Annotated in this window: 49 protein-coding genes and 1 tRNA gene (1 of these 50 only partly in view); 25 read left to right on the forward strand and 25 right to left on the reverse strand. The window is 64.8% G+C overall.

The annotated features are described in order from the left end of the window. The 3 genes from AC4FIJ_RS11405 to AC4FIJ_RS11415 form a co-directional block, all read right to left on the reverse strand. A partial coding sequence (locus AC4FIJ_RS11405) for an NUDIX hydrolase (RefSeq protein ID WP_490336852.1) occupies positions 1-308 on the reverse strand: 308 nt, incomplete at its 3' end. Further along, positions 309-938, reverse strand: a complete 630-nt coding sequence (locus tag AC4FIJ_RS11410; RefSeq protein WP_490336853.1) for a 6-phosphogluconolactonase — start codon at positions 936-938, stop codon at positions 309-311. An 83-nt stretch (positions 939-1,021) separates the two neighbouring features. Next, on the reverse strand, positions 1,022-1,399 hold the full coding sequence (locus tag AC4FIJ_RS11415) for a VOC family protein (protein ID WP_490336854.1): 378 nt from the start codon (positions 1,397-1,399) through the stop codon (positions 1,022-1,024). Between the two features lie 71 nt (positions 1,400-1,470). On the opposite strand from AC4FIJ_RS11415, the gene AC4FIJ_RS11420 reads away from it, so the two are divergent. Beyond that, on the forward strand, positions 1,471-2,217 hold the full coding sequence (locus AC4FIJ_RS11420; RefSeq protein WP_490336855.1) for a hypothetical protein: 747 nt from the start codon (positions 1,471-1,473) through the stop codon (positions 2,215-2,217). Between the two features lie 24 nt (positions 2,218-2,241). Here the strand turns inward: AC4FIJ_RS11420 and putP are convergent, their stop codons facing one another. Beyond that, the gene (gene putP, locus AC4FIJ_RS11425; protein WP_490336856.1) at positions 2,242-3,723 is read right to left on the reverse strand and encodes a sodium/proline symporter PutP; all 1,482 of its coding nucleotides are present in this window, start codon (positions 3,721-3,723) and stop codon (positions 2,242-2,244) included. Positions 3,724-3,835: 112 nt separating this feature from the next. Next, positions 3,836-5,659, reverse strand: coding sequence for a translational GTPase TypA (gene typA / locus AC4FIJ_RS11430; protein ID WP_490336857.1), 1,824 nt, complete (start codon positions 5,657-5,659; stop codon positions 3,836-3,838). A gap of 321 nt (positions 5,660-5,980) precedes the next feature. Between typA and AC4FIJ_RS11435 the strand changes: the two genes are divergently transcribed. Both AC4FIJ_RS11435 and AC4FIJ_RS11440 read left to right on the forward strand, forming a co-directional pair. Continuing rightward, positions 5,981-8,695 (forward strand): TonB-dependent receptor, encoded by a 2,715-nt coding sequence (locus tag AC4FIJ_RS11435; protein ID WP_490336858.1) that lies wholly within the window; start codon positions 5,981-5,983, stop codon positions 8,693-8,695. 189 nt (positions 8,696-8,884) lie between these two features. Continuing rightward, on the forward strand, positions 8,885-9,295 hold the full coding sequence (locus tag AC4FIJ_RS11440) for a DUF805 domain-containing protein (protein WP_490336859.1): 411 nt from the start codon (positions 8,885-8,887) through the stop codon (positions 9,293-9,295). Positions 9,296-9,313: 18 nt separating this feature from the next. Here AC4FIJ_RS11440 and AC4FIJ_RS11445 read toward each other — a convergent pair whose 3' ends face one another. Both AC4FIJ_RS11445 and AC4FIJ_RS11450 read right to left on the reverse strand, forming a co-directional pair. After that, the gene (locus tag AC4FIJ_RS11445) at positions 9,314-11,845 is read right to left on the reverse strand and encodes an ABC transporter permease (protein ID WP_490336860.1); all 2,532 of its coding nucleotides are present in this window, start codon (positions 11,843-11,845) and stop codon (positions 9,314-9,316) included. 8 nt (positions 11,846-11,853) lie between these two features. Then, positions 11,854-12,597 (reverse strand): ABC transporter ATP-binding protein, encoded by a 744-nt coding sequence (locus AC4FIJ_RS11450; RefSeq protein ID WP_490336861.1) that lies wholly within the window; start codon positions 12,595-12,597, stop codon positions 11,854-11,856. A 60-nt stretch (positions 12,598-12,657) separates the two neighbouring features. On the opposite strand from AC4FIJ_RS11450, the gene AC4FIJ_RS11455 reads away from it, so the two are divergent. Next, positions 12,658-13,353, forward strand: a complete 696-nt coding sequence (locus tag AC4FIJ_RS11455; protein ID WP_490336862.1) for an arylesterase — start codon at positions 12,658-12,660, stop codon at positions 13,351-13,353. Here AC4FIJ_RS11455 and recF read toward each other — a convergent pair. Beyond that, a complete protein-coding gene (gene recF, locus AC4FIJ_RS11460; protein ID WP_490336863.1) occupies positions 13,350-14,453 on the reverse strand; it encodes a DNA replication/repair protein RecF in 1,104 nt (367 codons plus the stop codon). The two genes, AC4FIJ_RS11455 and recF, sit on opposite strands and share 4 nt — an antisense overlap. A gap of 235 nt (positions 14,454-14,688) precedes the next feature. Here recF and AC4FIJ_RS11465 point away from each other — a divergent pair, with 235 nt between their 5' ends. Genes AC4FIJ_RS11465 through AC4FIJ_RS11475 form a run of 3 tightly spaced genes read left to right on the forward strand, consistent with a single transcriptional unit; the run spans position 14,689 to position 15,202 of the window. Next, positions 14,689-14,826: a hypothetical protein gene (locus AC4FIJ_RS11465; protein WP_490336864.1), complete on the forward strand. Its 138-nt coding sequence runs from the start codon at positions 14,689-14,691 to the stop codon at positions 14,824-14,826. A gap of 29 nt (positions 14,827-14,855) precedes the next feature. Next, positions 14,856-14,996: a hypothetical protein gene (locus AC4FIJ_RS11470; RefSeq protein WP_490336865.1), complete on the forward strand. Its 141-nt coding sequence runs from the start codon at positions 14,856-14,858 to the stop codon at positions 14,994-14,996. Between the two features lie 8 nt (positions 14,997-15,004). After that, entirely contained in the window at positions 15,005-15,202 is a 198-nt protein-coding gene (locus AC4FIJ_RS11475) for a PspC domain-containing protein (RefSeq protein ID WP_490336866.1), read from the forward strand. A gap of 8 nt (positions 15,203-15,210) precedes the next feature. Here AC4FIJ_RS11475 and AC4FIJ_RS11480 read toward each other — a convergent pair whose 3' ends face one another. Beyond that, a complete protein-coding gene (locus AC4FIJ_RS11480; protein WP_490336867.1) occupies positions 15,211-15,999 on the reverse strand; it encodes a queuosine precursor transporter in 789 nt (262 codons plus the stop codon). 61 nt (positions 16,000-16,060) lie between these two features. Between AC4FIJ_RS11480 and AC4FIJ_RS11485 the strand changes: the two genes are divergently transcribed. Next, positions 16,061-16,137: transfer RNA gene (locus tag AC4FIJ_RS11485), tRNA-Arg, on the forward strand. A 392-nt stretch (positions 16,138-16,529) separates the two neighbouring features. Here AC4FIJ_RS11485 and AC4FIJ_RS11490 read toward each other — a convergent pair. Continuing rightward, positions 16,530-19,007 carry a CehA/McbA family metallohydrolase gene (locus tag AC4FIJ_RS11490; RefSeq protein WP_490336868.1) on the reverse strand — a complete coding sequence of 826 codons (2,478 nt, stop codon included), beginning with the start codon at positions 19,005-19,007 and terminating at the stop codon, positions 16,530-16,532. A gap of 178 nt (positions 19,008-19,185) precedes the next feature. On the opposite strand from AC4FIJ_RS11490, the gene AC4FIJ_RS11495 reads away from it, so the two are divergent. Then, positions 19,186-19,632, forward strand: coding sequence for a DoxX family protein (locus tag AC4FIJ_RS11495; protein ID WP_490336869.1), 447 nt, complete (start codon positions 19,186-19,188; stop codon positions 19,630-19,632). 68 nt (positions 19,633-19,700) lie between these two features. Here the strand turns inward: AC4FIJ_RS11495 and AC4FIJ_RS11500 are convergent, their stop codons facing one another. Then, positions 19,701-20,621 carry a M14 family metallopeptidase gene (locus AC4FIJ_RS11500; RefSeq protein WP_490336870.1) on the reverse strand — a complete coding sequence of 307 codons (921 nt, stop codon included), beginning with the start codon at positions 20,619-20,621 and terminating at the stop codon, positions 19,701-19,703. A gap of 59 nt (positions 20,622-20,680) precedes the next feature. On the opposite strand from AC4FIJ_RS11500, the gene AC4FIJ_RS11505 reads away from it, so the two are divergent. Together AC4FIJ_RS11505 and AC4FIJ_RS11510 are read left to right on the forward strand one after the other, a co-directional pair. Then, entirely contained in the window at positions 20,681-22,165 is a 1,485-nt protein-coding gene (locus AC4FIJ_RS11505; protein ID WP_490336871.1) for an aromatic ring-hydroxylating oxygenase subunit alpha, read from the forward strand. 226 nt (positions 22,166-22,391) lie between these two features. Beyond that, entirely contained in the window at positions 22,392-22,856 is a 465-nt protein-coding gene (locus AC4FIJ_RS11510; protein WP_490336872.1) for a cation efflux transmembrane domain-containing protein, read from the forward strand. Between the two features lie 74 nt (positions 22,857-22,930). On the opposite strand, the gene AC4FIJ_RS11515 is transcribed toward AC4FIJ_RS11510, so the two are convergent. From AC4FIJ_RS11515 to AC4FIJ_RS11535, 5 genes are read right to left on the reverse strand one after another with little or no spacing between them, the layout of a single operon-like run. Beyond that, positions 22,931-24,019 (reverse strand): NAD(P)/FAD-dependent oxidoreductase, encoded by a 1,089-nt coding sequence (locus AC4FIJ_RS11515; RefSeq protein WP_490336873.1) that lies wholly within the window; start codon positions 24,017-24,019, stop codon positions 22,931-22,933. Continuing rightward, complete coding sequence (locus AC4FIJ_RS11520) at positions 24,012-25,118, reverse strand: type III polyketide synthase (protein WP_490336874.1); 1,107 nt, start codon at positions 25,116-25,118, stop codon at positions 24,012-24,014. The genes AC4FIJ_RS11515 and AC4FIJ_RS11520 overlap by 8 nt, the downstream gene beginning before the upstream one ends. After that, a complete protein-coding gene (locus tag AC4FIJ_RS11525; protein ID WP_490336875.1) occupies positions 25,115-26,320 on the reverse strand; it encodes a beta-ketoacyl-[acyl-carrier-protein] synthase family protein in 1,206 nt (401 codons plus the stop codon). The genes AC4FIJ_RS11520 and AC4FIJ_RS11525 overlap by 4 nt, the downstream gene beginning before the upstream one ends. Next, positions 26,317-26,547: an acyl carrier protein gene (locus AC4FIJ_RS11530; RefSeq protein WP_490336876.1), complete on the reverse strand. Its 231-nt coding sequence runs from the start codon at positions 26,545-26,547 to the stop codon at positions 26,317-26,319. Before AC4FIJ_RS11530 ends, AC4FIJ_RS11525 begins: the two co-directional genes overlap by 4 nt. Then, positions 26,544-26,987 (reverse strand): DUF2147 domain-containing protein, encoded by a 444-nt coding sequence (locus tag AC4FIJ_RS11535; protein ID WP_490336877.1) that lies wholly within the window; start codon positions 26,985-26,987, stop codon positions 26,544-26,546. Before AC4FIJ_RS11535 ends, AC4FIJ_RS11530 begins: the two co-directional genes overlap by 4 nt. Positions 26,988-27,175: 188 nt before the next feature. Between AC4FIJ_RS11535 and AC4FIJ_RS11540 the strand changes: the two genes are divergently transcribed. Both AC4FIJ_RS11540 and AC4FIJ_RS11545 read left to right on the forward strand, forming a co-directional pair. Then, complete coding sequence (locus tag AC4FIJ_RS11540; RefSeq protein WP_490336914.1) at positions 27,176-27,889, forward strand: methyltransferase domain-containing protein; 714 nt, start codon at positions 27,176-27,178, stop codon at positions 27,887-27,889. A 58-nt stretch (positions 27,890-27,947) separates the two neighbouring features. Continuing rightward, positions 27,948-28,403, forward strand: coding sequence for a DUF1810 domain-containing protein (locus AC4FIJ_RS11545; protein WP_490336878.1), 456 nt, complete (start codon positions 27,948-27,950; stop codon positions 28,401-28,403). Between the two features lie 27 nt (positions 28,404-28,430). Here the strand turns inward: AC4FIJ_RS11545 and AC4FIJ_RS11550 are convergent, their stop codons facing one another. Together AC4FIJ_RS11550 and AC4FIJ_RS11555 are read right to left on the reverse strand one after the other, a co-directional pair. After that, a complete protein-coding gene (locus tag AC4FIJ_RS11550) occupies positions 28,431-28,652 on the reverse strand; it encodes a hypothetical protein (protein WP_490336879.1) in 222 nt (73 codons plus the stop codon). 94 nt (positions 28,653-28,746) lie between these two features. Then, the gene (locus tag AC4FIJ_RS11555; protein WP_490336880.1) at positions 28,747-29,808 is read right to left on the reverse strand and encodes an acyltransferase family protein; all 1,062 of its coding nucleotides are present in this window, start codon (positions 29,806-29,808) and stop codon (positions 28,747-28,749) included. Positions 29,809-30,581: 773 nt separating this feature from the next. On the opposite strand from AC4FIJ_RS11555, the gene AC4FIJ_RS11560 reads away from it, so the two are divergent. From AC4FIJ_RS11560 to AC4FIJ_RS11585, 6 genes are all read left to right on the forward strand, one after another. Further along, entirely contained in the window at positions 30,582-31,694 is a 1,113-nt protein-coding gene (locus AC4FIJ_RS11560; protein WP_490336881.1) for a glutathione S-transferase family protein, read from the forward strand. 216 nt (positions 31,695-31,910) lie between these two features. Beyond that, positions 31,911-33,179 (forward strand): spinster family MFS transporter, encoded by a 1,269-nt coding sequence (locus AC4FIJ_RS11565; protein ID WP_490336882.1) that lies wholly within the window; start codon positions 31,911-31,913, stop codon positions 33,177-33,179. A gap of 287 nt (positions 33,180-33,466) precedes the next feature. After that, on the forward strand, positions 33,467-34,990 hold the full coding sequence (locus tag AC4FIJ_RS11570; protein ID WP_490336883.1) for an MFS transporter: 1,524 nt from the start codon (positions 33,467-33,469) through the stop codon (positions 34,988-34,990). An 18-nt stretch (positions 34,991-35,008) separates the two neighbouring features. Next, positions 35,009-36,220 carry an acyl-CoA dehydrogenase family protein gene (locus tag AC4FIJ_RS11575; RefSeq protein ID WP_490336884.1) on the forward strand — a complete coding sequence of 404 codons (1,212 nt, stop codon included), beginning with the start codon at positions 35,009-35,011 and terminating at the stop codon, positions 36,218-36,220. 12 nt (positions 36,221-36,232) lie between these two features. Beyond that, a complete protein-coding gene (locus AC4FIJ_RS11580) occupies positions 36,233-37,297 on the forward strand; it encodes an acyl-CoA dehydrogenase family protein (protein WP_490336885.1) in 1,065 nt (354 codons plus the stop codon). Between the two features lie 4 nt (positions 37,298-37,301). After that, on the forward strand, positions 37,302-38,621 hold the full coding sequence (locus AC4FIJ_RS11585; RefSeq protein ID WP_490336886.1) for an MFS transporter: 1,320 nt from the start codon (positions 37,302-37,304) through the stop codon (positions 38,619-38,621). Here the strand turns inward: AC4FIJ_RS11585 and AC4FIJ_RS11590 are convergent. From AC4FIJ_RS11590 to AC4FIJ_RS11600, 3 genes are read right to left on the reverse strand one after another with little or no spacing between them, the layout of a single operon-like run. Beyond that, positions 38,602-39,831, reverse strand: a complete 1,230-nt coding sequence (locus AC4FIJ_RS11590) for a TetR/AcrR family transcriptional regulator (RefSeq protein WP_490336887.1) — start codon at positions 39,829-39,831, stop codon at positions 38,602-38,604. The two genes, AC4FIJ_RS11585 and AC4FIJ_RS11590, sit on opposite strands and share 20 nt — an antisense overlap. A 43-nt stretch (positions 39,832-39,874) precedes the next feature. Further along, positions 39,875-41,668: a class I adenylate-forming enzyme family protein gene (locus AC4FIJ_RS11595; protein ID WP_490336888.1), complete on the reverse strand. Its 1,794-nt coding sequence runs from the start codon at positions 41,666-41,668 to the stop codon at positions 39,875-39,877. A gap of 2 nt (positions 41,669-41,670) precedes the next feature. Next, entirely contained in the window at positions 41,671-42,849 is a 1,179-nt protein-coding gene (locus AC4FIJ_RS11600; protein WP_490336889.1) for an acetyl-CoA C-acyltransferase, read from the reverse strand. Positions 42,850-43,063: 214 nt separating this feature from the next. Between AC4FIJ_RS11600 and AC4FIJ_RS11605 the strand changes: the two genes are divergently transcribed. Beyond that, positions 43,064-44,299 (forward strand): serine hydrolase domain-containing protein, encoded by a 1,236-nt coding sequence (locus AC4FIJ_RS11605; RefSeq protein WP_490336890.1) that lies wholly within the window; start codon positions 43,064-43,066, stop codon positions 44,297-44,299. Positions 44,300-44,364: 65 nt separating this feature from the next. Here the strand turns inward: AC4FIJ_RS11605 and AC4FIJ_RS11610 are convergent, their stop codons facing one another. The 3 genes from AC4FIJ_RS11610 to AC4FIJ_RS11620 all read right to left on the reverse strand — a co-directional run bounded on the left by AC4FIJ_RS11610 (position 44,365) and on the right by AC4FIJ_RS11620 (position 50,234). Further along, positions 44,365-47,292 (reverse strand): TonB-dependent receptor domain-containing protein, encoded by a 2,928-nt coding sequence (locus AC4FIJ_RS11610; protein WP_490336891.1) that lies wholly within the window; start codon positions 47,290-47,292, stop codon positions 44,365-44,367. A 53-nt stretch (positions 47,293-47,345) separates the two neighbouring features. Continuing rightward, complete coding sequence (locus AC4FIJ_RS11615) at positions 47,346-48,755, reverse strand: carboxylesterase family protein (RefSeq protein WP_490336892.1); 1,410 nt, start codon at positions 48,753-48,755, stop codon at positions 47,346-47,348. Positions 48,756-49,055: 300 nt separating this feature from the next. Further along, entirely contained in the window at positions 49,056-50,234 is a 1,179-nt protein-coding gene (locus AC4FIJ_RS11620; protein WP_490336893.1) for an amidohydrolase family protein, read from the reverse strand. Between the two features lie 287 nt (positions 50,235-50,521). Between AC4FIJ_RS11620 and AC4FIJ_RS11625 the strand changes: the two genes are divergently transcribed. Beyond that, positions 50,522-51,376 (forward strand): acyl-CoA thioesterase, encoded by an 855-nt coding sequence (locus AC4FIJ_RS11625; RefSeq protein WP_490336894.1) that lies wholly within the window; start codon positions 50,522-50,524, stop codon positions 51,374-51,376. A gap of 35 nt (positions 51,377-51,411) precedes the next feature. Here the strand turns inward: AC4FIJ_RS11625 and AC4FIJ_RS11630 are convergent, their stop codons facing one another. Continuing rightward, entirely contained in the window at positions 51,412-52,494 is a 1,083-nt protein-coding gene (locus AC4FIJ_RS11630; RefSeq protein ID WP_185886045.1) for a Zn-dependent alcohol dehydrogenase, read from the reverse strand. A 162-nt stretch (positions 52,495-52,656) separates the two neighbouring features. Between AC4FIJ_RS11630 and AC4FIJ_RS11635 the strand changes: the two genes are divergently transcribed. The 4 genes in view from AC4FIJ_RS11635 to AC4FIJ_RS11650 are tightly spaced (at most 13 nt apart) and all read left to right on the forward strand, a layout consistent with a single transcriptional unit that may run on beyond the window. Next, positions 52,657-53,922 (forward strand): acyl-CoA dehydrogenase family protein, encoded by a 1,266-nt coding sequence (locus tag AC4FIJ_RS11635; RefSeq protein ID WP_490336895.1) that lies wholly within the window; start codon positions 52,657-52,659, stop codon positions 53,920-53,922. An 8-nt stretch (positions 53,923-53,930) separates the two neighbouring features. After that, positions 53,931-55,139 carry a thiolase family protein gene (locus tag AC4FIJ_RS11640; protein ID WP_490336915.1) on the forward strand — a complete coding sequence of 403 codons (1,209 nt, stop codon included), beginning with the start codon at positions 53,931-53,933 and terminating at the stop codon, positions 55,137-55,139. Between the two features lie 13 nt (positions 55,140-55,152). After that, complete coding sequence (locus AC4FIJ_RS11645; protein ID WP_490336896.1) at positions 55,153-56,349, forward strand: acyl-CoA dehydrogenase family protein; 1,197 nt, start codon at positions 55,153-55,155, stop codon at positions 56,347-56,349. Positions 56,350-56,352: 3 nt separating this feature from the next. Beyond that, positions 56,353-57,099, forward strand: the 5' portion of a protein-coding gene (locus tag AC4FIJ_RS11650) for an acyl-CoA dehydrogenase family protein (protein ID WP_490336897.1). The gene runs 339 nt beyond the window's last position; only the first 747 of its 1,086 coding nucleotides appear in the window; the start codon lies at positions 56,353-56,355; its stop codon lies beyond the right edge, outside the window.

Raw genomic sequence — 57,099 nt, forward strand, 5'->3', positions numbered from 1 at the left:
GGCTCGCGCAGCACCTGCGTCAGCGTCCGGGCGGTCAGCCCGACTTCCTCGCCCAGTTCGCGCTGCGCCGCCTGCTCATGCGTCTCGCCGCCGTCGACGCCGCCCGTCACCAGCTGCCATTCGCCTTTCGCGCGATAGCTGTGCCGCACCATCAGCACCTCGCCGCCCGCGTTCAGCGGCACCAGTGCGCAGCCGCGCAATTGCGGCCTGCGCCAGCGCCACCAGATCCGCCGCGCCCGTTCCCCCACGCGCAGCACCGCGCGGTGCAGGGCGGGGGGCATCAGCCCGGCGAACGGGATGTCGGGCATTCAGGAAAAGCAGGTCACGCTGCAGCGCGCTTGGCCCAGCAGCCGCGCCACCGGCAGATCGTTGTTGCCGCGCGCCGCTTCCTCGAACAGGGCCAGCTTGTCTTCGCCGCGCACCACGAACATCAGCGCTTCGGCCGTCAGCAGTTTCGACAGCGTCAGCGTCACGCGGTCGAACGGTGCCTCGGGCGGCAGCGGATCGGGAGTCAGCCGCTTCACCTGCGCGGGATCGTCCACCTGCGGATCGGTATTGGGAAACAGCGAGGCGACATGCCCGTCCAGCCCCATGCCCAGCCACGCCAGCGCGAAATGCGGCGGATGCTTGTCCTCGGTCAGCTCGACAACGCTTGCGCCCGTATCGGACAGCGCGGCAGCAAGGCGGCCGTAATTGCTCGCCTCGTGATCGGCGGGGACGCAGCGGTCGTCGCCCGGCCAGAATTCCAGCCGCTGCCAGTCGAGATCGTGCTTTGCCAGCTCGGCGAAAATGGGGAAGGGGGTGGATCCGCCTGGCACCGTCACCGCCACCGTGCCGTCGCGCTCTTTCAGCGCCTTCGCCAGATGCGCAGCCAGCCAGTCGGCGATCTCGGCATCGCTCCAGCCCTTTTGATATTCGATCTCGGTCATCACGGGCATCAGGCTCCTTTGTCTTGCGCGGTCACACGCGGTCTTGGGGGATGCAGGTGGCGATGCCGCGCGGCAATCGCAAGGACCGGGCTTCAGCCTTCGGGCGGCGCGGCGACCTGCTGCCAGAGTTCGATCTTCACCCCGTCGGGATCGAGCAGCCATGCGAACTTGCCGTAACCCTCGTCTGTGGTGTCCAGCACATCGACGCCCTTCGCCTGAAGTTCAGCGATGAACCCGTCGAGGTCGTCGACCCGCAGATTGATCATGAATGGCGCGGTGCCGGGCTTCAGATACTCGGCATCGGCAAAATGGCTGATGAGCGAATAGGGCGCCTCGCCTGTCTCCTCCGACCAGCGCAGCATCGGGCCATATTCGCCGTCGATGCCCAGCACGTCGCGGTACCATGCCCGCGACGCTTCGGGGTCCTTCACCACGTAGAATACGCCGCCCAGTCCGGTAATTTTTGCCATGTCTTAACTCCTGCGGTTGCGACTCCCACGCGAAAACGGGACCAGCCCGTGCTCTCGCGCATTACCATAACATGCTGCTGCCGATCACCGCCGCCATGACTGCCGCCTTTATCGCGATCCACCTGTTCATCGGGCGTCTGAAATGGCTCGACGTACTGCCGCGCCATCGCTGGCTGTCATTCTCGGGCGGAGTGGCGGTGTCCTATGTGTTCCTGCACGTCCTGCCCGACCTCGGCCTGCATCAGCGCGCCTTTTCCAGTGAGCTGCATCTGACCGATACGCTGGCGGAAAGCCTGGTCTATTCGCTGGCGCTGCTGGGTCTTGTCGCGTTCTATGCGCTGGAGCGGAAGGTGCGCCTGTCGCGGGCGCGGTCGCGTGCCAAGGGGAAGGGCGACCAGTACGAGGACCACCTCGAATGGGTGCACGCCGGCAGCTATGCCGCGCTCAACCTGCTGATCGGCTATCTGCTGCTCCACCGCGAGGAAGCGGGCTGGGTGTCGCTCGCGCTCTATTTCGGAGCGATGGCTCTGCATTTCATGACCGTCGACCACGGCATGCGCGGCGATCACAGCGAAGCCTATGACCGGCGCGGCCGCTGGGTCATCAGCGCGGCGGTTGCGGCGGGATGGGTGCTGGGCATGCTGACGACGGTGCCGCCCGTCGGGGTCGGTTTCCTGTTCGCCTTTCTTGCAGGCGGGATCGTGCTCAACACGCTGAAGGAAGAACTGCCGCAGGAACGCGAGAGCAAGCTCTGGCCGTTCCTGACGGGTGCGGGGGTCTATGCCGCGCTGATGCTGGCCGAGGAATTCATCGCCTGAACGCCCCGGCCATGATCAGGGCCTCTATTGCGTGGCCGCGCGCGGCACCGGTGCGCTCGATCCCATGCGGCTGACGAGGACGATCGCCGCCCACGCTGCGATGAAGCCCGGAATGATCTCGTACACGCCCGGTCCGCCAAGGAAGCTGTCGCCAAGGCCCAGCGCGATCCATGCGATCACCACGGCGGCACCGGTGACGAGACCCGCCACCGCGCCCGAACCGGTCATCCGGTCCCACGTCAGCGCCAGGATGATCAGCGGCCCGAACGCCGCGCCAAAGCCAGCCCATGCGTTGGAGACGAGGCCCAGCACCTCGCTGTTCGGATCTGCCGCGATGGCGATGGCGGCCAGCGCCACCAGCAGCACGCAGATGCGCGACACGTTCACAGTCTCGCGCTCGGACGCCTGCTTGCGCAGGAACAGCCGGTAGAAATCCTCGGTCAGCGAGGAGGAGGCGACCAGCAGCTGCGAGCTGATCGTCGACATGATCGCGGCCAACAGCGCGGCCAGCAGGAAACCGGTGATCAGCGGGTGGAACAGCGTGTCCGCCAGCAGGATGAAGATCGTTTCCGGATCGTCCAGTGTCAGATTGTTGATCTCGACATGCGCGCGGCCAAGGATGCCGACGCCCAGCGCGCCGATCAGCGAGACGAACATCCAGCTCATCCCGATATTGCGCGCGGTCTTCACCCCGCCTTCCTTCACCGCCATGAACCGCACGATGATATGCGGCTGGCCGAAATAGCCCAGACCCCAGGTCACGGCAGACAGGAAGCCGATCACGGTCAAGCCGTGGAACAGCGAGAGGAAATTGGGGTCAACATTGCGCACCGCCTCCGCCACGGTGGCGCTGCCGCCATCGCTGGTCAGCACGACGATGGGCATCAGCACCAGCGCGACCACCATGATGCAGCCTTGGACGAAATCGGTCAGCGACACGGCCAGGAACCCGCCCACCATGGTATAGGCCAGCACCACGCCCGCGGTCAGCCAGATGCCGGTCATGTAGTCGGACAGGCCCGTATCGCCGAACAGTCCGGCAAAGCTGGTCACGAACAGCTTGCCGCCGCCGACAAGGCCTGCCGCGGTATAGACGGTGAAGAACAGTACGATGATGATGGCGGACACGACGCGCAGCGCGATGGCGCGGTCGGGAAAGCGATTGGCGAGGAATTCGGGGATCGTCAGCGCATTGCCATAGGACACGGTCTGGTCGCGCAGGCGCGGCGCGACGATGATCCAGTTGGCCAGCGCGCCCACGAACAGGCCGATGCCGATCCACGCCTCGACAAGGCCGGTGGCATAAAGCGCGCCGGGCAGGCCCAGCAGCAGCCAGCCCGACATGTCGGACGCGCCCGCGGACAGCGCCGCGACGGCAGGCGGCAGGTTGCGTCCGCCCAGCAGATAGCCTTCCGAACTGTCGGTCGACTTCTTCCACGCGAACAGGCCGATGCCCAGCATCAGCACGAAATAGAGGGTGAGTGAGATCAGTGTTCCAGTAGCCATGGGGCCGCGACATATCGCCGCGAACCCCGTTTGGCCACTGTTCAGCCCGAATTAGACCGATTTCATCGCAGCAAGGCGCTTTTCGCTAGCATCCTTGCGCGAGTCTTTCGGTTCAGGCGTCAACCTTGCGCTTGGCTTTCTTTCGCTCGTTCGGGTCGAGCAGCGCCTTGCGCAGGCGGATGTTCTGCGGCGTCACCTCGACCATCTCGTCATCGTCGATATAGGCGATGGCCTGTTCCAGCGTCATGCGGGTCGGCGGGGTCAGGCGCAGTGCGTCGTCCTTGCCGGTGGAGCGGAAGTTGGTCAGCTGCTTGGACTTCAGCGGATTGACTTCCAGATCCTCGGGCTTGGCGTTCTCGCCGATGATCATGCCCTCATACAGCTTTTCCTGCGGGGACACGAACAGCACGCCGCGTTCTTCCAGGCCGCCCAGCGCATAGCCGACCGCATCGCCCGTCGCGTTCGAGATCAGGACGCCGTTCTGGCGGCCCTCGATCGGACCCTTGTAGGGGCCGTATTTCTCGAACAGCCGGTTCATGATGCCCGTGCCGCGCGTGTCGGACAGGAATTCGCCGTGATAGCCGATCAGCCCGCGCGAGGGGGCCGAGAACGCGATACGCGTCTTGCCCACGCCCGAGGGACGCATTTCGGTCAGGTCGGCCTTGCGGCGCTGCATCTTTTCGACGACCGTGCCCGAATATTCGTCGTCCACGTCGATGACGACCGTTTCGTAAGGCTCGGTCCGGTTGCCATCCTCATCGGTCGAGAAGATCACGCGCGGACGCGAGATGCCAAGCTCGAACCCTTCGCGGCGCATCGTCTCGATCAGCACGCCCAGCTGCAATTCGCCGCGGCCCGCGACTTCAAAGCTGTCCTTGTCGGCGCTTTCGGTGACGCGGATCGCGACATTGGTCTCCGCCTCGCGGGTCAGGCGGTCGCGGATCATGCGGCTGGTGACCTTGTCGCCCTCGCGCCCCGCATAGGGGCTGTCGTTGACCGAAAAGCGCATCGCCAGCGTCGGCGGATCGATCGGCTGCGCGGCGATGGGTTCGGAGACCGACGGATCGGCGATGGTGTTCGACACGGTCGCCTTTTCCATGCCGGCCAGCGCGATGATGTCGCCTGCGCGCGCCTCGTCAACGGGCACGCGTTCCAGCCCGCGGAACGACAGCAGCTTGGACGCGCGGCCGGTTTCCACGACCTTGCCGTCTGCGTCGATCGCGCGGATCGGATCATTGGTGCGGATCACGCCCGACTGGACGCGGCCCGTTAGCACGCGGCCCATGAAATTGTCGCGGTCGAGCAGCGTCGCAAGGAAGCTGAACGGCGCATCCTCGTCCAGCCCCGGCGAGGGGACATGGTCGCGGATCAGTTTGAACATCGGCGTCAGATCGCCCTCGCGCGCGTTAATGTCCTCGCTGGCGTAACCGTTGCGGCCTGAGGCATAGAGCGTCGGGAAATCGAGCTGCTCGTCATTGGCGTCGAGGCTGACGAACAGATCGAAGATCTCGTCCAGAACCTCGTCCGCGCGGCCGTCGGGGCGGTCGATCTTGTTGACGACGACGATAGGCTTGAGCCCCAGCGCCAGCGCCTTGCCGGTGACGAACTTGGTCTGCGGCATCGCGCCTTCCGCACTGTCGACCAGCAGGATTACGCCGTCGACCATGCTCAGGATACGCTCCACCTCGGCGCCGAAGTCGGCGTGGCCGGGCGTGTCGACGATATTGATGCGCAGGCCTTCCCACACGATCGACGTCGGCTTGGCGAGAATGGTGATTCCGCGTTCCTTTTCGAGATCGTTCGAATCCATCGCGCGTTCCTCGACGCGCTGGTTGTCGCGGAACGTGCCGGACTGGCGGAAAAGCTGGTCGACAAGCGTGGTCTTGCCATGGTCGACGTGCGCGATAATCGCGATATTGCGAAGGTCGGCGGACATTGGTCCCTCTTCAATAATCAACTGTCTGCTGGTCGAGGGAGGGCCGGTTGCCCCGCAATGTGCCGCGCGCCGAACCCGTCAAAGGTCAGGCCGCGCCCCTTTCACGAGCGCGCCCCTATAACAGAGTGTGCAATGCAGCAAGCCTTTTACCTGTGGCGGCAGGACCACAGGGGGCGATTTTGAACGGCAAAAATTCTAACAAAGATTGCGTCCACGCCGCCGCAAAACTAGTCCTGCGCCTATTGGATGCCATCCTTCGGAACAAAAGGGCGCAAAAGCCCAGGGATTGGCGACCGCCAGTGGAGAGTGGAGAAAACTCGCATGAAATCAATGGGTCGCGGCTTTTCTGCCGTGCGTGTACTGGTCCTGTCGGGCAGCAGCCTGGCGGCCATCGCTTCGTGTCCGGCGTTCGCGCAGGACAATGCCTCCGGTGAAGGCGAATATGCGCAGCCGGCATATGCCGAGCCTGCCTTCGCCGAACCTGCCTATGAAGAAGACGCGGCGCAATCGGCGTATCAGGGCAACGACATCATCGTCACCGCGACCAAGCGCGCGCAGACGCTGCAGGATGTCCCCGTTGCGGTCAGCGTCACGACCGAGGCGCAGATCGAACGCGCCGAGATCCGCGACCTCAAGGATTTGACGACCGAGGTGCCGACCCTGCGCGTCATCCAGTTGCAGTCCAGCGCCAACACCAATTTCATCATCCGCGGTTTCGGCAATGGCGCGAACAACGCGGGGATCGAGCCTTCGGTCGGCGTCTTCGTCGACAATGTCTATCGCTCACGCAGCGCCGCGCGGATCAACGATCTGCCTGATCTTGAGCGGATCGAAGTGCTGTCCGGCCCGCAATCGACCCTGTTCGGCAAGAACGCCAGCGCGGGCGTCATCTCGGTCACCACGCGCGAGCCGCAGTTCGATTTCGGCGGCCAGGCCGAGGTCAGCTATGGCAATTACGACGCGATGGTCGCCAAGGGCATCGTCACCGGCCCCATCACCGACAGCATCGCGGCATCCCTGGGCGGCGGCATCAACATTCGCGATGGCTATATCCGGGACGAGGGGCTGGACCGCGACACCAACGAACGCAACCGCTGGTTCACGCGCGGCCAGCTGCTGTTCGAACCCAGCGATGTGTTCAAGGTCCGCCTGATCGGCGATTATGAAAAGACCGACGAGGATTGCTGCGGCACGGTGCTGCTGCAGAACGGCTTTACCGGCGCGGCGGTCAATGCGCTGGGCGGGCGTTTCTCGGATCCGGCCGATCCCTATGCCGACGTGATCTATTCGAACTTCGCCTCGACCAACGATATCGAGAACTGGGGCGTGTCAGGCCAGATCGACTTTGGCTATGGCCCGTTCGGCATCACCTCGATCACCGCCTATCGCGGCGTGGATTCACTGACCAATCAGGATTCGGACTTCACCAGCGCGGATCTGATTTCAGAGAATTCGCAGGATCTGGGCATTCGCACCTTCACGCAGGAATTTCGCGCGAATGCCGAATTCGGCCCGGCGAGCATTCTGCTTGGCGCGTTCTATTTCAACGAAGAGATCGATCAGACCAACGATCTGCTGCTGGGAAGCGATTTCCGCAATTATGCCGATCTGCTGATCCAGAGCCAGACCGCGGGCGCATTCACCGCCGACACGGTGGAGCAGACCGTTGGCGCGCTGCTGGGCGATCCGACGCAGTTCATCGGCCGCTTCTTCGGCGACGGGCAGGGGCTGGACGAGGCCTATACGCTGGATAACGAGGCGATCAGCCTGTTCGGCCAAGTCGATTTCGAGGTTACCGACCGGCTGACGCTGACGGCGGGCCTGAACTATACGAAGGACAAGAAGACCTTCGCCACCGACACCACGACCAGCGACGTCTTCTCGACCATCGATCTGGCGCAGGTCGGCGGGATCGGCATCTATCAGCAGGCGCTGTCGACCACGGTCGGCAATGCGCTGATGCTAGGCCGTCCGGCGACGGCGGCCGAGATCGGTGCCTTTGCGGGCGGCAATCCGCAGGCCTTTGCCGCGATCAACGCGGGGTCGCAGGCCTTTGCCCAGGCGAATGCGAACAATCCCGACGTCAACCCGCTGCTGAACCTGCAGGCGCTGCAATTCCTGCCGCCGTTCCAGAACGTGCCCAATGCGGTCGAGAGCGGCAAGATCAAGGACGACGACCTCGCCTTCACGCTGCGGGCCGCCTATGATCTGTCGGACAGCGTGAACCTCTATGTCTCCTATGCCACCGGCTACAAGCCGCCGTCGGTGAACCTGTCGCGCGACAGCCGCCCGACGCCCGCCGACCGGCAGGCGCTGGCCGCGGCGGGTCTGGCCGTGCCGAACCTGACGGCCGGCAGCCGCTTTGCCGATGCCGAGGAGTCCGAGGTCTACGAGCTGGGCATCAAGGGCAACTGGGGCCCGGCGCAGGTCAATTTCGCGGCCTTCCGCCAGACCATCACCGGGTTCCAGTCGAACATCTTCACCGGCACCGGCTTTTTCCTGGCCAATGCGGGCGAACAGCAGGTGACGGGTTTCGAATTCGACGGCACGGTGTTCCCGGTCGAACCCCTAATGCTGCGCCTTGCGCTCACCTATCTGGACGCGGAATACACCGATTTCCAGCAGTCGGGCGTGGGCGACCTGACCGGTCAGAACGTGGCGGGCGTTCCGCCGATCGCGTTGACCATGTCGGGCCAGTACACGCATGAATTCGGCAATGGCGCACAGCTGATCGCGCGCAGCGCCTATCACTACGAATCGGCGGTCGAGGTGATCGAGGGCCTGCCCGGTTTCATCGATCTGGGGCAGGAGGCCGCCATCGGCGCGGTGCGTCCGTTCCCGCGGCAGGTCGACGATCTTTCGGCTTCTCTGACCTATGTGTCTGATATGGGGCTGGAATTGTCGGTGTGGGGCCGCAATCTGCTGAACGACCGCTATCTGCTGTCGATCTTCGATACCCCTATTCAGCCGTTAAGCTTTTCGGGTTATCCCAATCAGCCGCGAACCTATGGTATCACCGCGCGCTACAAGTTCTGATTCCCTAACGGAATCGCATCGAATCTGACCGCAAGCGTCAGGGGAGAGGGAGGGTCCGCATCCGATCGGGTGCGGACCCTTTCTCGTTTCCAATTCCGCCTAACCGATGCGTCCGCCGTAAAGTCCTTTTGCAATCGGCCCATGATTGCGGGATAGTTGCGGCGTCACTGGACAGGGGGAATGGGTTCCATGGATTATATGTTGATGCCGTTCATGCGCTATTTCGACTTTGCGGGAAGGTCGCGGCGCAAGGAATACTGGATGTTCTTCGTGCTGAACCTGATCATCATCACTGTCATGACCACGGTGCTGTTCGGCCTCGGCTTTTCGATGGACCCCTATGCCGCGTCGTCGGGCGGGCCGGTGACGTGGCTGATCTTTGCCGTTCTCGGTCTCTATTCGTTGATCGTCCTGATTCCGTCGATCGCGGTGCAGGTGCGCCGCTTCCACGATCAGGACAAGTCGGGCTGGTTCGTGCTGATCAATTTCGTGCCCTATATCGGCGGGCTGATCGTGCTGGTCTTCATGCTGCTGGAAGGCACGCGCGGACCCAACAAATACGGTCCCGATCCCAAGGAAGGGCTTGCTCGCGGCGTCTGAGAATTCCCGCCCGCCCGGTCAGAGCGAACGCAGCGCACTGGCCGGGCGGGCGCGCAATATCGGCAGCGATGCGGCGGTGGCGGCCACGATGACCAGCGCCGCCCCGCCTGCCAGAACCGCCAGCACGACGGGCCAGTCGGGCCGGAACGGCAATTCGAACAGCCCCGTCATCACGCCCCAGCCGACAAGGCTGCCCAGCGCCAGCGCGACCAGCGCCAGGACGACGGCCAGCAGCGCATAGCGCACCGCCAGCGCGCCCAGCACCTGCGCGCGGCTGGCGCCCAGCACGCGCAGCACCACGGTCTCATAAGTCTCGCGCGCGCGGGCCGCGGCAATCGCGCCCAGCAGCACCGCCAGCCCCGCCAGCACGGTGACTGACGCGGCGGCAAGGATCGCGGCGGCCATGCTGCCCAGGATCTCGCGCGCCTGCGTCAGAACCGCGCCCACCTCGATCACCGCGCTGCCGGGGAATTCGCGCACCATCGAACTCAGCAGCGCGCGCCGGTCCGCGCCCTCGGCCAGCGAAATGGTCGCGGCATAGCTGTGCGGCGCATCGGCAATCGCGCCGGGGCTGAAGACAAGCACGTGGTTGAAACCCAGATCGTCCCACTCGATGGTGCGGAAACTGGCGACCACGGCCTCGCGCTCGGCCCCCAGAACGCTATAGCGGATGCGGTCGCCGATGTTCAGGCCGATGGGGAGCGCCAGATCCTCGTCGACCGAGACCAGTGCCTCGCTCGCGCCCTGCTGCTCGCTCCACCAGTCGCCCCGCGTGATCGTATTGCCCTGCGGCACGTCGCTGGCGTAGGTCACGCCGCGCTCGCCGCGCAGCGCCCACGCGCCGTCGGGCACATCCTCAAGGTCCGCGACATTGGTCATCGCGCCTTCGGGCCCATAGGCGAGGATGGTCGCCCGCAGGTTCGGCACCGCGCGCATCCCCGATCCCGGCGCGATCCGCTCGACCAGCGATTCCAGACCGCCGACATCGGCGCTGGGCAGGTCGATCACGAAATAATCGGGCGCGACTTCGGGAACGCTGCTCTCGATATAATTGTCGAGCGCCGACTGGATGCTGGCAATCGCCGCAAAGGCGGCAAGGCCAAAGCCCAGCGCGGTCGCCAGCGCCACGGTCGGCGCGCCCGGCCGGTCGAGCGCGGAAAGTCCCATGCGGATCGCCAGAACAGCGCCCGTTTTCGGCAATCCGCCCGCCAGCCGCCTGATCCCGAACCCGATCGCGGCCAGCAGCGCCAGCACGGCCGCCGCGCCGACGATGAACCATAGGTTGAGCAGCGGATCGCGCGCACCCAGCAGCACCAGCCCCACCAGCAGCACGATCCCGCCGCCCACCGGCAGCGCCGCCGCACGCCAGACTTTCGCCCGCCCGACAGCGCCCGAACGGAACAGCGCCATCGCCGTCACTTCGCGCGCGGCGATCAGCGGCGGTGCTGCAAAGATCAGCGCGACCAGCAGCGCGAAACCCGCCGCCCGCGCCAGTGCAAGGGCGTCAAAGCTGAAGCGCGCCTCGACCGGCAACATGCCTTCCAGCATCGAGGCAAGCAGCGGCACCGCCAGATAGCCCAGCACCAGCCCCGCGATCACGCCGACCATTGCTGCCGCCACGACCTGCACGACATGCAGCCGCATGACATCCCCGCTCGACGCGCCCAGAACCTTCAGCGTGGCAATCGACGTCCGCCGGCTTTCCAGCCACGAGGTGACCGCGCCCGCGATCCCGATGCCTGCAATGAACAGCGCGGCCAGCCCGACAAGCGTCAGGAACTGTCCCATGTTCGCCATCAGCCGGTCCGCACCGGGCGAAGCGCGGTCGCGCGTGCGATGCTCCCAGCTTCCGAGCGGAAACTGCGCCTCGAAATTCTCGGCCACCGCATCGACATCGGCATCCGGCGGCAATTTCACGCGATATTTGAACCGCGCCATCGATCCGGTCTGCACCAGCCCCGCATCGGCCAGCGTCGCCTCGGATACCAGCAGCGGCGGGCCGAGCGAGAAGCCTTCGGAAAGCCGGTCAGGCTCGTTCTCGATCAGGCCGGTCAGGCGCACATTGGTGTCGCCAAGCCGCACTTCTGCGCCTTCATCGACGTCCAGCCGGTCGAGCAGGCCCGGATCGGCCCAGGCCTCCCCGCGCGGCGGAGCGCCCACGCTGCGCCCATCCTCAAGCGTCAGCGTGCCGTAAAGCGGATAGGCACCGTCGATGGCCTTCAACTGTACCGGCGCGCCGATCAGATCGTCGCCTTCACCCACCGAAGCGATGGCCTGCAGCCGCACGCCGCCTGATACAGGCCCCAACGCACGCAGGGCCGCCAGTTCCTCGTCGCTGGCAGGTTGGCCATATCGGTTGAATTCGATATCGCCGCCAAGGATGTCCTGTCCGCGTGTCTCAAGCTCACCGCGGATCGCGCCTTCCAGCGTGCCGATGGCGGACAGCGCCGCCGCGCCCAGAAACAGGCACACGATCAGCAGCCGCAGCCCGCGGAACCGCCATGAGAAATCGCGCCGCGCCAGCCGCAGGGCCAGCGACCAGCGCGCCATCAATCCGGTCATAGGGGCTGAAGACCCGCGCGGTCCGACACGATACGCCCGTCGGCCAGTTCCAGAATGCGCTGGCAGCGTTCGGCCAGCGCGGGATCATGGGTGATGAGGAACAGGGTCGCGCCGCTCGATGCGCGGCGGGTGAACAGCAGGTCGATGATCTCGGCCCCCGTCGCGCTATCCAGATTGCCGGTCGGCTCGTCCGCGAAGATCAGCGCGGGGCGGGGGGCAAGCGCGCGCGCGATGGCGACGCGCTGCTGCTCTCCGCCCGACAGCTGCGCGGGAAAATGGTCCAGCCTGTGGCCAAGGCCGACCGCTTCCAGTTCGGCCTGCGCCCGTTCGAACGCGCCGGTCATGCCTGCCAGTTCCAGCGGCGTCGCGACATTTTCGAGCGCAGTCATGGTCGGCAGCAAATGAAACGCCTGTAGCACTATGCCGATGCGCCCGCGCCGGGCAGCGGCCAGCTCGTCCTCGCTCATCGACGCGCCGCCCGAACCGGCGAACTGGGCGCCCGCAACCTCCAGCGTCCCGCCGCTCGCCTGTTCCAGCCCCGACAGCACCGCCATCAGCGAGCTCTTGCCCGAACCCGACGGACCCAGCAGCGCCACCGTCTGGCCCGATGGAACGACGAGATCGATCCCCTTCAGGATCGGCACCTCCGCCCGCCCGTTCATGAACGCCAGCGTCAGCCCCCGCGCATCGATGGCGACGGTCTGCGTGTCGGAACGGGGTGAGGGAAAAGCAGCGGTCATTGTGTCTGGCATGATGCATGACATAGGATCGCGCGGGACACAAAGAAGGTATTGTAACAAGTGATTGCTCGTTTCGTGACTTTGGGTGCGGCATTCCTGCTCGCATCATGCGGTTCGCCCGCCGATGAAGGCGCCGGTTCAGCCGGTGCCGAAGCAGAGGCGCCGACCGATGCCGTGGTGCCCGGCGGCCCCGCCATCGACATTCTGGCGTTTGGCGACAGCCTGTTCGCCGGCTACCGGCTGGACAGCGCCCAATCCTATCCCGCCCGCCTGCAAGAGGCGCTGCGCCAGCGCGGCCTCAACGTCACGGTGACCAATGCGGGCGTGTCGGGCGACACCACCGCGGCGGGGCTGCAGAGGCTGGATTTCGTGCTCGATTCCATGGCCGGACAGCCCGATCTGGTGCTGCTGGAACTGGGCGCGAACGACATGCTGCGCGGGCTGCCCGCGGCCGAGGCGCGCCGCAATCTCGACCAGATCCTGCAGCGGCTGGACCAGCGCGGCATTCCGGTGATGATCTATGGCATGCGCGCCGCGCCCAATCTGGGCGGCGAATACGGCAAGAGCTTCGATACGATCTTCCCCGACCTTGCCGGAAAATACGACGCCGAACTGGTGCCCTTCTTCATCGAGCCGCTGATCTTCGACCGCTCGCTGGTGCAGCCCGACCAGTTGCACCCGACGGCGCAAGGCGTCGACGCGATGGTCGAAAAGACGGTGGAGCAGGTCGAGGACCGGGTGGAGGACCTCGACTAGGCTTTCTCGGCCACCCCTTCGGTCACGCGCCAGACGGCGGCCTTGCCTTCCAGCCCGCTGAACAGCGCAAGTTCGGTGCCTGTCATCCACACCTGCGCGCCGCTGGCCTCCAGCCGTTCGAACAGCGCGGCGCGGCGCACGGGATCGAGATGCGCGGCAACCTCGTCCAGCAGCAGCACCAGCGGCCGCCCGCCATCGGCCCCCTGCGCCTTGGCCAGCGTGGCATGGGCGAGGGTGATCGCGATCAGCAGCGCCTTTTGCTCGCCGGTCGAACATTCGGATGCAGCGCGGCCCGTGCCTGCCATGATAACGGCCAGATCGTCGCGATGCGGTCCCGACAATGTGCGGCCCGCTCCGCGCTCGGCGCTGCGCGATGTGCGCCATTTGTCGGCCAACGCATCGGCTTCGGCGGACGAGGCAGGATCGACCGATATCTCGGGCCGCGCGAATGGTGCGTCGGGCAGCACGGCCAGCCGCTGGGACAGCGCCTCCACCACTGCGGCGCGATTGGCGGCGATGGCCGCGCCCGCTTCGGCCATTTCCCGTTCCAGCGCCTCCAGCCACGCGGGATCGGGCGACCGGTCGGCGGACAGCAGCCGGTTCCTTTCGCGCAAGGCCTTGTCGTATCGGCCTGAGAACGTCGCATGGTCGGGCCTGATCGCCAGCACCATCCGGTCGAGAAAACGGCGGCGGCCCGATGCGCTATCGGTGAACAGCCGGTCCATCGCGGGCGTCAGCCACGCGACCGAGAGCCATTCGGCCAGGCGAGAGGCGGGCAGGGGCGCGCCGCTGGCCTGCACGATGCGGCGGCTTGCGGGCGCACCTGACCCGTCGGGCTGAACCGCCGTCCCCAGCCGGACCGGCGTTACGCCGCTGACCAGATCCGCGCCGATGGCAAAGCCGTCCGCCCCGTCGCGGGTCATTTCCGACAATTGCGCCCGGCGCAGCCCGCGTCCGGGGGTGAACAGCGACAGCGCCTCAAGCACATTGGTCTTGCCCGCACCGTTCGCCCCGACAAGCAGGTTGAACCGCGCCGCGCCGTCCAGCCGCGTGGCGCGATGGTTCCTGAAATCGGCAATCTGGATGCGGTCGAACGCCATCTGGCGGCGCTAGCTTTTCCCGCCCCGCCGCGCCAAGCGAAATTGCCGCGAAAAGCCGTTCCCAAACATTGGTGAAAAATCCCGAACATCGGCAAGCGTTCATCTGCGCGAAAGAATCCGAAATTTCCAAAGCACTGATTTTTCACGATAATTGAAACTGGCACGGTGCCTGCAATGTATTTGGCATGGAGGCCAACGGGGCCATCCAGACCAACACATCAAAGGAGATTACACCATGTCGAACACCAATGTTGCCAACCAGGCTGTCGCTTTCGTTCTCGCTCTCGTGCTGTCGATCGGCGCTTTCGGCGTCACCGTCGCACCCGACCACAACGACACCGCCGCTCCGGTTGCTTCGCAGCTGATCGCGTAAACCCAACCCGCACAAGAAAGGAAATCACGATGTTCGCCAATTCCAACCTCGCAGGTCAGGCCGTTGCCTTCGTCCTCGCCCTCGTCCTGTCGGCCGGTGCCTTCGGCGTGACCGTTGCGCCCGACCACAATGACACCCCCGCCGAAGTCTCCGCGGAGATGGTGGCATGAGTGATCTGATGAAAGGCAATGACAATACCCCGCGCAAGTTTCACCTGAACAAGCGCCGCGGCAAGCTGATGGGTGTCAGCGCGGGGATGGCCGACTATTTCGGGTTCGATGTCACGATCATCCGGATCGCATGGGTCGTCGGCACCCTGCTGGGCTTCGGCTCGCTGATCCTGATCTATCTGGCCATCGGGCTGATCGCGGATTGAGGGGCGCGCTAGTCGCGTCCCTCGGCCGCATTGTTTTTCCTGATATGCGCGAAGGGTGAGAAATCCGTGTCCGTATCGAACACATCGACACCCTCCCGCCGCTTGAGCCATCCGACCACCGCATAGGTCACCGGCGTCAGCAATATTTCCCACGACGTCTTGAGCACCCACTGGGTCACCGCGACCCAAAGGACCAGATCGTTGGTCCAGCCCGCCGCGCCCCAGAACGCCAGCGGATAGAACAGCGCGCTGTCCACGCCCTGTCCCACCACCGTCGACCCGATGGTGCGCGTCCACAGCATGCGCCCCCTGGTCCAGATCTTCATCTTCGCCATCACGAAGGCATTGACGAACTCGCCCGCCCAGAACGCGGTGATCGAGGCAAAGACGATGCGCGGCACCTGTCCGAACACCGCTTCATAGGCGGCCTGATTGCCCCATTGGGGTGCGGGCGGCATGGCGACGACCACGAAACTCATGAACGCCATGAACAGCAGCGCGCCGAATCCGGCCCAGATACAGCGCCGCGCCGCGCCATAGCCGTAAACCTCGGTCAGCACGTCGCCGATCACATAGGACACCGGAAAGAACAGCAGCCCCGCGCCGAACGGCCACAGGCCGATCCCCGGCAGATCGACCACCGCGACCTTGCCCGCACCGATCACGTTCGACAGCAGCAGCACGGTGACGAACCCCGCCATGACGAAATCGTAATAGCGAAAAGTGGTCGGCGAACGGCCGCTGACCGTGGCGGGGGCAGGTTCGGCGTCTTGGCGGCGCGGCGGCGTAGGCTCCATGGAATCATTCGATAGCGGCAATTGCAGCCGCGTCAAACCGCCGCTATGCGGAGGCCTGCGCGCGCCCTTAGCTCAGCTGGATAGAGCACGAGACTTCTAATCTTGAGGCCGCAGGTTCGACTCCTGCAGGGCGCGCCATTTCCGTTCAGCATTAGGCACGATGTGGGGGCGCCGTTCCACTGGCTGCTCGGGCAGGCCGGTCTTCTGCTCCGGCTAGCGGTGTTCGAACAAGGGGCGGTACGATAATTCGCCGTCGCTGTGGTCGAAGCCGATACGCTGATGACAATAGTGCGGTTGTGATGGGAATGGCGGCTTGCGGCGTCGGCAGCCACCGAATCGGGCGGACAGTGAACAGCCCATTTGCTTTCGCTATGCGTTTCGAACAGATGGCGGCTGAGCGTCAGTTCTTGGCGATACCGGACTCTGCGTTCGGAACTGACGATCTGGTCGACGCCTTTGAGACCTGCCAATCATCAAGCGGTCCATCTCCGGTCGCTCATCACCGGCCAAGCTAGTGCGAGGACAGCGCTTCACTGACGCGTTATCGCTGTCAGTTTCGAACGCGCTTCGCCCATTCGCGTAACAAGGCCAGGCGGGATGTCGGCGCCGTAGCTCTTTCGGAAGTTCGCTTCCGAGAATTCCAGCGCCGCCAGAAGGTCTTGCGCAGCGGCGCGGGCGGCTTGCGGATGCGTACTGCCGACATGGTCGATCCAGACCGGCTGGGTGTGCGCGAAATGCGTGAAGGACATGATCGGCCATGCGGTGTCGCCGCCGACAGCACGCGCCGCGATCCATCCGCCCTCCGGCAGGTCCAAGGACCCGCGATAGGTTTGCCGGCCCTTGCCTTCGAACCCCTGCAGCGTCTGGACGACCGCGCCATTGACCAGAATTTCGACCCGGTCGACAGGTCCGACGCTGATAAGGTCGAGCGACCATTCCCGCATGCCGCTGCCGACGACATCGCCCGGTGCCTGTCCGTCGACCGCGAACAGGATCGCGGGGCCGGTGGTGACGAAACCCTTGCCATTACGGACCTGATCGAGCGCGGCGGAATATCCGTCGGCTGCACCGGCCGCTGGAAGATAGGACCGCGCGGTGCCGATGGCGGGGAGGCGGTAAAAGTTCGCCATCATGTCCGTGCCCGATGTCACGGGCATGGCCCGTCCGATATTGAGGAAGCGATACCAGGCCTGCGCAGTCCCAAGAGGGCTGGTCCACTGACAGACAAGCTCGATCCCGATGCCGTCCGACAAGACCCCGTCGATGACCAACTCGTGCGGTAGCGGGTTCGCCGCCAGGTCCGCGAACGGATCCGCATCCCCGCCGATCGGATGAACATAGGTCGCGAGCGCTCCCTGCGCCTTGGCGAACGGGTTCACCAGGCCATTGTGAAGGTCGCGGTTGCCATAGATCGGGACGTTTGGGCCAAAGAACCAGGGCTGGAACGCAGTGGTGGCCCCGATCATCCCGATATGGCCGTGATAGTCGGAGCGGACCTCCTGCGACAGCCAGGCGGTCGTGCCGTCGGGCGCCGAGGCCTTCTGGCCGATACGGTCCGCGTCGATGAACCTGTTGTACTGGTTCCAGGCCATCGGCGCGCCATAGTTCAGGTCCTCGCCACGCATCGGAAGGAGCAGATCGGGCAAAGCCAGCTCATTCACACCGCTACCGTTGAGATGGGTGTGATAATCGGCAGACACATAGCCGGCCGCATGCGCATTCCAGATCCGCTGCACGTTGAGTTCGGCATCAGTCTCTTGCCCCGCGACAACGCGCACGGTTTTCGTCTCCGGCAGCGAAAATGGGCCATGTGTCGCGACGATGCCGTATTCGCCTGCCGGGAGGTTCAATGTCGTAGTGCCGTCGATGTAGAAATAGACCGGACCGTTCTGATTATCGACGAAAGTCGATCCGGCTGGGTTCGTAACAGGGTGCCCGTCGGCTCGCGTGATCGACACCCTCGCGGCGATCGGCGCAGTTATGCTCGTTTCGCCGCCGTCTCCGTCAGCGCCGTGCACGGCGATCGTCAGATCGCCCATGCCGGTGCCGTAATCCCATCTGGTCACGCGAACTTCTTCGGGCGTGCCCCCGGCCGCGTCGATCCGCATCAGATGGAATTGCTGCCGCGCATCGGCCTCGACGAAATAGATGTCCGAACCGTCGGCCGACCATGCGGGAAACAGTGCCTTTTCGTCGGGCCCGGTCAGCCAGCGCGGATAGGCCGGACGGTCGACGTCCATGACCGCCAGCCGGACCATATTGCCTTCGCCCACGCCATAGACGATGGCCCGCTCCGCCGGGTGCACATCAGGGCTTAGATGCGCCATCCAGCCCTGCTCGAACAGGATGTCGCCGTCGGTGGTGTCTTTGGCCGCGTTCGGCGCGGGTTTCAGATCGCGGATCACGACTCCCTGTCCAGCGCCCGCTGCCTCCTGATAAACCAGCCTGCCGTCCGCCAGTGTCCGAGCCGCCCGCGCGACCCGCGACCCCTTCGTCAGTTGCTCGTCGGTGCCGGTCGTCAGATCGCGTCGCCATAGATCCAGATTTCCGCCGCGCGCCGAGGTATAGAGCAGCGCCTCGCCATCGCGCGTGAATTCGGGATCGAGATCGATCGCCGGCGTATCGATCGTCAGCAGTTGCCTGCCCTCGCGCGCGACGACGACGATGGCCGTGTCCGATCCCTTGTCCCGGACGAAAGCGATGCGCTGGCTGTCGGGCGACCAGCGCGGGCGGGAGTCGATACCCGCGGCATCTGTCAGCCGCCGCGCGACGCCGCTGTCCATATCGAGCAACCAGAGCCAACCCTGATGCGCGAAGGCAATCGCCGACCCGTCGGGCGAGGGCGCCGGATAAACCGGGCCAGAAGACAGAATCGGGAGATGCTCCTGCTCGAGATAAAGCTGGTGTCCGTACCCTTCCACCTTGGGATAGTGACGTTCCCATTGCGCAGACGCAGAGACGGAGACGATGGCGAGAGCAAGAGCGAGCAACGACGAGATGGATTTCATCAAGCCAGCATATCCGCGCAACGCACGGATAGCTACTTCCGACCGCCTTGGTCAGAACGCTGGTGCGCAATCAGATGGTGTTCGCAGGAGCCGACGTGATCGCCCGGCCCGCCGATATGGGAGCATGACAGCGGCTGCGAGCGGAAGGGACGCGCAGCCTGACCGATCGCGATCATAGATGCTCCTGACAAATCTGCCGCAGAAGCGCAAAAGGCTCGGCATGAAAGCCCGATCCATTTCCTGCTATGTCATTGCGTGTTTATACTTGGCTGCCGGTGTCATGCACCTCGTGCTACCAGCGCCGTTCGTCGCAATCGTTCCACCTTGGGTGCCTGCACCTGCGCTGATGGTCATGTTGACCGGTTTGGCGGAAATTTTGGGCGCAATCGGGATCGCGCAGCGGCGGTTTGCGAGTCTGCGCAAAGCTGCAGCTTGCGGGCTCGCCCTTTACGCCGCCTGCGTCTGGCCGGCGAACTTCCAGCATATGGCTATCGACCTGGCAAAGCCGGATCGTGACTATATGCTCGCCTACCACATTCCCCGGCTCATGCTTCAACCCGTCCTGATCTGGTGGCCGCTTTGGGCGGCCGGCTTGATCCGATGGCCGCTGCGTTCGACGCGTTGAATTGGCATCCTCATGCTTTTCGGTAGGCGGCTGCCTACTCGAAGTGACTGAAGTTCTCGGAAATTTTTTCAGCCGTGTGCCAAGACGTAGTCCAGTCCGGCGCAGACCGCTTCGACCTGCGCGGCGTTGCACTGCTCGGGCGTGGCGCGCGGGCTGTCGGGATAAACCTCGGTAGTGGTCTTGAACCGCGCCGTCGTCACGCTGGTGCACATCCCGGCCTTCGCAGCGGGATACTCGATCACGCCGCGCGCGACCACGGGCGAACCGATGATGCGTCCTTGCGCGTCGGCAGGCGCGATATGCGTGATCTTCTCTACCGCGGCGACGATCGCCTGCTGGAAAGCTGGCTGCGGATTCTCGCCATCGTCGACGAGGTAAAAGCCGTCGGGGATGGTATCGGGCTCGTAATCCGTGCCGTCACGTGCCGAAAGCGCCGGACGGAATTCGGTTTCGTCGCTGTCGGTGGTTTCGTGCAGGTCGATGTGCATGAGAAACGGCTCCGGCTGCGCAGCGACCAGCGCCATGAGATGCGCGCATTCGGCGACATTGGTGCCCTTGCGGAAGTTCCGGTTGGGGTCGAGCGCGTTCCGGTTCCAGCGATTGATCCGCTCATACCCCCATGGGCTAACGCAGACCACGACCAGCAGATTGACCTTGCCGGCATAGTCGGCCGCGCGCGTTTCGAGGAATTCGAGCGCCCCCATGACGCCGCTGGTCTCGTAGCCATGAACGCCGCCCGTCACCAGCGCGGTAGGCAATGCAGGATCAGGCGCGCCATTTCGCAGCGCATAGAGCGAATAAATATCCTCGCCATAGTCGAGTGTGCCGTAAACCGAGATCTGGAAGCGCGATGCCAAGGCCTCGATCCTCGGCACGACATCCTCGGCATAGCTGCGGCGGCGAGGCTGGCTTGCGCGCCACTCCTCGCGCTCCTTCGCCGTCCACGGCGTTCCGGGGGTGCCGATCGGATAGAATGCGGTGCTGGTCATCACGGTGCCTTGCAGGTGAAGAAGCTCGGGACACGCAGGTCATAGCCGGAACGCGGCGGTTGCGGCCAGAGCACGCGCGAAGAGGAGGGCAAAATCAAAAAAACAACAGACATGATTGTTTTTATGTTATGTCCCTGCCCGCAAAACAGAAACGATGGAGAGCGAAAATGCCCGCAACCGACGTCGCAGCGTACCGGAAATCCTGCATTATCGATCCCGATGCTGCGCCCGCCGATCATGGCGCGAAAGCGCCCTATGTCGACAACGGCTTTGGCCCGATCAGTCCCGAACGATATTATTCCATGGAATGGATGGAGGCAGAGCGTCGCCATCTCTGGTCACGCGTGTGGAACTGGGCCTGCCGCGAAGAGGACATCCCCCTCGCCGGGGACTATGTGAAATTCGATCTCGGCCGCGAAAGCTTTATCGTAACGCGCGGCGACGATGGAGCCATTCGCGCCTTCTACAATGTCTGTCCGCATCGGGGTAACCGTATCGTCACCGACGAGGACGGCGCCCGGCCGCAGGGGTTTGCCTGCCGGTTTCACAACTGGCGCTTCTCGCTGTCGGGTGAGAATACCCATGTCACCGACCGGGAGACGTTCCGCGAGGATGCGTTATGCCGCAACCGTGACCTGCGGCAGGCTCGATGCGAAACATGGGAAGGGTTCGTTTTCATCAATATGGATGAGGAGGCCGCCCCCCTGCTGGATCAGATCGGGCCGCTTTGCGACCATGCCAAACCGTATCGGGTCCGCGACATGCGGATCATGCGCCGGGTGCAGGCCGTTTGGGAAGCCAACTGGAAGGTCGGTGTCGACGGCTTCAACGAGGCCTACCACGTTCACGCCATTCATCCGCAGATCCTGCCGGTGTTCGACGACTATCACGCGCAGATCGACCTTTATCCCAACGGCATGAGCCGCATGACGACCCGGTTCGCACACCAGAGTCCCCGCATGAACGAAGAGGGACTGAACCCCGCGCTGCGCGCCGCCATGGAAGAGGTCGGACTGGATCCCGACATGTTCGAAGGCAGAATGGAGGACGTGCGTCCAGCCATTCAGAAGGCGAAGCGCAAAAGGGCGGAACGGCTCGGCGTGGATTATTCGATGTTCAGCGACAACCAGCTGACAGACGACTGGAATTACGACATTTTTCCCAATATCCAGATGGGTATGCACCCGGAAGGCATCAGCATGCTCTATTTTCGGCCGCATGCCACAGATCCGCGCAAGTTCATCTTCGACGTGATCGTGTTGATGCACCCTCAGCATGATACGGATATCCTGCCGCCTGCCTATATGGGTCTGCCCGATGACACAGACCTTTCAGGTCGCGAACCGGTCGAGATCGAACATGTCGACTGGCGCAAGGGCGGATTGGGCGAGTTGTTCGATCAGGATGCATCGCTTTTTGCCGATGTGCAAAAAGGCATGGAAAGCGCCAGCTACGAAGGGGCGATCCTGTCCGAACAAGAGCAGCGCATCGGTCATTTCCATGCGGAACTGGAGCGTTATCTCGCGGGCGCAATGTCGGGTTAGACTCAGGAGCCACATGGCAGAATGCTCGACTGTCATGGCCATGAATGATGGCTATAACCTTGCTCCGCGCCTGCCGCCTATGATGCGGCGATTGCAAACGATGGATTGCACGGGGTAGAGCACTTGAATTTCATGACACTCGCCGCGATCGGGAGCCCTATATCGCTTGCCGCGCCGCGCCGGAATAACGCCGGTCAGTCCAGGGCGGGGCGCTAAAGTGCGCGGCATGTCCTATCTCAGGCGCAATATCGTCCTGTTCGGGGCACTGGCGGCCAATCTCGGTAATGCGATCGCGAAATTCATCGCGGCCTCGATCACCGGCTCATCCTCGATGCTGTCGGAGGGTTTTCACTCGGTCGTGGATTCGCTGCGCGAGGCGAAAGGGCTGTTGATCGGCGAAAGCGCGGACCTGGAAATCATCGACCGAATTCGCGAGGTGATCGAAGCCAAGGAATGGATCACTTGCGTCAATCATGTCCGCACGATCCACACCGCGCCGCAGCAGATCTTCGCCGCCATCAGCGCGGATCTCGACGACGGGCTTACGATGGGCCGCGGAGAACGGTTGATCGAAGAGCTTGAGGACGAGCTTCGCGTGGCCGTGCCGCATCTGTCCTCGATCTATATTCGCCCGGAAAGACGGGAAGACGCGTTTACTGCCGACCGGCTGACGCCTGCCGATCCGGGGTAAGGGCCGCGAACCGAAATCGGATCGTCAGGCAGCGATGGGCGGCGCAATCGTCCGTTCAATCGGCGACATCCGCTTCACGCCCAGCGGCGCAGCCGTGTTGCCCGTGCCAGCCGGGTCACGATGGCGGGACAAGCGGACAGCAGAGCTACACCGCCAAGCCGCAGCAGCCGGTATTCCTGCCAATGCTGAAGCATCATCGCGCGTCTGATCTGGCCCTGCACTTCCTGCAGATAAGATGCGGTATAATCGCGAACATCGCCGCCTTGCAGCACGCACCGGGACGCGACGAAGGCGCTGCGCAGCGCCAGCGCCATGCCGTCCCCGGTAAGCGAGGCCGTCATGCCCGCCCTGTCGCCCAGCAGAAACATGCGCTCGTCCGCCGCCGGGCGCGCCATCCTGCCATAGGGGAGGTTGGAGATCGCCGCAGGCCGCGCCATCAGCGGCTCGGCATCGCGCAGCCATTCGCCGCAATAAGGCAGGGCGCAAAGCATGGAAAGCACCGCATCCCAGCTCCCTCCCAGTTCGCCCAGCCGCACCTTGCGGATGACCAGGCACAGGTTCGCGCGGTCATCCTCCACCGGCTGAAGCCCTGCATAGCCGCCGTCGAACAGGATCAGCCTGATCGTCCCGGCGAGCGCGCTTCGTGCCTGAGGCGAAAGCCTGAAATGCATCTTGAAGCCGACGAACGGATCCTCGCCGCCATCCGCCTCGTCCCGCTCGCCGCGAATGCGGTGCTTGCCGGTGGCGAGCAGGACCGTATCGCCCTCGACATCGCCCGCGCTGGTGCGGATGCGCTCGCCCTCGATGGCGTTCACCCTTATGCCGCGCCGGATATCGACCCCGGCACCGGCTGCCCGTTCCAGCAACGCCTCGTCGAGGCGAAAGCGGCTGAGGCCGAGCGCGGTGAACGGCAGCGGCGCTTCCACCAGCCTCGGCCCCGACGCCAGTTCGACCCTGTCGATGGGCGATCCGCCAAGCGCGACAGGATCCATCCCCAGCGCCTCCAGATGATCGCGCGCCTCGATCGACAGGAATTCGCCGCAGACATTGTGGTGCGGACCGGTTTCGCGTTCGATCAGCGACACCGACCGGCCTGCCCTTGCCAGCAGGATGGCCGCGCCGCTTCCGGCAAGACCGCCGCCCAGCACCAGCGCGTCAGTCATCGCGCCCCGTCAGGGTGAACCGGAAGCTTTCGGCGGCAAGGCCGGGTCCGAAGGCCATGGCCAGACCGTTCTGTGGCGCATCGCTCTGGCCTCGCTCGCGCAGCAGCCGCGCCAGTACGAACATCAGCGTGGCCGAAGACATATTGCCGAAATCGTTCAGGACCGAGCGCGAACCGTCCAGCGCATCGCCGTCAAGGCCGAGCCCGTTCTCGACCGCGCCGAGGATGCTGCGTCCGCCCGCATGGACGGCCCATAAATCGAAGTCGCCGGGCTTCAGCCCGCGCAGAAGGCCATCGGATGCGCTGCTGGCAGCCTCGCGCCGCAACGCCTCGGCAATGCGGGCAGGGACCTCCCCGCCAAGATGCATGTCGAAGCCCTGATCGCCGATATCCCAGGTGATGGCATCGGCGGTCGCCCCGATGGTCGCCGCGCGAAAATCGGTCAGCGCGATGCCCCCTGCGTCCGCGGTGACCAGCGCCGACGCCGCCCCGTCGCCGAACAGCAGCATCGAAAGCAGCTTTTGCAGATTGTCGCTGCGCTGGAAATGCAGCGAGCACAGCTCCACCGTCACCACCAGCACGCGCGCGGAGGGCGTGGAGCGCACGATATGATGCGCCAGCCTCAGGCTGTTCACGGCGGCATAGCAGCCCATGAAGCCGACGACCGTGCGCTCGACACCGGGGTCGAGGCCCATCCTCTGCACGATAGACTGGTCGAGTCCGGGGGCCATGAAGCCGGTGCAGGATGCGACGACCAGATGGGTGATGCCCGCCTCCGCGATTCCGGGATCGAGCGCATGGATGGCCGACACGGCCAGTTCGGGCGCATAAGTCTTGTAGCGCGCCATGCGCAGCGCCGTGCTCGGCCACTCGCCGGTGCCGTAGAACCCCTCGGTGTCGGTGATCGTACCGTCGGGCAGGGTGACGGGCTGCAGATAGGAAAAGCGCTGACCGATGCCCGAACGCTCGACCATGCGTTCGAACAGGCGGCGTTCGCGCTTGTCCTCGATGGTGTTGGTGACGAAATCGACGAATGCGGCATGCACCGCGTGGGGCGGGTTCGCGGTGCCGATGCGGTTGATATGGGCGGTCGCCGTCACGCCCGCGTCCCGACCAATACGGCGTTGAGCCCGCCGAAGGCAAAGCTGTTCGACACCAGCGCATCGGCGTCAAAGGCCTGCCCCTCGAGCTCAAGCGGTATGTCGCAATCGGGATCGGCACCCAGATGGTTGAGCGTCGCCGGCGCGAACCCCTCGGCCAGCGCCCGCATGCCGAGGACGAATTCCACCGCACCCCCTGCACCGATCATGTGGCCATGCGCCGATTTGGTCGCGATCACGCGGTGCCGGTCCAACCCCGCGCCATAAATCTTGCGCAGCGCCGCCGCCTCGGTCGGGTCGTTGAGCGGCGTGCCGGTTCCATGCGCGGAGATCAGCAGCGTAGCGCCCTCCGCGATCCCAGCATCCTCATGCGCGATACGCAAGGCGGCGGCCATTCCGTGGGCATCGGGCGCGGTCATCTGTCCGGCATCGCTGCTGGCGCCATATCCCGCCAGCCTGCCCAGCACCGCCGCGCCGCGCGCCTTTGCATGGTCCTCGCTTTCCAGCACCAGCATCGCCGCGCCTTCGCCCAGCACCATGCCCTGCCGCCCTTGCGAGAAGGGGCGGCATGTATCGGGCGCCAATACGCCCAGCGATTGCCATCCCGTCCACGATCCGCGCGTCAGGCACGCCTCCGCGCCGCCGGCAATGGCGACATCGACGCGGCCAGCGCGGATCATGTGCATCGCCTCGCCCAGCGCATGGGCCGATGAGGCGCAGGCGCTGGATATGGTGAAGACGGGGCCATGGATGCCGCGAAGCATCGCGATATGCGCCGACGGAGCCGCGATCATCGAACTCGGGATCGTCTGGGGATGAACCTTGGTCTGCCCCTTGCCGAACAGCCGTTCATAGGCGGTTTCAAAGCTGGCATTGCCGCCGCTGCCGCATCCCACGATCACCGCCGTCCGGTGATCGAGCGCGGGATGGCCGGAGATCCCCGACTGCCCAATCGCTTCTTCGGCAGCGAGGAGCGCGTAAAGCGACAAGGGATCGAGCTTGCCCAGCCGCCTGATGTCATCATGCGCAGGCGGGGCGAGATCCGCTGCGTCCGGGATCGCCGCGGCGCATCCCTCCATGCCGCCGCGCGCGATCGGCGCGATCGCGCCCTGTCTCGCGGCAAGCCGTTCCCACGCTTCATCGACGCCAATGCCAAGGCCGCTGACGCAGCCCATGCCGGTGATCACGACATGGCGGTTCACGCTTCCGTCTTGTCGCGGATGCGCCGGACCAGCTGGCCCAGCGTCATCTCGGGCGCGATCTGATCGGGCTCGATCTTTACGCCATAGCGGTCCTCCACCTCGAACAGCAGGCTGACCATGTCGATCGACGAGATGTCCAGCGTGGCCAGCGGCGCGTCCATGTCGAGGTCTTGGCGGGGCAGACCGGTTTCCTGCGCGATCAGCGCCAGGATCTCTTCGTCGTTCATCGGTTCCGGTCCTTGCCTACGCGTGTCCAATGCTTGATCCTGCACACGAACAGCACGCATCCTGTCACGTCGAGGCGGTCGGGTGAAGCCAGAGCGATCCGCGCGCGATAGCTTCGGCCCGCTTTGGGATCATAGGCCTCGCCATCGTCCCAGCGCCCGTCCTTTCGCTGCAGGCCCGACAATATCCTGACGCCCACCAGCTTCTGATTGCGCAGGGCGGGGTCGGGGTTGTTGACGTCCTTGTCGGGCGCGGCGGGATCCAGCACCTTGACCAGCGTCCCGCACAGCTGCGAGCCGCAGGGCGCAATCTCGATAATGCCCGACCGGTCGTCGGTCAGCCATTGGCCAAGGACGGAGGGGGATTTCTGCTGGGCCGTGGCGGGCCCGCCGGCTGCCAGCAGGGCGAGGGTAAGCGCGAACGCCGTGATCCGGATGGTCAAGGGATAATCATCGCATCAGTTACTCCGCCGGTGGGGAATCCTCGGGCAAGCATATGCAGTGCACTATCCCGCAGCCGGTCATGAATTGGAACCCGCTGCCGCATCGCTTTGTTCCGCCATGGAACTCGTGCATCGTGGCGACCACGCTGCATGGCACGCTGGAGGGACTGCGCAAACGGGATGCCGACATGAAAAGCCTTGCCGTCCGGTCCCGACAGGAAGAGCAGATGGATGCCGCCGATCTCGACGCGGCGACCTATGCGCAGGTCCTGCGCGGTCTTGCACGGGTCAATCGCTGGACCTTTACCGGCCACTCGGTGTTGCCGTTTCTGAAACGCTTTGCGGGCAGGCTGGACGGTTTCTCGCTGCTCGATGTCGGATTCGGGCAGGGGGACATGCTGCGCGCCATCGCCCGCTGGGCGCGCAAACGCGGGATCGAGGCCAGACTGGTCGGCGTCGATCTCAACCCGCGCAGCGCCCCCATCGCCCGCGCGGCGACGAGCGCCGGGCTGAACATCGATTTCCGCACCGGCGACTATGCCGATCAGGGCGACCGGTTCGACTATATCGTCAGCAGCCAGGTTGCCCATCACATGACCGATGCGCAGCTGACGGCATTCATCCGCCATATGGAGGATACGGCCCTGCGCGGCTGGGTGATCGGCGATCTTCATCGTCACCGCCTGTCCTATCAGTTCTATCCGCTGCTGGCGCGGGCCATGGGCGTCCACCGGATCGTCCGCGAGGATGGCCAGCTGTCGATCGCCCGCTCTTTCCGCCCCGCCGAATGGACGTTGATCCTGGCCGAGGCGGGCCTTTCGCCTGAGCAATTCCGGATCGTCAGGCGGTTCCCCTTCCGCCTAACGGTGGAGCGCGACAGGTCCGCCGCCGCCGGGGAGTAGGCCGCGCGGGGGGCAACCTCCGGTTGGCTTCCCGCTTTGCGGCTGGCAGGCTGGCTGCATGACCAATGATCCTTACGAACTGAACCGCTTCGTCGACGCGCAGCGGGGAGTTTATGAGCAGGCCCTCGCCGAGATCCGGCACGGCGCCAAGCGCAGCCACTGGATGTGGTTCATATTTCCGCAGATCGCAGGGCTGGGGCAAAGCAACATGGCGCGCCGCTTTGCGATCGGCTCGCTGGACGAAGCGCAAGCCTATCTGGGCCATCCCGTTCTGGGGCCGCGCTATGAGGAATGCGTTGCGGCGTTGCAATCGCTGAGCGACACGACTGCTGAACGGGTCTTCGGCGGCGTCGATGCCATGAAGCTGAGATCCTCCCTGACATTATTTGCCCGCGCAGGGGACAACGCCCTTTTCCGCGAAGCCATCGAACGCTGGTTTTCCGCGCCCGACGAACGAACGATTGAGATCCTCGCGCAGCAGTCTTCGCCCGCTGAGGGGGATGGCGCAGGCTAACGCCACTGCCGTTTTCCCCGACCCGGTTCAGGGTTCGCCGTTCTCGGCCCGCTCCGAGACAAGCAGGCCGCCATCAGCCATCAGCGCCATGGTGAGCCGGTCGGCCGACAAGGCGTCGGAGGACCCGTCGAACACGTGGACATTCGTGAACTGGATCGCAGCGGACGGGGCGTCCTGGGCGGACAGCGGCGAGGCGATGACCGCGGCCAGCATCGTCAGAAGGCAGGCGAGCAGAGCCCGATTTGACATCATGCTCATCATTTCGACCCCTCTGGAAAACCAGACTCGATACGGGGCCCTGTATGCAATCAATGCTGTATTAGGGGCAATAAAATTAGCAGCTTCAGCGCCTGTATTTAGACGGTTCTTCCGCGGCCCCGCGGACGCGATGAGGCCGCAAACGCCTCGCCAGCGAAGCCAGATCCTGACGCCAGTGCATCCTGGCGCGCTCCAGACTGGCCATCAGGGCAATGCCAGAGAAAATTCCCGCCACGGTGACCAGAACCGGAAAGACAATGCTGCCGCGTATCGCGTCGGGCGTCAGGGCCTGCAGGGGGCGGTCGACCCATGTATGGACAAGGTAGATGTAAAGGGACGAGGCCGCGATCAGGAACACCGGCCTTGCCAGAACGCGCGGAACCGGCACCTCGCGCATGAACAGGATGATGAAGGCCTTGGCGGCGATGAAGACAGAACTATAGAGGCCGAAGATCGGGACGTTCAGCATCGCCAGCCCCGCGATCGCCGCCAGCATGGCAAGCCGCATTCCCCGCCGCGGTTCGGCAGACAGGGCGATGCCGATGTAGAACAGCGGGATCATCGCCAGCGGATTGGTCTGGAACACGCGAAGCGAGGTCGGCGTGAACTCGAGGTTCTGGGGCGACACGACATAGGGCATCGCCAGCCGCACCGCGAAGAACACCGCCGCCGCCGCGCAGACGAAGGCGAATTGCGACGCGGCGCTGCGGAAAAACCGCCCGACCGCCCATTGCAGCACGAATGTCAGCATCAGCAGCTTCAACAGGCTGTGCAGATACCAGTAGATGACCGAACTGCGGATGATCGTGCTGCCCGGCGGAAAGTCCAGCAGATCCGCAAAAAGCAGCGCGCTCGGCCACGAAAACGGATGGCCGAGGAGGAGCGTCGCCAATATCGCCGAAGCGACCGAGAACAGCGCGGTCAGCGGCAGCAGGCTCTTGACCGGGCCCAGCATGCGCGATGCGAGATCCGGCCGGAACATCGCATCCCATTCGGATTTGCCGAATAGATAGCCCGAAACCATGAAAAGCGCGGCGGTCACCCCATTGCCAAGATTGGTCAGTTCCGAGTGCAGCGCCGTGCCGAGGATGAAGACCTGCCGGGGGAGCATATAGGATGGCAGCCGGTCGGCGAGATAGGCTTGCACTTCCTGCCCGCACGGCAGGCCCGGACCCGCGCCACGCGATGAAGCAGGCCAGCCAGAACAATTTCGCGTGCCTGATGGGCAGGGCACAGGCCTCGGCCACGCCGGGATGGGCGGCAAGCTGGCCGGCGATCTCTGACGGATCGACGCGAAAGCCGCAGATCTTGACCTGATCGTCCAGCCGCCCGGTCACTACTACATCGCCGCTCTCCAGCCGGTGGCCAAGATCGCCGGTTAGATACAGGCCGCCATCGCCGCCTTCGTCCGCCTGGCCGGTCCGCTGGATGATGCGGCCATCCTCGACGTAGCCCAGCGACAGACGTCGGGAGATTCCGGGCGACAAGCTCCGCGCGAACACGGCATTCGCCATAGCTGAAGGTCCTGCCGCGATATTCGATGCAGGCGGCGTCGGAATAGAGCGCGGCATTGCGGAAGAACGCCGAATGCAGCAGTTCGTTCGTCTGCTGCCGATCCTCTGCGCGAGCCGCCGCATCGCCGATGACATGGCTCATGGCAAGCAATAGCGCGAATTGCGACGCAGCCTTTTCATGGCACCCCTGTAAACCCCACACGCAAGAAATTGTTTTCTGGCGCGCTGCACTCTGGCACTGTGCAATTATGCTTAATGACCGGCATGAACGGTGACACTTGTGGCCGGTGACAATTGATGATGGGTCCGATGCTCTAAAGTCGAAAGCGCTGACTTTTGCTCTTCTTGAAATCGCCTGTCATGCGGCGAGATTGTCTTTGGCGCGCCGACGCGTCAGAACGGGCGGATGGATGAAGACATTATCCGGCTCTACGGCCTCCCGCATTCCCTCTACACCGCCAAGGCACGCGCCTATCTGCGCAAGCAGGGCATCGCCTATGACGAGGTGCCGCCGACCGACGCGCGCTTTGCCGAACGCATCGTGCCGGCCATCGGGCGCGCGATCATACCCGTCGTCGAATTGCCGGACGGGACCATCATTCAGGACACGGTCGACATCATCGATCATTTCGAACGCATGGCAGAGGTGCGGTGGTCCGCCTATCCGGTCGATCCGGCGCTTCGCATGCTCGCCCATCTGTTCGAACTCTATGCTGTGGTGGGGCTGACGCGGCACGCGATGCATTACCGTTGGAGCTATCTGGACGAGCAGCGGGCATTCCTGACGCAGGCCTTCGCATCCGGCGGCGACGAGGCGCGCGCGCAGGCGACTATGGGACGCATGCAATCCTATCTGCCGATGCTGGGGGTGAACGCGGAGACGATCCCGGCCATCGAGGAGAGCTTCCGCGAGTTGCTCGATACGCTGGACAGGCATTTCGCGCGCCATGCCTATCTTCTCGGCAACCGGCCCTCGATCGGCGATTACGCGCTGTTCGGTCCGCTTTTTGCGCATCTGGGGCGCGATCCGGTGCCGCTGGCGATCATGCAGCATCGCGCCCCGCGCGTGTTTCGCTGGACGGAGCGTATGCACGCGCCGGACCTCGACCTCGTCGAATATGCGGATGACGGTTCGGGCTTTGCGCCTCTGCCGGATCTGCTGGCGACGCTCGACCCGCTGCTGGGCCAGATCGGCGGCGAGATCCTGCCGGACCTGCGCGACAGGCTGGCATTCCTGCGCGCCTTCGTGGCGGACGGCAAGGCGCATCCGGGCGAGCCCGTCACGGCAAAGCCCCACCAGCGCGTCATCGGCGAAGTCGAAACGCGCTTTCGCGGCGCGGCCTATCGCGGCGGGGTCCAGCCTTATGCCTTCTTCCTGTGGCAACGGCTGATCGGCGCAGCTGCCGACGCGCCCGAACTGGCCGATGTCTTCGGCAGGCACGGCCTCGATTTTCTGACGGATTGCGATTTGCCGATTCGCGTCGAGCGCCGCGGACATATCGAGGTATGGGCCGCCTAGGCCGGACTTGGGGGGGGCGCTTCAGTGCGGATCCGGGCGGTCATCCGGCACTCGATCCGCACAGGTACAATGCGCCGGACCGCGGCCGCCCGCGTATCGTTTGGCGCAAATCACCAAATTTTGATAATCGGGTATGGACAATAGCCGCAGAAAAGCGAACTATTGACAACACCGGTACGCAACAGCGGCCGGATTGCCGGAACAAGGGAGAGGATTATGATCGAACGCCGCGACTTGCCCCGTCCGCCGGGTGCGGTGCTGGCGATGCTGCTGCTGGTCTATATCTTCAATTTCCTCGACCGGCAGATCCTCGCCATTCTGGCCGCGCCGATACAGGCCGATCTGGGCCTGTCGGATGCGCAGATGGGGCTGCTGGGCGGGATCGCCTTTGCGCTGCTCTATTCGACGCTGGCCGTGCCGCTCGCCTCGGTGGCCGACCGCACGAGTCGAAGCTGGGTCATCACCATCAGCCTGGTCATCTGGAGCGGCTTCACCGCCGCCTGCGCGCTGGCGCAGGGGTTCTGGCATATCTTCCTTGCCCGGCTGGGCGTCGGCGTGGGCGAGGCGGGCGGCGTCGCGCCGTCCTATGCGCTGATCGGCGATTACTTCCCGCCGCAAAAGCGCTCGCTGGCGCTGGCGATCTATTCGATGGGGATACCGCTGGGATCGGCGGGCGGCATTCTGGCGGGCGGCTGGATCGCCGCGACCATCGACTGGCGGCTGGCTTTCGTGGTGGTCGGCTGTGCGGGCATCGTGATCGCCCCGCTGTTCAAGATCGTGGTGCGCGACCTGCCGCGCCCGGTCGCCGCCGCGACGGATGTGCCTGATGCGGCAAAGATCGGGACCGTGGCGCGCGTGCTTGCGCGCAAGCCTTCGTTCTGGCTGCTGTCGTTAGGGTCGGCTTCGGGGTCGATGCTGGGCTATGGCATATTGTTCTGGAAACCCAGCCTGATGATCCGCAGCTTCGGCCTCGACCTGCTGCAGACGTCATGGTTCCTGGGCGCGCTGATGCTGGTGGGCGGGGTCATCGGTACGCTGACGGGCGGCATGCTGGGCGACCGCATGGGCGCGCGCAACAAGGCGTGGTACGGACGGCTGCCCGCGATGGCCTATGCGATCGCGACGCCGTTCTTCGTCACCGCGATCTTCATGACCGACAATCTGTTGCTGGCGTTCCTGCTGTTCCTGATCCCGCAGGCGATGGCCTATGTCTGGCTGGGCCCGGTGCTGACGGCGGTGCAGCACCTTGTCGCCCCGGCGCAGCGCTCGACCGCGTCCGCGCTGTTCCTGCTGATCAATAATCTGCTGGGATTGGGCGGTGGCATCTATGTGCTGGGCCAGATGTCCGACCTGCTCGCTCCGCAATTCGGTACGGAGTCGCTGCGCTGGTCGATGATCTTCGGGCAGCTCCTCTATCTGGTGGCGGCGGTGCTGATGCTGCTGGCATCGCGCAGGCTGCGGCAGGATTGGGTCGAGGAAGCCTGAAGGTCCGACGACAAAGCCGGTTGCCTCTATTCAAAAACAGGGTATGTTGATGGCGACGCTCCGCAAAAGGGGTGCGCAATGGCGGAGAGGCCGATGGCTTGGCATTTCGACAATGGACCCGCATTCAATGACAGCGCAAGGCCGCGGCGGTCGCAGGCGCGTGAGCGGGTGATCCGCAGCGCTGCCTATGCGCCGGTTGCTTTCGGGCATTGCCGCGACGAATCGACCCATGTTCAGAATATGCGGTATTGCGACGGCGCGCTTCATTCCGCCAGCGGGGGCAGCGCATGAGCGGGACCGTCGCTGCCTCCATCCCCGCATCGGTCGATGTCGATGCGCCCGAATCCGCGGCGCTGCGCCGCATTCCGGTGGGCGCGCAGGTCAGCTATGGTTTTGGCGCGGTTGCCACCGGCGTCAAGAATGCCGCGTTCTCGGCCTATCTGCTGCTGTTCTACAACCAGGTCATCGGCATTCCCGCCGCCATCGTGTCGGTCGCCATCGCGCTGACGTTGCTGGTCGATGCGGTGGCCGATCCGGTCATCGGGCGCTGGTCGGATTCGACCCGCTCGCGCTGGGGGCGGCGGCATCCGTTCATTATCGGATCGGCGATCCCGACCGCGTTCTTCTTCATGCTGACATGGTTTCCGCCTGCGGGATTGACCGATGTGCAGACCGGCATCTGGATCTTCGCGCTCGCCTCGCTGACGCGCATCTCGATCTCGATGTTCGAAATCCCGTCGAGCGCGATGAACCCCGAGATGACATCGGACTATGCACAGCGCACCCGGCTGTTCTCGCTGCGCTACTGGTTCGGCTATGTCGGCTCCTACGGCTTCCTCGCCTTCAGCCTCGCGGTGTTCTTCGTCGCCACGCTGGAATTCCCGCGCGGCCAGCTTAATCCCGAAGGCTATGCCAAGTTCGCCATCGCCGGCGGCGCGCTGATCTTCGTCGCGATCCTGGTCTGCGGCTTCGGCACCAAGAGCCAGATCGCCCATATGCGGCAGGCCCCGGTGGGCGAACCGAAGTCCAGTGCGATGGGACACCTGCGCGAGATGGGGTCGGCCTTCGGCAATCGCGGCTTTCTGGCGATCTTCGGCTTTGGCGTGTTCAAGTTCACCGCGATCGGGCTCTACAGCGCCTCGACGCTCTACTTCTATACATATGTCTTCGATTTGGGTGCTGGGCAGATCGCGCTGCTCACGTTCGATTCGCTGGTCGCGGCGACGATTGCCGCGCCGCTGGCGCCCAAGTTCAGCAAGTGGTGGGGCAAGCGTACGACATCGATGGTGATGGCCATCGTCGGCATTACGCTGGGCATATCGCCGCTCGCGCTGACCTATCTGGGGCTGTTCCTGCCGGTGGGGCATCCGCTGCTGGTGCCGGTGCTGTTCGCCATCGGCGCATGCTATGGCGCGATGATCGCGGTGTCGCTGATCAACACCAGTTCGATGCTGGCCGACGTGGTCGAGGATCATGCGGTGCGCAGCGGCAAGCATGCGGCGGGCGTGTTCTTTGCCGCGGCCAGCTTCATGCAGCAGTGCTCGACCGGCTTCGGCATTTTCGCGGCGGGGTTGGTGGTGTCTTCGGCGGGCATCCCGGAAAAGGCCGATCCCGATGCCGTCACCTTCGCGATGGAGCAGAGCCTGCTGGCGCATTACATTCCCGCCTCGCTGGGATTGTGGACGATCGGCACGCTGTTCCTGCTGTTCTACCCGATTACCGAGGCGCGGCACCGCGAGAATGTCGCGCGTATCAAGGCGGTCGAGGCCGCCGAAAAGGCACGCGTCGTGCGCGATGCCGGCACCACGTAAGGACCCTAGGAGCAAGCCATGGCCACCACTGCCGAACCCGCCGCGCAGGTCAGCGAGAGCGCCTTCCGCGAGGACGTGCGCGCCTTCATCCAGAGCAATTTTCCGCCCGAGCTGAAAGGCACATCCAACGCGCTCGCCAGCGTCGAAAGCGGCGCGGGCGAAAGCGAGCCGCAGCGCCAATGGCGCGAGGCGATGGGATCGCGCGGATGGGGCACGCCGACATGGCCCGCCGAATATGGCGGCGGCGGCTTGTCCCGGCGCGAGGCGGCGATCCTGCAGGAGGAGCTTGCCAAGGCGGGTGCCTATAACCCGATACAGGGCATGGGCGTGATGATGTTCGGCCCCACCCTGCTGGAATACGGCAGCGAAGCGCAGAAGAAGGAACACATCCCCCCGATCTGCCGGGGCGAGATCCGCTGGTGTCAGGGCTATTCCGAACCCAATGCCGGGTCGGACCTTGCCAATCTGCAGACCAGCGCGGTGGACAAGGGCGACCATTACCTCGTCAACGGGCAGAAGACATGGACCAGCGGCGGGCAATGGGCGGACAAGTGCTTTTGCCTCGTCCGCACCGACCGGGCGGACAAGCATAAGGGCATCTCCTTCCTGCTGATCGACATGGACGCGCCCGGCGTCGAAGTGCGCCCGATCCGCATGATCAGCGGGATGAGCCCCTTCTGCGAAACCTTCTTCACCGATGTGAAGGTGCCCAAGGCAAATCTGGTCGGCGAGGAAGGGCAGGGCTGGACCATCGGCAAGCGCCTTTTGCAGCATGAACGCACCAATTTGTCCGGCGGCAATGCGATGGGCAGGCTGGGCGGCCCGACCTTGGGCGAGCTGGCGAAGATGTACCGCGAGACGGACGAGCACGGACAGCTGGCCGACAGGGTGCTGCGCGACCGCATCGCCGATTTCGAGATCCGCTGGGCCGCCTTCCTGCTGACCGCGCGCAAGGCGGCGGAGGAATCGAAGGCGCAGGGCGGGGTCAGCGAAATCAGCTCGGTGCTGAAGAAGGCGGGCACCAAGCTGGGGCAGGAACGCGCTGAGCTGAGCATCGAGATCATGGGCCTGCAGGGGCTGGGCTGGGAAGGCGAGGGCTTTACCGCTGCCGAGCTTGCGGGGGTTCGCACATGGCTCTTCGGCAAGGCGACCACGATCTATGGCGGATCGACCGAGACCCAGAACAATATCATCGCCAAGCGCGTGCTGGGCATGCTGGACCATCAGTAAGGGAATTTGACGATGGCGGTTCTGAACGACGAACAGGCGATGCTGCGCGACATGGCGCGCGAATGGGCGGCGAACGAGAGCCCGTTCACGGCATGGCGCGCGCTGCGGGATGCGGAAACCGGCGCAGGTTTCGACGCCGATGCGTGGCAGGCGATGTCCGGCATGGGCTGGGCGGGCATCATGGTGCCCGAAGAGCACGGCGGGTCCGACTTCGGCTGGATGTCGGCGGGCCTTGTGGTCGAGGAACTGGGCAAGGTGCTGGCGGCCAGCCCGATCATCGGCGTCACCATCGCCGCCTGGGCAATCGCGCAGGGTGATAGCGATGAAGCGAAGGCGCGCCATCTGCCCGCGCTGGCAAGCGGCGAGACCATCGCCGCGCTGGCGGTGGACGAGGGGCCGCGCCATGCGCCGGGGAAGATCGGCGCCAAGGTCGAAAATGGCAAACTGACCGGCAGCAAGGGCTTCGTCGCCGATGCGGCGGAAGCGGGCATCTTCATCGTCGCGGCGACGGACGGGCTATGGCTGGTGGAGAAGGGCGAGGGAGTCTCGGTAGCGGGGCGCGTGCTGGCCGACCGGCGCAGCCACGGCGAGGTGGTGTTCGACGCCGCGCCCGCCACGCGGCTGGGCGATGCGGCGATGGCGGAGCAGATGCTCGACCGCGCGCGGATCCTGACCGCGTGCGAGATGCTGGGCATGGCGCAGCATCTGTTCGACACCACGCTCGACTATCTGAAGCAGCGGGTGCAGTTCAACCAGGTGCTGGCGACGTTCCAGGCGCTGCAGCACCGCATGGCCGATTTGTTCGCCGAAATCGCATCGATGCGCGCCGCGGTAGAAGGCGGGCTGGAAGCATTGGACAGCAGGCGGAGGGTACCGCAAGCGGCCTGCATCGCCAAGGCGCGCGCCAACGACGTGCTTAACCTGATGAGCCGCGAGGCGATCCAGCTGCATGGCGGGATCGGCATGACCGACGAATATCCGGTGGGCGATTACCTGAAACGCGCCCGCGTGCTGGAAAACCGCTGGGGCAGCAGCGCGTTCCTGCGCGACCGCTTCGCGGGGCTGGCGGGTTACTGACGGCTTGGAACCGGCACACGAGGCACAGGATCCGGTCGCGGCGAACACGCGCTTTGTCGAGGAGAACCTGAAGCGCAACTATATCGCTAATTTCATCCATGGCGTGCTGGGGCTGACCGGCTTTCGCCTGATCTATGCGCCGACGATCATTCCCGCCTATCTGCAGATGCTGACGGGCAGCGCCGCCGCGGTGGGGCTGGGCAGCGCGCTGCTGCAACTGGGGGCGACGATCTCTCCCATCGCGGCGGGCACGCGGATCGAGCATCGCAGCCATATCCTGCCCTATGCGATCCGCATCGGCACGTTGATGCGCATCCAGATACTGGGGCTGGCGCTGACGGGCTGGCTGCTGACGGGGGTCTGGGAAGCCGCGCTGGTGTTCGGTTTCCTGTTCGTGCTGGGCTTCTTCAACGGAGCGCAGCGGGTCGCCTTCCAGATGCTGATGGCCAAGCTGATCCCGATCCGCAAGCGCGGGAGGCTGCAGGGCTATCGCAACCTTGCGGGCGGCACCATCGCGGCGGTGCTGGCATGGGTCGCGGGAACGGTCTTCATCGAGGGCGACGTGCTTGGCAATGGCTATGCCACCACCTTCCTGACCGCCTTCGTCCTGACCTCGATGGGGCTGGTCGTGCTCAAGACCATGATCCGCGAGCCTGCGCTGGTCTTTCCCCGCCCGCAGCGCCCGTTTCGCGAAAGGCTGCGCGAATTCCCGCAGCTGATGGAGGACCGCGATTTCCGTTTCTACCTGATCGCGCACAGCCTTGGCACTGCGGCGCGGGTCGGGGCGCCGTTCTGGACGATCTATGCAGGCACCCGCCTGGGGCTGAACGGCGCGCTGATCGGCAGTCTCAGCCTGCTTTACCTCGGTGCCGACACGGTATCGAACGTGGTCTGGGGCAATGCGGGCGACCGCTGGGGCTTTCGCGGGGTCTATGCCGCTTCGCTAGCCTGTTCGCTGGCGGGGGTGGTCCTGCTGATACTGGGGGGACCCGGCGACGGGGCCGCCGCGATCTATGCCGCCTTCGTGCTGCTGGGTGCGGGCGGTTCGGGATGGATGCTGGCGGCCAGCACGATGGTGCTGGAATTCGGCGAGGAAAAGGACACGCCCATGCGCCTCGCCTTCGTCACCACGGTGGAGGGCGCGATTGCCGCCATCGGCCCGGTGCTGGCGGGCGTGACCGTGGCGCTGGCCGGGTTCGTGCCGCTGTTCGCCGCGATCATCGTCGCATTACTGGCTGCGCTGGTCGTGCTGCTGGCGCGTGTGCGCGAACCGCGGCATCTGCAGACCGCGGCGGCGCAGGGGATCAATCCGGCGGATCCGTGAACAGCCCGGCGGTGAACACCCAGCCGTAATAGCGTACCGCCTCGGCCGGATCCTCGAACCGCTCGGCCCAGTGGCGCGCTTCATAGGCGGAGTTCAATGTCGACATGATCACCTGGCTGGCGATCAGCGGGTCGATCGGCCGGATCGAACCATCGGCGATCCCGTCGATCAGCATGCCCGCGAAGCGCCGCGCCAGCCGGTTCGACCGCGTCACCACATCCTCGCGATCCTCGCTGGGAATGGCGTGCAGCGCGGTGGTGCGCAGCAGCGGCATGCCGTCGAAGAACTGCAGGTCGATCAGCTCGGCCAGCGTGCTCGACAGACGGGTCCAGTAGTCGGCCTCCAGCGCCTGTCCGGCCAGCTGCACCGCCGCCAGCCGGTCATAGCTGCGCTCGAAACAGCTGAGCACCAGGTCGTCCTTGGCGCTGTGATGGTGGTAAAAGCTGCCTTTCGTGACATTCAGCTCCTTGGCGATGCGGTTGACCGACGCACCGCGATAGCCGCGCTGGTTGATCATCGCCGTCGCCGACCGCAGGAAATTGTCGAGCGTGTTCGCCTCGCCGTCATCCCGCGTGCGCCAGTTGCTGCCCAATGCCTGTGGTTGCCATTCGCCGGGGCGGGCGGCCACGCCGTTCTCAAGGATGTCGAACCAGCGCTCCTCGATCCGGTCGAAATCATGGGTGGAATAGCGCAGCGACCAGATCGGCCACCAGAATACCGATTCCAGCAGGGCGTGCGCGCGCGCGGTGTTCAGCGCCTTGCCCATCGGATCCTTCGCGGGGCCGAAGAAATCGCGCAGGCTGTGCGAGATGCGGCGGAAGTGACCCAGCAGCGGTTTTTGCGCATCCTCGTCCAGCGTGCGCATTTCGGCCAGCACGGTGATCAGGCCGCGCTCGCCGCGGCGGATGCGTTTGCGCAGTTCGATATTGGCATGCAGGAAATGGCGCACGCGCGAGCGCGGATCGGGCTGTGCGCCGGCCTCCGCCGCCATCGCCTCCAGCCGGTCGAGCGTCGCCTCGTAGACCGCGACGACCAGCTTTTCCTTGCGCCCGAAATAATAGGTGATGCTGGTCGCGTTGAGGCCCACCTCGGCAGCGACATCGGCGAAGGTCATGCCCTTCACGCCCTGCTCGTTGATCAGCACCGATGCCGCGTCGATGACGTCCTGCCGCTTTTTCTCGAACCGTTCGGTTTCGGCGCTCGCCTTCACTGATGTGTCTTTCCCTGTCCGCGCGCCCCAAGATACGGTTTTTTCAGCCGCTCGACGGCGGTCGGACCTCGCCTGCCGTCCCCTTTTCCGTAGCGCCGTCAAGCAGATGTTGCAATTCGCCCTTCAGGATCTTGCCATTGGCATTGCGCGGCAGGGTCTCCGGCGAAAAGGCGATGCGCACCGGAACCTTGAAGCGCGCCAGATGCTCGCCGACCCACGCCTGCAGCTCCGCCTCGGTCGCCGACTTGCCGGGGGCTAGATAGACGACGGCGGCGGGTTCCTCGCCCAGGGTGGGGTGGGGCAGACCGATCAGCGCGGCATCGGATACGGCGGGATGGTCGTAGAGAACGTTCTCGACCTCGCACGAATAGATGTTCTCGCCGCCGCGAATGATCATGTCCTTGGCGCGGTCGACGATGAACAGAAAGCCTTCCTCGTCCACGCGGCCAAGGTCGCCGGTGCGGACCCAGCCGTCGATGAAGCATTCGGCGGTGGCTTCGGGCTTGTTCCAGTATCCCTTCACCACCTGCGGGCCGCGCACCCAGATCTCGCCCACTTCGCCGGGCGGCAATTCGGTCTCGCCGTCCTCGCCGGTGATCTTCAGGTCGACGACGGCGACGGGGTGCCCGCAGCTGTCGGGGCGGTTGAGATAATCCTCGCTCGAATGGCTGGTGACGGTCGCCATCGTCTCGGTCATGCCATAGCCGTTGCTGGGCAGCGCGCCGAATTCGGCATGGATGCGGCGGACCAGATCGGGCGCGGCGGGCGCGCCGCCATAGGCGATGGATTCGATCGAGGAGAGGTCGAAATTGTCCCGCGCCGGATGATCCAGCAATTGCCACGCGATGGTCGGCACGCCGCCGGTGGCATTGACCTTCTCGCGCTCGATGATGGCAAAGGCCTTTTCCGGGTCCCAGCGGTACATATAGACCGCGCGATTGCCCGCGACGATGGTGCCCATCAGGCTGGCCGAACAGGCGGTGACGTGGAACAGCGGGATGACCACCAGCCCGGTCTTTTTCACCGGCTCGGGCGGAGCCTCGCCCCGGCGCAGCGCGGCGCAGGCCACGGCATAGGCGCCCGACAGCACATTGGTGGTGATGTTGCGATGCGTGCCCAGCGCGCCCTTGGGCATGCCGGTGGTTCCGCTTGTGTAGAAGATGGTCGCATCGTCGTCGGGCTCGATCGCGACATCGGGCAATTCTCGCGAGGGCAGGGCGGCGTAATCGGGCGGCTTGCCGATCAGATCCTCCAGCGCCGAGGCCGGGGAGGCGAGCGGCCCGGCCGCGCGCGAGACGAGCGCATGTTTCAGATCGGGCAATTCGCCTGCATGCGGCGCGATGCGCTCCCAGCGCTCCTCGTCGCAGATCAGCAGTTTCGCGCCGGAATCCGACAGGCCATAGCTGAGTTCCGCACTGGTCCACCATGCGTTGAGCGGCACGATGATCGCACCGATCGAGGTGGCGGCGAAGAAAGCGACCGGCCATTCGGGCAGGTTGCGCATCGCCAGCGCGACCCGGTCGCCCTTGGCCACTCCCAGTTCCTGCAGATGATGGGCCAAAGTGGCGACGGCGCGGAACCAGCCGTCGAAGGTAATGCGCTCGTCCTCGTACACAACGAATTCGCTGTCGCCATGTGCGCGGCCCGCCAGTGCGATGGCGCGCAGGCTGGGCGGGGCGTTCTTCCAGGTTCGCAGGCGAACGCCGCGGATCTCGACCTCTTCCATCTCGAAGCGCTGGCCGGGCGCGGTCAGCATCTCGCGGCATTGCTGGCGGCTCATCGCCGGCCATCCGGCGGGCGGCGTCCAGCGGCCCTTGTCGAGTGCGGTCGTCTCCATAATCAGAGAACCTCGAACAGCCCTGCCGCGCCCATGCCGCCGCCCACGCACATGGTCACGACGACATAGCGGGCGCCGCGGCGCTTCCCCTCGATCAAGGCGTGGCCGGTGCAGCGCGCGCCGGTCATGCCGAACGGATGGCCGATGGAGATCGAGCCGCCGTTGACGTTGAGCCTGTCGTCCGGAATGCCAAGCTTGTCGCGGCAATAGAGCACCTGCACCGCGAACGCCTCGTTCAGCTCCCACAGGCCGATATCGTCCATCGAAAGGCCGAAGCGGTCGAGCAGCTTGGGGATCGCATAGACGGGGCCGATGCCCATCTCGTCGGGCTTCGTCCCCGCGACCGCCATGCCGACATAGCGGCCCAGCGGGGTCAGCCCGCGTTCCTTTGCCACCGATGCCTCCATCAGCACCGCGGCGGAGGATCCGTCGGACAGCTGGCTGGCATTGCCCGCGGTGACCGTGTGCCCTTCGCCCATCACCGGCTGCAGCGAGGCGAGTCCCTCCAGCGTGGTATCGGGGCGGTTGCAATCGTCCATGTCGATCGTAACCTCGCGTTGCGAAACCTCGCCGGTGGCCTTGTCGGTGACGTTCATGGTGGCGGTGACGGGCACGATCTCGTCATCGAAGCGCCCGGCCTTTTGCGCGGCGGCGGTGCGCTGCTGCGATTGCAGCGAATATTCGTCCTGCGCCTGACGGCTGATGCCATAGCGCTTCGCGACGACCTCTGCCGTGCCGATCATCGGCATATAGGTGGCGGGATGCATCGCGATCAGCCCCTCGTCGGGCACGATATTGCTCTTCCCCGACCGCAGCGCCGAGATCGATTCGACCCCGCCCGCGATGCAGATGTCCATGCGGTCGACGATGATCTGCTTGGCGGCGGTGGCGATGGTCATCAGCCCCGACGAGCATTGCCGGTCGATGGTCATGCCCGCGACCGTCACCGGCAATCCGGCACGCAGCGCGACCAGCCGGCCCATGTTGGGTGCCTGTTGCCCCTGCTGCATCGCCGCGCCGATCAGCACGTCGTCCACTTCCTCGCCGGAGAGATTGGCGCGCTTCGCCGCCTCTGCCACGGACCATGCGCCCAGCTGGACGGCGTGGGTGGCGTTGAACGCCCCGCGCACCGCCTTGGCCAGCGGTGTTCGCGCGGTCGATACGATCACGGCTTCGCGCATCGTGAACCTCTCCTTGGATCTTGTGTTGTTGACCGCATCTTGATCGGAGAGTTCGCCGAGCGCAAGCCCGGAATCCATAAAAATGAAGAATGGGTATGTTTTTTCGGCTTGGAGCGATTAAAGTCAGGCCCGCAGAACGTCGCTTTTGCGTCCGTTAGGGGCGGATCGGGCGTTCGGAATTAATGAAACAAGGGTATGTAGAGGGAGAGATTGCATGTTCGACATCACCGACCCGGCGCAGCTGGGCATGGACGGCGGCCGCCTGAAGCGAATCGATGGCTATCTGAAGGAGCATTATCTGGACAGCGGACGGCTGCCGATGACGCAGCTGCTGGTCGCGCGGGAAGGCAAGCCCGTGCATTACGGCATGCAGGGCCGGATGCGCGAGGACGGCACCGCGATGCGCGACGACGCGATCTTCCGCCTTGCCTCGATGACCAAGGCGGTCACCTGCACCGCCTTCATGCAACTGGTCGAGAAATGCGCGGTCGCGCTGGAGGATCCGGTGGCGCGCGTCATCCCCGAATTCGCGAAGCTCGGCGTCTATGCAGGCGGGGGCGGGGCGGTGCCCTTTGCGCCGTCTCAGCCCGCGCGGCCGATGCGTTTCGTCGATCTGATGACGCATATGTCGGGGCTGACCTATGGCTTCCAGAACCGCACCAATGTCGATGCCGCCTATCGCCAGCACAATCTTGACCTTGCGCGCGGGGAAATGGATGGGGACGAATATATCGCAAAGCTCGCCGCCATTCCGCTGGATTTTCAGCCGGGCGAGCGCTGGAACTACTCGGTATCGCACGACGTGCTGGGCGTCGCGATCGAGCGGCTGTCGGGCATGAAACTCGGCGAGTATTTCGAAAAGCACATCTTCGCTCCGCTGGGCATGACCGACACGGCGTTCCATGTGCCAGAGGGGAAGCTGGACCGGCTGGTCGATGCCTGGGCCTATCAGCCGGGCGGTGCGCCGAAGATGATCGATCCGGGTGCAAGCAGCCGTTTCGCAAGCCCCGCGAAATTCCAGGGCGGCGGCGGCGGGCTGGCGGGGACGATGGCCGATTACCAGCGCTTCGTGACGATGCTGGCCAATCGCGGATCGCTGGACGGTGCGCGGATCGTCGCGCCCAAGACGCTGGCGCTGATGACCGCCAACCATCTGCCGGGCGGCAAGGATCTGTCGCAAATGTCGGAAAGCCTGTTTTCCGAGGCGAGCAATGCCGGCACCGGTTTCGGCCTGGGCTTTGCCACGGTGATCGATCCGGCCCGCACGCTGATGCCCGCCAGCATGGGCGAATTCTATTGGGGCGGGGCCTATTCGACCGCCTTCTTCGTCGATCCGGTCGAGGCGATCACCATGGTGTTCATGACGCAGCTCTATCCGTCGAACATCTATCCGCTGCGCCGCCAGCTAAAGACGCTGATCTATGCGGCGCTGAACGAAAGCCGCGCCTGATCCATAAAAAAAGGGGCCGGGAGCGTAATGCCCCGGCCCCATGAAGGATCCCGTCCGGAGTGGAGTCAGAACGAGATCCGGGCAGCCAGCCGGTAGGTCCGGCCAAGAGCGGTGCCGATGAACGGATCATAGCTGTATTCGAGGCGCGCCAGCGGCGGATCTTCGTCGAAGATGTTCTCGACTGCGGCGCTGAGGCGCAATTCCCCGCCCGAGATGTCGAATGTGTAGGCACCCAGCAGATCGTTCTTGAAGAAGGACCCGACCTCGCCCGCGAACGGATCGTCGGGCGAACGATTGTCGGTGACCCCGTCGATATAGAGCGCGTTCCACGTCAGCGATGCATTGCCGAACGACGCCGAGAGATAGCCATTGGCCCTCCACGGCGACACCGTGCCGGGCGCGCGGTTGTAGTTCGCGAACCCCTTGGCGTCATAGCCTTGCGAGAAGGTCAGCCCTTCATAGACGAAGTCGCTGAATTCATATTCGAGGATATAGGTCGCGTTCGCCCCTGCCGAGAGGCCGAAGCTGCCCATGTCCCGCGAATAATTGACCGACAGGTCGAGGCCACGCGTCGTCACCTCAGGCCCGTTCACGGTCAGCGTGCGGATGCGCGAGATGTCGTTGCCGATGGTCGTGCCCTGGTTGCAGACACCGCCCGCAAAGGTGACGAACTGGCTGAACGGGCTGGAACAATCGGCCAGCTGGTTGCCGTCCGTACCCCCCGGCGCGACCGCGGCGGCGATCGCCTGAACCGGCAGGTCGGTGAAGCGCCCCTCGAATTCATAATTCCAGAAATCGACGCTGGCGCTGAAGCCGCCGAATTCGACCACCGCACCGATATTATAGGTCAGCGCGGTTTCGGGATCGAGGTCCGGATTGCCGGTGTTGTCGGTCGCCTTGTAGTTGTTGCCAAGGACGTCGATGCCCGCCACGCCGCTTGGGCCGCCCTCGGTCAGGTTGATGGGCAGCGGGCCGCGGAACGTGTCGCCCACCGAACCGCGCAGCGTCAGCCAGTCGGTCGCTTCCCAGCGGGCCGACAGCTTGGGGTTGAGGGTCGATCCGACCGGGTTGCCGTAATCCTCATAGCGCAGCGCGCCGATCAGCTCGAGGCCGCTAAACGGTTCGATCCGCGCCTCCGCAAAGACGGCCCAGACGCTCTGGTTCAGGCTGTCGGCGGGATACTGGCCCAGGAAGGTGAACGGGCCGGTCGGGAAACTATTGTCGTCCGGACTGTCGAGGCACGAGAAATCGTCCTCGTTCACGCAGGGGAAGCGCGCGGGGTCGCTGAACTTGTTGATCGGCTTGTTGCGATAATCGGTGTGCCGGTACTGACCGCCGAACGCATAGTCGAAATCCATGCCGAACAGGTTAGAATAGCCGTTGAACACAAGATCGGCGATCAACTGTTCCTCGACACCCGTCGTGCCGCTGGGCTGACGGATCCAGTCGAGCAGGTCGGGATCGTTCTCGTTCCCCGGCACATAGGCCGGATTGTCGAGGCCGAGCGCCGGATTGCCGGGCGCGGCATTGATGAACGGGTTGAAGAACTGGCAGCCGTTCGCGCCGGGCTGGGCGCCGCTGCAATCCTCGCCGCCAAAGCCGAACAGGGCCGACTGCAGACGCTGGCTGATGAAGTCGAGCGAATAGGCCGTGCGCGTGCTGCGCAGGAACGTGCCGTAGAACTGCCCGGAAAAACTGTCCGAGAAATCATGCTCGAGCCCGCCGACCACGCGCCAGCCGTCGTTCTCCGCGCCGCCAAGGCCCGCACCGCGCGGGTCGGTCGGATTGCCGCCCAGCGCGAAGGGCCGGAACAGGTAGATCAGCGCGGCATTGGGCGCCACCGGCAGGCTGCCGGGGGCAAAGCTCTGATCGACGAAATCGCCGAAATAGGGGTTGTAGGCAGGGACCACGAACTGGCCAAGGCTGCCCGGCCCGTTGGGGCCCGAAGTGATGGGATAGCTGGGCGAATAGCCGAGCGAGCTCGATTCGGTGTGCGCATAGATCGCCTCGGAATGGAACCGCGTGCTGTCGCTCAGATCGACGTCCAGCTGGCCATAGATCTGATAGCGTTCCTGATCCTCCACCAGATTGACGAAGGGGATATAAGAATAGCGGCAGACCGCGCCTTCATCGATGCCGCCAAGGTTCTCGCAGGCGTCGAGCTGGTTGCCGTCCTGCGCAGGCCCGGCGATCGGCGTGCCATTGAACAGCGGGATATAGATGCCCGGATTGCTGACCGGCGAGTAGCCCGAGGGATTCTCGCTGAAAGGCTGCTGGGTAAAGCTGCGCTCGGTCGTTGGCAGTTCGGACCGGCGCTGATAGCCCGCGCCGACCATGATGTTCGCATCGCCGAGGTTCTTGCCGAACAGCACCGAACCCTGCCAGTCGCCGTCGGACCCGTCGATGAAGGTGTAGTTGCCGTCCACCACCAGCCCGTCGAACCCGCGCCGCGTGACGAAGTTGGCGACGCCCGCGATCGCGTCCGAGCCATAGGTCGAGGCCGCGCCGTCCTTCAGCACCTCGATCCGGTCGAGCGCGAACATGGGGATCAGATTGGTGTCGACCGCGCCGTCGCCCGGTTCGGGCATGTAACGGCGGCCGTTGAACAGGACGAGCGTGCGTTCGCGGCCAAGGTTGCGCAAGTTCAGCGAACCGACGCCTTGGCTGTTGCCCGCGCCATACTGGTTGGAATCGCCCAGCGAGGTACCGACCGAGGGCAGGTTCTTGATGAACTCAAGCGGGCTGTCGATGCCGCGCGTCTCAAGCTCCTCGGTCCCGAACACGTCGACCGGCAGCGCGCCGTCCTCCGGCTCGCCCACGCGCAGGTAGGAGCCGGTGACCACGATTTCGCGCGGTGCCGGTTCGGTCCCCAGCGGCTGCTGATCGGCCGTGATGTCCGTGTCGGCGTCCTGCGCCATGGCGGGTGCTGCCAGTCCGATGGACGCGACCGCGCCCAATGCCGAACCGAGCAGGTAATATGACTTCACCTTCATCTGTCCTCCTCCCACTTCCCTGTCATTGACCGGTCTGTGCCGGTTCAGTTGTTTCAATTTGCGGTGTCTGCCTCTGGCCCGTCTGGCAGGCCGGCGGCGGGGGCCATGTCGGGGCCGCCCGTGTCGAAAATCGCGGCCTGCTGGTCCTGGCCGTAAGGCTGCCAGACGAAACCGTCGGCGCAGCGGATCTCGCGGCTGTCTGCAGGCATCTTGTAAAAGGCGGTCCAGCACGACTGCATCTTGTCGGCCAGCGCGCGGTCCGCCGCATCGGCGTTCGGCCCGCCCCAGCTGGATGTGTCGATCGAATCGAATGTGAACATCAGCTCGGCCGAATGGATCGGGCCGCTCTTCCATTCCGCCTGCCGGAAAGTCGGCACGTGATCGAAGCGATAGAGGAAGGCGGGCGCGCCGCTGTCGCCCGCTTCGCCGGCCAGAATGCGCGCATTGTCGAACCCGCCTTCGCCGGCGTTGGAGCCGACCATCACCGGCACGTCCTGCTCGGTCCCGGCCTTCAGCGCGTCGCCGGTCGAATTCGGGTTCCAGGCATTCTTGGTAAGGTAAAAGCCGTACATCAGCGAGCGCGTCGCCACCAATGTCTGGGCCGAAATGCTGCGCAGGTCATCGGCAGTGGCATCGGCGCCAAGACCGATGTCGCCGAGCGCCTTAATCACCGCTTCGGTCGCCTCGCCCTCGTCACGGTCGGGGCGCAGCAGCGATCCGGACTGGATCACCGCCTTGTGGTAAAGTCCCTTGGCCGCGGGCAGCGACAGCAGGCCGGTGACCAGCCCGCCGCCCGCCGACTGACCTGCGACGGTGACGTTGGACGGATCGCCGCCGAATGCCGCGATATTGTCGCGCACCCATTCCAGCGCGGCGACCGTATCCATCAGCGCGTAATTGCCGGTGCCTTCCTCGTCCCCTTCCGCGACCAGCGCGGGGTGGGTGAAACTGGCCATCGAGCCGAGGCGGTAGTTGACGTCGACGGTAATAACCCCGTCGCGCGCATTGGCGCTGCCGTCATAGGAGCCGAGGCTGCCCGCGCCGAGGAAATAGGCGCCGCCGTGGAGCCACACCACCACTGGTGCGCCCTTGGCATTCGCGGGTGCGAAAAGCGTGAGATAGAGGCAATCCTCGGACTGCGCGCCCTGCACGCCGCCAAAGTTCGGAACCGACGGATCGGGATCGACGGGCTGCGCGCAGGCAGGCTCGTTCGCGGTTGCGGTACGGATTCCGCGCCAGGCGGGAACGGGCTGCGGCGGTTTCCAGCGCAGCGGTCCGACCGGCGGTGCTGCATAGGGTATGCCGCGGAAGATATTCACGCCGCTGGAGGAGTCGCCCGACAGCGAGCCTTGCTCCACATCCACGACGACAGGCGTGGGCGCGGGCGGCATCTGCGCGTGAACCGCCGAGATACCGACGATCGCGCAACCAGTTGCAGCAGCCGTGAGCAGCCTGCCAATCATATCTTCTCCCATTCTTATCGGGAGTATGCATAGCACAAAGATTCGCGCTGCCAACCCAAAAATAGAATATAGGGTATGGCAATTTGAATGAGGGGCGCTAGGCAGGGCGATTAAGGATGCGCGAAGGTCCGAATACAGGGTTTCGTACCGAGGAAAGGAAGCGGCGGGGGGATGCGGGCAAGTGGTCGATCAGGTCGGCGGTATGCCGGGGCGCGAACGATCCGCCATGCAAAGGGGCGCGCCGCCTGCCGCGACGCGCCCCTGATTTTCAGGCAAAAGCGATTCGCCCCGCTGCTGCGCCTATTCGGCGGCGACGGCCACGGCCTGGTCCTCGCGGAACAGCATGTGGTCATAGTTGGAGCGATAGAACATGTCCTTCACATCCTCGTCGAACCCTTCGAGCGAGGCTTCAAACTTGCCGAACGGATCGCGCGTCCCTTCGGGATGCGGATAGTCGCTGGAGAACATGTAGAGCTCGGGCACGCTGTCCTTGATCATGCGGCCCACGTCCTCGTTCGGGAACGGGGTGAAGCGGACGGCACGCTTGATGTAGTCCGACGGCTTCATGTCCATCGACTGCAGATAGGGATCGGATTTCGAGAACGACAGATAGCCGTGATCCAGCATGCGCAGGAATTCGGGCACCCAGCCCGCGCCGCATTCGATCACCCCGCCGCGCAGGTCGGGGAAGCGCTGGAACACGCCATCATAGACAAGCGCGGTCAGGAATTCCTGCGGCGCGTACCACAGGCACATGAAATCGGGGAAACGCAGGTTCTCGCCTCCGCCGTGCAGGTCGGGCGAACGCTCGCGCCCGTTGTTCATGTATCCTTCGGGCTGGCGCTTGGTGCCCGGCCCAATATGCAGCTGGAACGGGATCTGGTTGTCCTGCAGATATTGCCAGAACGGGTCGAGGTCGGGATGGCCCGGCGAACGCCCGCCTGCCGCCTCGGCCGAGAACATCACTGCGCCCGCGCCCTTGCCGACCGCGAATTTCGCTTCTTCCAGTGCGCGCTCCGGATCGTCGAGCGGGCAGAAGGCCACCGCGACCAGCCGCTCGTCCGCGTTGCAGAAATCGATCTGCGCCAGGTTCAGCGCACGCGCGGCGGCATAGGCCTGGTCCTCGGATTTCGCGCGGGTGATCGCGGCGAGGCCGAAGGTCGGGAACACCAGCTGGCTGTTGAAGCCCAGCCAGTCGAGCGCCTCGACGCGTTCCTCCTTGTCGAAGCCGCCATAGCCGAGCCAGCCCTTGGGCCCCTCGATCGGATTGGCGGCGACCTTGGCGCGTTCCTCGGGGTTGCTCTTCCGCGCCTTGGCGGCGTCGATCATCTTGACGATGCGCTCGCCGCCTTCGCCCCTGGAATAAACCTGCGAGTATTTTTCCTTGTACTCGCCCTCGAGATAGGGGGCCAGCCAGTCCTGCGTTTCCATGGTGTGGGCATCCGCGTCATTCACGATGCGCCCGCCGACATAGGTCATAAATCTCTCCTGTGCGTGCTTGCTGTGATTTTCCAAGCATCGGCTAAAGTGGAGCGAGAGTCAAAAGATTTTCTGGCGGGGTTCTGGATGGCGGTTATGGGGCGGAGCTTTATCGGAAAACAGGCTTTATATCAGTTGATTAGGCTGTCTTTGGCCGATACCTTCCGCATGACGCGCCAAAGGGCTTGCCGGTCCAACGGCGCGAATCACCTTTGACAGCAACGGCGATTTAAGACAGCCAGACAATCAAATAGGGTCAGTGTCAAAACACGCGAAAGGGAGAACGAATGCTGGATCTGAGCGGGCTGCTGGTGCCGGAGAAAACCGGCGAGGGCCTCTATCGCGGGCCGACGGGACCAAGCTTCGGCAGCCGTCTGTTCGGCGGGCAGGCCTTCGCGCAGGCGCTGATGGCAGGCTCTCTGGCCGAGAGGGACGGGCGGCTGGCCCATTCGGCGCATGCCTATTTCCTGAAGGCCGGGGCCGCCGCCGATCCGATGGACCTGGCAGTGACGCCGCTGACCGAGGGGCGCAGCTTTGCCACCCGCCGGATCGAGGGGTCGCAGGGAAATGGCGTAATCTTCACCATGGTCGCCTCGTTCCACCAGGCGGAGGAGGGGTGGCGCCATGCCGCCGACATAAGCCCGCCGATCGGCCCGGAAGAAGCGCAGCAGCGTTTCGACGAATGGGCCGAGGCCAATCGCCACGGTCCGCTCGCCCGCATGATCGACCGGTTCGGGGAGCGCCCTGTCGACGTCATCCCCTTCGACCCCGCCACGCTATACGGCAGCGCGCAGGCGCAGCCCGCGTCGGGATGGTGGATGCGCCTGCGCCGCCCGGTAGAAGACGATCCGGTATTGCAGCGCGCGGTGCTGGCCTATGCGTCCGACATGATGTTCCTGCGCACCGCGCTGCTGCCGCACGGGGTCAGGCCGGGATCCCCCGATGTGCAATCGGCCAGCCTGGACCACACGATCTGGTTCCACGAAACGCCGCGGGTAAACGACTGGCTGGCCTTCGTCACCGACAGCCCCTGGGCCGCCCATGCCCGAGGGCTGAGCCGCGGGCACGTGGTCGACCGCGATGGCACGCTGATCGCGACGGTGATGCAGGAAAGCCTGATGCGCCCGCGCGAACGGGCCTGATGCGCTAGCGCGAACGGGAGGGCTGATCGCCGCCGTCAGTCGAAGGTGATGACGGACCTGGCGATGGCCCCGCTCTCCATCTCGGCGAAAGCCTCGTTGACCTGGTCCAGCCTGATCCGGCGCGAGATCATCTCGTCCAGCTTCAGCCGCCCGCTCATGTAGAAATCGACGATGCGCGGAATGTCGATGGGGAACTGGTTCGATCCCATGAACGACCCGCGGATCTGCTTTTCCTTAAGGAATTCATAGCCGTTGAGCGACAGCTTCTGCCCCACCGGGATCATGCCGATGATGGTCGCGATCCCGCGCCGCCGCAGCATGCGGAACGCGTCCTCCGCCGTGGCGGTCAGGCCGATCGCCTCGAACGCATGGTCGACGCCGCCGGCTGTCATGGACAGCACCTTCTTCCAGACGTCGCCGTCCGAGGCATCGACGAAATCGGTCGCGCCGAATTCGCGGGCAAGCTGTTCTTTGGACGCGACCCGGTCGATGGCGATGATCCGCCCCGCGCCCGCAATGGCGGCGGCATTGATGGTGGCAAGCCCGATCCCGCCGCAGCCCAGCACCGCGACGCTCTGGCCGGGACGCACCTCGGCGGTGCGGATGACCGAACCGTATGCCGTCGTCACCGCGCATCCGATCAGCGCCGCGCGGTCGAGCGGCATGTCGGGCCGGATCTTCACGCAGGCATGTTCGTGGATCAGCAATTGCTCGGCAAAGGCGGAGAGGTTGAGGAACTGCGTCATCGGCTTCTCGCCCGTGCCGATGCGCGGCGGCTCGTCCTTGGCGCGCTGCAGTTCAGGCTCCTCGCACAGCGAGAGATGGCCCGAGACGCAGAACTCGCAGTGCCCGCAAAAGGCGGAGAGGCAGGTGACGACATGGTCGCCCGGCTTCACCGTGCGCACTTCGGAGCCGATCTGCTCCACGACCCCGGCACATTCGTGGCCCAGCACGGTCGGAAGCGCGGCGGGATAGTGCCCTTTCTGGAAATGCAGGTCGGAATGGCACACGCCGGTGGCGACGGCGCGGATCAGCACCTCGTGCGGGCCGGGCTTGGAAATGGCGACGTCCTCGATCTCGAGCGGGGCGCCCACGGCGCGCAACACGGCTGCTTTCATGATCTCTCTCCCAAAGGTTGATTCGCAAAATAATAAATCGGGCACGCTTGCCAAGCACGTTTTTCCGTGGAATTTTGAATTTATCGAAAATAGCGTATGTAAATCGCGATACAACGGGCGACTCGCTGCAAGGGTGCGCTACGCCATAGGGAAGAGGGTATAATGGATTTCGAGCTGAGCGACCGGCAACGCGCATTCCGCGACCGGGTACGGGATTTCATCGAGAGCGAGATCCGCCCCCGCACCGACGAATACCGCGCACAGCACCATGAGGGCGACCCGTGGAAAGTCATCCCAGTGGTCGAGGAGCTCAAGCCAAAGGCGCGCGAGGCAGGGCTGTGGAACCTGTTCATGCCGCCGCGCGCGGGCCGCGCCCATGTCGACGACAGCTTCGAATTCCAGGGCGAGCAGCTCACCAACCTCGAATATGCGCTCTGCGCCGAGGAGATGGGGCGGCTGCCGTGGTCGAGCGAGGTGTTCAATTGCTCGGCCCCCGACACCGGCAACATGGAAGTGCTGCACCGCTATGGCACGCGCGAGCAGAAAGACCGCTGGCTGACCCCTCTGATGGAGGGCAAGATCCGTTCCGCCTTCCTGATGACCGAGCCTGCGGTGGCGTCGTCGGATGCGACCAATATCGAATGCTCGATCATTCGCGACGGCGACGATTACGTGATCAACGGGCGCAAATGGTGGTCCTCGGGCGTGGGCGATCCGCGCTGCGAGCTGGCCATCGTGATGGGCAAGTCCGATCCCGACGGGTCGCGCCATGGCAGCCAGTCAATGATCCTGATGCCGATGGATGCGCCGGGCGTCACCGTCGAACGCATGCTGTCGGTCTTCGGCTATGACCACGCCCCGCACGGCCACGGCGAGGTGGTGCTGAAGGACGTCCGCGTGCCCGCGACCAACATGCTGCTGGGCGAGGGGCGCGGGTTCGAGATCGCGCAGGGCCGCCTGGGGCCGGGGCGCATCCATCACTGCATGCGCACCATCGGCGCGGCGGAAGTCGCGCTGGAAATGATGTGCCGCCGCCTGACCGGCCGGGTCGCTTTCGGCAAGCGCATTTCCGACCATTCGGTCTGGGAACAGCGCGTGGCGCGCGCGCGCATCGATATCGAGATGAGCCGCCTCCTCTGCCTGAAGGCCGCCGACATGATGGACCGCGCGGGCAACAAGGCGGCGAAGAGCGAGATTGCGATGATCAAAGTGCAGGCGCCCAGCATGGCGCTGCAGATCATCGACGACGCGATCCAGGCCTATGGCGGCGCGGGCGTGTCGCAGGATACGGTGCTCGCGCATATGTGGGCCAGCATCCGCACCTTGCGCTTCGCCGACGGCCCGGACGAGGTGCATAGCCGCGCCATCGCGCGCGAGGAATTCGGCAAATACGCCGACCTTAAACAGAAACTGCCGGGGATGCGCTGATGCCTGACATGCGCGAAGCCGCCATCGTGTCCACCGCCCGCACGCCTGTCGGCAAGGCGCATCGCGGCGCGTTCAACGCGACCATGCCCGATGTGCTGGCCGCCCATGCGATGAATGCCGCGATAGACCGCGCCGGGATCGATCCCGCGCGCATCGACGACGTCATGTGGGGCGCGGGCGGGCAGTTCGGTCCGCAGTTCTACAATATCGGCCGCATGAGCCTGTTCACCGCGGGCCTGCCGCAGGAACTGCCTGCCTTCACGCTGGACCGCAAATGCGCGTCGGGCCTGACCACGGTGGCGCTGGCGGCGCGCAGCATCATCGCGGGCGATGCCGATGTGGTGCTGGCGGGCGGATCGGAATCGATCTCCACCACCCTGGGGCAGCCGCCCATCGCGGGGCCGCACTGGCGCTCGCCCACCGTGAGCGAGGCCGAACCCGACGCCTATATGGCGATGATCGAGACGGCCGAGATCGTCGCGCAGCGCTATGGCATCAGCCGCGAGGCGCAGGACGAATTCTCCGCCATCAGCCAGCAGCGCGCCGCCGATGCGACGCAGGCGGGCAGGCTGGCGGACGAGATCGTGCCGATCACAGTCGAGAAACTGCTGCGCGCGAAGGACGGCACCGAAACGGGGCGCGAGACTTTGACCGTCAGCGCCGACGAAGGCATCCGCGCCGACACCACGGCCGAGGCGCTCTCCGCGCTGAAGCCGGTGTGGAAGGACGGGATGAAGGTCAAGGAAGGCCGCTTCGTCACCGCCGGAAACGCCAGCCAGCTGTCCGACGGCGCCGCCGCGCAGATCGTGATGGACCGCGCCACCGCCGAGGCCGAGGGACGCGAGGTGCTGGGCATCTTCCGCGGCTTTCAGGCCGCGGGCTGCGCGCCCGACGAGATGGGCATCGGCCCGGTGTTCGCGATCCCCAAACTGCTGGAGCGCGCGGGGCTGAAAGTCTCCGACATTGGCCTCTGGGAAATCAACGAGGCCTTCGCCAGCCAGGCGCTCTATTGCCGCGACCGGCTGGGGATCGATCCCGACCGGCTCAACGTCAATGGCGGGGCCATCGCCATCGGCCATCCCTTCGGCATGACCGGATCACGTCTGGTCGGCGCGGCCCTGCTGGAAGGGCGGCGGCGCGGCGTGCGCCATGTTGTCGTCTCGATGTGCGTCGCGGGCGGCATGGGCGCGGCCGGACTTTTCGAAATCCCCTCATGACAGGACACAAGCCATGGATCTGAACTTTACCCCCGAAGACGAAGCCTTCCGCGAGGAAGTTCGCAGCTTCCTCAAGGAAAAGCTGCCCGCCCGCCTGTCCGACAAGGTGCGGCAGGGCCAGCGCCTGACCAAGGAAGACATGGAGGAATGGCATGCCATCCTGAACGAACAGGGCTGGCTGGCGAACCATTGGCCCGAGGAATGGGGCGGCACCGGGTGGAGCGTGATCCAGCGCTTCATCTTCGAGACCGAGGTCGCCATGGCCCATGCTCCGCGCATCGTGCCGTTCGGCCTGTCGATGCTGGCCCCGGTGCTGATCAAATATGGCAGCGAGGAGCAGAAGAAGCACTGGCTGCCCCGCATCCTCGACGGCACCGACTGGTGGTGCCAGGGCTATTCGGAACCCGGCGCCGGATCGGACCTTGCCAGCCTGAAGACCAGCGCGCGGCGCGAGGGCGATCATTACATCGTCAACGGGCAGAAGACCTGGACCACGCTGGGCCAATATGCCGACATGATCTTCTGCCTGGTGCGGACCGACAACACCGGCAAGAAGCAGGAGGGGATCAGCTTCCTCCTCATCGACATGAACACGCCGGGGATCGAGGTGCGCCCGATCAAGCTGCTCGAAGGCGATCATGAAGTGAACGAGGTGTTCTTCACCGATGTGAAGGTGCCGGTCGAAAACCTTGTCGGCGAGGAGAACAAGGGCTGGACCTATGCCAAGTACCTGCTCACCTATGAACGCACCAATATCGCGGGCGTGGGCGCATCGATGGCGGCGTTCGAGCAGCTGAAGGAGCATGCCCGCACCACCATGCGCGGCGGCAAGCCGCTGACCGAGGATCCGCTGTTCGCCGCCCGGCTGGCGAAGCTGGAAATCGAGCTGGAAAACATGAAGACCACCAACCTGCGCGTGCTGGACGCGGCGGGGCATGGTCAGGCGCCGATGGCCGAAAGCTCGATGCTGAAGATCCGGGGAACCGAGATCCGCCAGCAGATCACCGACCTGATGCGCCGCGCCGCAGGCCGCTATGCCCAGCCCTTCATCACCGAGGCGCTGGAGGAAGGCTTCAACGGCGAGCCGGTGGGACCCGACTGGGCGGCACCGACCGCGGCGCAATATTTCAACACGCGCAAGCTTTCGATCTTCGGCGGCTCGAACGAGGTGCAGCGCGAGATCATCACCAAGGCCATTCTGGAGCTCTGATTCATGGATTTCTCACTGGGCGAAGACCGGCAGATGCTGGTTGATTCTCTGTCGCGTTTTCTGGCAGACAATTTCGACTGGAAGGCGCGCGAGGCCGCCATCGGCAGCGACGAAGGCTTCAGCCGCGAATTGTGGAACGGGCTGGCCGAACTGGGCGTGATCGGTTCGTGGTTCGGCGAGGATGCGGGCGGCTATGGCGGCAGCGCCTTCGATGTCGGCGCGACCTTCGGCGAGCTGGGCCGCGCATTGGCGACGGGGCCGTTCCTGGGCAGTCTGATGGCGGGCAAGGTGCTGGAAGCCCTGGGCGATCATTCGGCGCTGGAAAGCATGATTGCGGGCGAGAGCATCGTCACATTCGCGCATGACCCGGCCATCGGTGGCGACGGCGCGCCTCTGGGCGATGTCACCGCCAAGCAGGGCGACGGCGGCTGGACGCTGACAGGCGCCAAAGGCGTGGTCGAATATCTGGGCAGCGCGGACAAGGCCGTGGTCACGAGCGAGGGATCGGCATTCCTCGTCGACCTCTCCGCAGATGGCGTCACGGTCCACGACTATCCGCTGGTCGACGGCGGATCGGCAGGCGAATTGCGGTTGGACGGTGCGCCCGCGACCTTGCTGGGCGAAGACGGCAAGGCGGGCGATGCCATCGATGCGGCACGGGCGATGGGGCTGGTCGGGGTCGCATGGGAAGGCGTCGCGGTGATGGACGTGCTGCGCGCGATGACGCTCGATTATCTGCGCACGCGCAAG

The organism is Croceicoccus sp. (assembly GCF_983967925.1).

Excerpts from the sequence above, each read along its gene's own strand:
- AC4FIJ_RS11475 (WP_490336866.1), top strand. The coding sequence starts at position 15,005 with ATGAAAGGCAATGACAATACCCCGCGCAAGTTTCACCTGAACAAGCGC.
- AC4FIJ_RS11640 (WP_490336915.1), top strand. The coding sequence starts at position 53,931 with ATGCGCGAAGCCGCCATCGTGTCCACCGCCCGCACGCCTGTCGGCAAG.
- AC4FIJ_RS11570 (WP_490336883.1), top strand. The coding sequence starts at position 33,467 with ATGAGCGGGACCGTCGCTGCCTCCATCCCCGCATCGGTCGATGTCGAT.
- AC4FIJ_RS11595 (WP_490336888.1), bottom strand. The coding sequence starts at position 41,668 with ATGGAGACGACCGCACTCGACAAGGGCCGCTGGACGCCGCCCGCCGGA.
- AC4FIJ_RS11490 (WP_490336868.1), bottom strand. The coding sequence starts at position 19,007 with ATGAAATCCATCTCGTCGTTGCTCGCTCTTGCTCTCGCCATCGTCTCC.
- AC4FIJ_RS11625 (WP_490336894.1), top strand. The coding sequence starts at position 50,522 with ATGCTGGATCTGAGCGGGCTGCTGGTGCCGGAGAAAACCGGCGAGGGC.
- AC4FIJ_RS11465 (WP_490336864.1), top strand. The coding sequence starts at position 14,689 with ATGTCGAACACCAATGTTGCCAACCAGGCTGTCGCTTTCGTTCTCGCT.
- putP (WP_490336856.1), bottom strand. The coding sequence starts at position 3,723 with ATGGCTACTGGAACACTGATCTCACTCACCCTCTATTTCGTGCTGATG.
- AC4FIJ_RS11470 (WP_490336865.1), top strand. The coding sequence starts at position 14,856 with ATGTTCGCCAATTCCAACCTCGCAGGTCAGGCCGTTGCCTTCGTCCTC.
- AC4FIJ_RS11510 (WP_490336872.1), top strand. The coding sequence starts at position 22,392 with ATGTCCTATCTCAGGCGCAATATCGTCCTGTTCGGGGCACTGGCGGCC.
- AC4FIJ_RS11560 (WP_490336881.1), top strand. The coding sequence starts at position 30,582 with ATGGATGAAGACATTATCCGGCTCTACGGCCTCCCGCATTCCCTCTAC.
- AC4FIJ_RS11550 (WP_490336879.1), bottom strand. The coding sequence starts at position 28,652 with ATGTCAAATCGGGCTCTGCTCGCCTGCCTTCTGACGATGCTGGCCGCG.
- AC4FIJ_RS11565 (WP_490336882.1), top strand. The coding sequence starts at position 31,911 with ATGATCGAACGCCGCGACTTGCCCCGTCCGCCGGGTGCGGTGCTGGCG.
- AC4FIJ_RS11615 (WP_490336892.1), bottom strand. The coding sequence starts at position 48,755 with ATGATTGGCAGGCTGCTCACGGCTGCTGCAACTGGTTGCGCGATCGTC.
- AC4FIJ_RS11540 (WP_490336914.1), top strand. The coding sequence starts at position 27,176 with ATGAAAAGCCTTGCCGTCCGGTCCCGACAGGAAGAGCAGATGGATGCC.
- typA (WP_490336857.1), bottom strand. The coding sequence starts at position 5,659 with ATGTCCGCCGACCTTCGCAATATCGCGATTATCGCGCACGTCGACCAT.
- AC4FIJ_RS11445 (WP_490336860.1), bottom strand. The coding sequence starts at position 11,845 with ATGGCGCGCTGGTCGCTGGCCCTGCGGCTGGCGCGGCGCGATTTCTCA.
- AC4FIJ_RS11600 (WP_490336889.1), bottom strand. The coding sequence starts at position 42,849 with ATGCGCGAAGCCGTGATCGTATCGACCGCGCGAACACCGCTGGCCAAG.
- AC4FIJ_RS11450 (WP_490336861.1), bottom strand. The coding sequence starts at position 12,597 with ATGACCGCTGCTTTTCCCTCACCCCGTTCCGACACGCAGACCGTCGCC.
- AC4FIJ_RS11530 (WP_490336876.1), bottom strand. The coding sequence starts at position 26,547 with ATGAACGACGAAGAGATCCTGGCGCTGATCGCGCAGGAAACCGGTCTG.
- AC4FIJ_RS11480 (WP_490336867.1), bottom strand. The coding sequence starts at position 15,999 with ATGGAGCCTACGCCGCCGCGCCGCCAAGACGCCGAACCTGCCCCCGCC.
- AC4FIJ_RS11580 (WP_490336885.1), top strand. The coding sequence starts at position 36,233 with ATGGCGGTTCTGAACGACGAACAGGCGATGCTGCGCGACATGGCGCGC.
- AC4FIJ_RS11635 (WP_490336895.1), top strand. The coding sequence starts at position 52,657 with ATGGATTTCGAGCTGAGCGACCGGCAACGCGCATTCCGCGACCGGGTA.
- AC4FIJ_RS11620 (WP_490336893.1), bottom strand. The coding sequence starts at position 50,234 with ATGACCTATGTCGGCGGGCGCATCGTGAATGACGCGGATGCCCACACC.
- AC4FIJ_RS11610 (WP_490336891.1), bottom strand. The coding sequence starts at position 47,292 with ATGAAGGTGAAGTCATATTACCTGCTCGGTTCGGCATTGGGCGCGGTC.
- AC4FIJ_RS11435 (WP_490336858.1), top strand. The coding sequence starts at position 5,981 with ATGAAATCAATGGGTCGCGGCTTTTCTGCCGTGCGTGTACTGGTCCTG.
- AC4FIJ_RS11420 (WP_490336855.1), top strand. The coding sequence starts at position 1,471 with ATGCTGCTGCCGATCACCGCCGCCATGACTGCCGCCTTTATCGCGATC.
- recF (WP_490336863.1), bottom strand. The coding sequence starts at position 14,453 with ATGGCGTTCGACCGCATCCAGATTGCCGATTTCAGGAACCATCGCGCC.
- AC4FIJ_RS11410 (WP_490336853.1), bottom strand. The coding sequence starts at position 938 with ATGCCCGTGATGACCGAGATCGAATATCAAAAGGGCTGGAGCGATGCC.
- AC4FIJ_RS11630 (WP_185886045.1), bottom strand. The coding sequence starts at position 52,494 with ATGAAAGCAGCCGTGTTGCGCGCCGTGGGCGCCCCGCTCGAGATCGAG.
- AC4FIJ_RS11605 (WP_490336890.1), top strand. The coding sequence starts at position 43,064 with ATGTTCGACATCACCGACCCGGCGCAGCTGGGCATGGACGGCGGCCGC.
- AC4FIJ_RS11575 (WP_490336884.1), top strand. The coding sequence starts at position 35,009 with ATGGCCACCACTGCCGAACCCGCCGCGCAGGTCAGCGAGAGCGCCTTC.
- AC4FIJ_RS11495 (WP_490336869.1), top strand. The coding sequence starts at position 19,186 with ATGCTCCTGACAAATCTGCCGCAGAAGCGCAAAAGGCTCGGCATGAAA.
- AC4FIJ_RS11415 (WP_490336854.1), bottom strand. The coding sequence starts at position 1,399 with ATGGCAAAAATTACCGGACTGGGCGGCGTATTCTACGTGGTGAAGGAC.
- AC4FIJ_RS11440 (WP_490336859.1), top strand. The coding sequence starts at position 8,885 with ATGGATTATATGTTGATGCCGTTCATGCGCTATTTCGACTTTGCGGGA.
- AC4FIJ_RS11500 (WP_490336870.1), bottom strand. The coding sequence starts at position 20,621 with ATGACCAGCACCGCATTCTATCCGATCGGCACCCCCGGAACGCCGTGG.
- AC4FIJ_RS11645 (WP_490336896.1), top strand. The coding sequence starts at position 55,153 with ATGGATCTGAACTTTACCCCCGAAGACGAAGCCTTCCGCGAGGAAGTT.
- AC4FIJ_RS11545 (WP_490336878.1), top strand. The coding sequence starts at position 27,948 with ATGACCAATGATCCTTACGAACTGAACCGCTTCGTCGACGCGCAGCGG.
- AC4FIJ_RS11515 (WP_490336873.1), bottom strand. The coding sequence starts at position 24,019 with ATGACTGACGCGCTGGTGCTGGGCGGCGGTCTTGCCGGAAGCGGCGCG.